The following is a 57,671-nucleotide window of genomic DNA, read 5'->3' as shown; positions in this document are numbered from 1 at the left end:
CGCGCCGCCCGCGACGAGGCCGTGCGTGGACGCGAAGACGAGCAGCGCCGAGAGCTCCATCTCGATGGCCGCGATCCCGGCGGCCGCGTACGCCTCACCGGGCAGCGGCAGGAAGCCCGGCTGGAACGCGGCCCGCGTCCACACCACGCCACGGTGGTACGGGGCGTCGGCCGCGCGGGCCGCCCGCTGCAGCGCGATGACCGCTTCCGGGGCCGCGAACGCCGGGTACTCGGCGGGGATCAGCTGCTGGGTCACGCCGTCGTCGCGTACCGCCGCGTCCGCGATGACCAGGTCGCCGTCACGGATGCCGGGGCGGATCGCACCGGCCGTGCCGAGCCGCAGGATCGTGGTGACGCCCGCGTCCGCCAGCTCCTGGAAGAGGAGCATCGCGCCGGGGGCGCCGACACCGTGCGAGGCGACGACGACCGGGGTGCCCTGCCAACTGCCGGTGAAGGTGCGGTACTCGCGGTGGTACGACACCTCCTTGGCGTCGTCCAGGAGATCGGCGACGGCGGTGGCACGCGCCGGATCGCCGACGACGACCGCACGGGTGGGCAGGCCGGTGCGGGGGACGCGGGTGATGGGCAGCGCGTCGGTGGGCGTACGGGCGTCGGTCGTCATGAAGCTGCTCCTAGGGCCGCTCGCGGCGGCGCCTGCCGTGGCGCGCCGGGCCCCGGAGACGGTAGCCGACGGCGGGACGCGAGGAGCACGCCGCCCGGCACACGCCGGAGGGCGGTTCCCCGCGGGGAACCGCCCTCCGTCAACTCTCCTGCTGATGCGGCTACTTGCCGTCGAGCACGTCCTGGACCTTGGCGCGCACGTCGTCCGTGGCGAGGCCGCGGATCGTCAGCGTCGTACGGCGGCGCAGGACGTCGTCCGCCGTCTCGGCCCACTCGTGGTCACGGGCGTAGACGACCTGGGCCCAGATCTCCGGGGCGTCCGGCGAGACGCGCTCGGCGAGCTCAGGGTTCTCGTTCGCCAGGCGGGCGATGTCGAAGGAGAGCGAGCCGTAGTGCGTCGCCAGGTGCTTGGCGGTGTCGGCCGACATGCGCGGGCCGGGCGCCGGGCCGTCGACCAGCAGGCGGTGCGCGACCGCGCGCGGGTTGGCGATGCCGGGCAGCGGAAGGCGCTTCTGGAGCTGCGAGATTGGCTCGTAGTCGTCGCCGAGCGGGTGGCCGGGCAGCGACTCCAGCTTCTTCATGACCGTACGGCCGATGTGGCGGAAGGTCGTCCACTTGCCGCCCGCGACGGAGAGCATGCCGCGCGCGCCCTCGGTGACGACGGTCTCGCGCTTGGCCTTCGACGTGTCGCCGGGGCCGCCGGGCAGGACGCGCAGACCCGCGAAGGAGTACGTGATCAGGTCGCGGGACAGCTGCTGGTCGCGGATGGAGAACGCGGCCTCGTCCAGGATCTGCGCGGTGTCGGCCTCGGTGACGCTCACGTCGGCCGGGTCGCCCTCGAACTCCTCGTCCGTCGTGCCGAGGAGCAGCATGTCCTCCCACGGCAGGGCGAAGGTGATGCGGTACTTGTCGATCGGCGTGGCCAGTGCGGCCTTCCAGGGGGCGGTGCGCTTGAGGACCAGGTGCGCGCCCTTGGAGAGGCGGATGGAGGGGGCCGCGTCGGGGTTCTCCATCTTGCGCAGGTGGTCGACCCACGGCCCGGTCGCGTTCAGCACGAGGCGGGCGTTGACGCCGAACTCGGCGCCGTCCATGCGGTCCTTGAGCTCCGCGCCTGTTACCCGGCCGCTGGTGAAGCGCAGGCCGGTGACCTCGGCGTGGTTGAGGACGGAGGCGCCGGCCTCGACGGCCGCGCGGACCGTCATCAGGGCCATGCGGGAGTCGTTCATCTGGTCGTCGCCGTAGACGGCGACGGCCTTCAGGTTGTCCGTGCGCAGCTCCGGCACGTCCTGCGCGGCCTTCGACGGCGAGAGCAGGTGGCCGACGCCGTCACCGAACGCGGACAGCGCGCTGTAGGCGAACACGCCCGCGCCCAGCTTGGCGGCGCCGTGCGGGCCGCCCTTGTAGACGGGCAGGTAGAAGGTGAGCGGGTTCGCCAGGTGGGGGGCCACCTGGCGAGACACCGCGCGACGCTCGAAGTGGTTCTCCGCGACCAGCTTCACCGCGCCGGTCTGCAGGTAGCGCAGACCGCCGTGGAGCAGCTTGGAGGAGGCGGAGGAGGTGGCGCCGGCGAAGTCACCGGCGTCCACCAGAGCAACCCGCAGTCCCGACTGCGCGGCATGCCAGGCGGTGGAGATGCCCAGGATTCCGCCGCCGATCACCAGGAGGTCGTACGTCGCCTTGGAAAGCTGCTCCCGGGTCTCGGCGCGGCTCGGGTTGAGGCCGGCAGCCGGATGCGTCCCGAGGGCAGGGACGCTCTGCAGGGTGGTCATGTGTCTTACTCCTCGCCACTCTCATCGAGCCAACCCATGGACCGCTCGACGGCCTTGAGCCAGCTCTTGTACTCACGGGCGCGGGTGTCCGCGTCCATGCGGGGGGTCCATTCCGCCGCCCGGCGCCAGTTGGCGCGCAGTTCGTCGGTGCCGGACCAGAAGCCGACGGCGAGACCGGCGGCGTAGGCGGCGCCGAGGCAGGTCGTCTCGGCCACCATCGGGCGCACCACGGGTGCGTCGAGGAAGTTCGAGAGCGTCTGCATCAGCAGGTTGTTGGAGGTCATGCCGCCGTCGACCTTGAGGGCCGTGAGCTCGACGCCGGAGTCCTTCGTCATGGCGTCGGTGATCTCACGGGTCTGCCAGGCCGTGGCCTCCAGGACGGCGCGCGCGATGTGCGCCTTGGTGACGTACCGGGTGAGACCGGCGATCACACCGCGGGCGTCGGAACGCCAGTACGGGGCGAAGAGGCCGGAGAAGGCCGGTACGAAGTAGGCGCCGCCGTTGTCCTCGACCGAGGACGCGAGCGTCTCGATCTCGGCGGCGGAGTTGATCAGGCCCATCTGGTCGCGCATCCACTGCACCAGCGAACCGGTGACGGCGATGGAACCCTCGAGGGCGTAGACCGGCTTCTGGTCGCCGATCTGGTAGCCGACGGTGGTCAGCAGCCCCGAGTAGGAGTTGATGGCCGACTCACCGGTGTTCATCAGCATGAAGGTGCCGGTGCCGTACGTGGACTTGGCCTCACCCTTGGCGAAACAGGTCTGCCCGAAGAGGGCCGCCTGCTGGTCGCCGAGCGCGGAGGCGACGGGGATGCCGGGCAGGACGTCGCCGAGCTTGCCGCCGGTGACCTCGCCGTAGACCTCGGCGGAGGAGCGGATCTCGGGGAGCATCGCCACCGGTACGCCGATGGACTCGGCGATCGACTCGTCCCACTGCATGGTGTGCAGGTTCATCAGCATGGTGCGCGAGGCGTTGGTGACGTCGGTGACGTGCTTGCCGCCGTTGACACCGCCCGTCAGGTTCCAGATGACCCAGGAGTCCATGGTGCCGAAGAGGATGTCGCCCGCCTCGGCGCGCTCGCGCAGGCCCTCGACGTTGTCGAGCAGCCAGCGGGCCTTGGGTCCTGCGAAGTAGCTGGCGAGCGGCAGGCCCGTCTGCCGGCGGAAGCGGTCCTGGCCGACGTTGCGGCCGAGCTCCTTGCACAGGGCGTCGGTGCGGGTGTCCTGCCAGACGATGGCGTTGTGCACCGGCTCGCCGGTGTTCTTGTCCCAGAGCAGCGTGGTCTCACGCTGGTTGGTGATGCCGATCGCCTTGATGTCCTCGTGGGTGATGCCCGCCTTGGAGATGGCGCTCGCGACGACTTCCTGGACGTTGGTCCAGATCTCTTTCGCGTCGTGCTCGACCCAGCCCGGCTTCGGGAAGATCTGCTCGTGCTCCTTCTGGTCGACCGAGACGATCCGGCCGTCCTTGTCGAAGACGATGCAGCGGCTGGAGGTGGTGCCCTGGTCGATGGCCGCGATGAAGGGGCCAGCGGTGTGTGCGTCGGTGGTCACGGTGTGCTCCTGAATTCTTGCTCGGCGGTCTGTCTCAGGCGGTCATCGGCTGCTGTCGCGGTCCTACTTGAACGCGATGTTGTAGATACCGCCCGCGATGGCGCCGCCGATCAGCGGGCCGACGATGGGCACCCATGCGTACGTCCAGTCCGAGCCGCCCTTGTTGGGCAGCGGGAGCAGGGAGTGCACGATGCGCGGTCCCAGGTCACGGACCGGGTTGATCGCGTAGCCGGTGGGGCCACCGAGCGAGAGGCCGATGCCGACCACGACGAGCGCGGTGATCAGCGCACCGAGGACGCCGATGCCGTTGCCGTTGTCGTTCAGGCCCTGCGTGAGGATCGCGAGGACCAGCACGACGGTGGCGATGACCTCGGTCAGCACGTTCTGCGCGTAGTTGCGGATCTCGGGTCCCGTCGAGAAGACGCCGAGCACCGGACCGGCCTTGGGCGCGGCCTTCTGGTCGACGAGGCCCTCGTCCACCGGCTGCGCGGCGAGGATCGCCGGGTCGGTGAGGTGCGCCTTGAACTGGCCCATGTAGGTGAGCCAGACCAGGATCGCGCCGATGATCGCGCCGAGCAGCTGCGAGCCGAGGTAGAGCGGAACATCGCTCCACTTGGTGCCGCCCTCGATGGCGAGACCGACGGTGACCGCCGGGTTGAGGTGGGCGCCTGACACGCCACCCGCCAGGTAGGCGCCGGTGAGCACCGCGAAGCCCCACCCGAAGGTGATCGCGAGCCAGCCGGCGTCCTTGGCCTTGGAGGCCTTGAGCGTGACGGCGGCGCACACGCCACCGCCGAGCAGGATGAGTATGGCGGTACCGATGGTCTCGCCGATGAAGATGTCGGAGCTGGACACCCGCGACTCCTTTGTCCTTCGTCCAGGGGAAGGCGAACCCCGGGTCCCTCCGGTGGTCCGCGACCTCAGGTGAGGTCGTTGCCGGCCCTTGGCCTTGTCACACTCTAACGCGTAATGCCGGTAGGTGTTCGACAATGCCGACCGATGGACGCGAGTCTCACCCCGGTGTTACTTGCCCGTCAAGAGTTCTGTTATTGAAAACACGATCGTTATTGATCGTTTCGGGTTATCGGTGGTGACAGGGGTCGCCACCGGGTGAAACGTCGTTCAACGATGTTCGCGCAGAAGAATGCCCCCTGCATGTTGAGCAGGGGGCAGACGGGCGTCTCGGCGGGCGGGGGCCGGTGGGTCTAGAAGCGGCCGGCGCCCAGATCCCGCGACACGGCGCGAGCGCAGTCCCGTACGGCCGCGATCAGATCGGGGCGCAGCTCCCCGTCCTTCTGGACCCGTTCCACCGCACCGGTGATACCGACCGCGCCGACCGGCATGCGGCGCCGGTCGTGGATGGGGGCGGCCACGGAAGCGATGCCCTCCCATGTCTCCTCGACGTCGGCGGCGTACCCCCGCGCGCGGGTCAGGTCGAGGGTGCCCTCGAAGGCCTCGGGGTCCACGACGGTGCGTGTGGTGAAGGTCTGCCGGTCGGCCTCGGCCTCGGCCGCCTCGCTGTGCGCCACCGGGTCATAGGCGGCCAGCACCTTGCCCAGGGCCGTGGAGTGCAGCGGCTGCATCGCGCCGACCTCGAGGACCTGGCGGCTGTCGTCGGGGCGGAAGACGTGGTGCACGATCAGGACGCCCTGCTGGTGCAGGACGCCGAGGTAGACGCTCTCGCCGCTGGACCGGGCCAGGTCGTCGGTCCACACCAGGGCGCGGGCCCGCAGCTCGTGGACGTCGAGATAGCTGTTGCCCAGGCGCAGGAGCTCGGCGCCGAGCTGATAGCGGCCCGATGCCGACTCCTGCTCGACGAAACCCTCCGCCTGGAGGGTGCGCAGAATGCCGTGGGCCGTGCCCTTGGCCAGGCCAAGGGCGGACGCGATCTCCGAGAGGCCGAGCCGTCGCTCTCCGCCCGCGAGCAGCCGCAGCATCGCGGCCGCCCGCTCGAGCGACTGGATGTTCCGTGCCATCGCAGCCCTTCCTCCGTCCCCTCTGACTCCAACGTTCGACAATGCTGAACACTATCGGTCGTTGTCGACCTCCCGCGACAGAGCGGCAGGCTGTGTTTGTGGCCGATTTCTGGACGGCCACCCGCAGGATTCTCGCGGTTCCCCGCCGTGCGCCGCGCCACACCCCCGAGAAGGACGGACCCGCCGGGCGTCCGCCTCGTGAACACTCGCACCCTGTGGACCTTCGTCCCGTTACCCTGACCGAGTGCGCCTTCCTCCGAAGCGCAAAGCCGACAGCCGTCGCACCTCAGGGAGCTCTTTCATGGCCTCGTTGCCGACCCCCTCGTCCGGTTCCTCGAATCTCTCGAACCGAGCCCGAGTCGATGCCTTCCGCGAAGCCCTCGCCACGCGTGTGGTGGTGGCTGATGGCGCGATGGGCACGATGCTCCAGGCGCAGGACCCCACCCTCGATGACTTCCAGCAGCTCGAGGGCTGCAACGAGATCTTGAACGTGACCCGTCCGGACATCGTCCGCTCGGTCCACGAGGAGTACTTCGCGGTCGGTGTCGACTGTGTGGAGACGAACACGTTCGGCACGAACTTCGCGGCGTTGAGCGAGTACGACATCCCCGAGCGGAATTTCGAGCTGTCCGAGGCGGGTGCGCGCATCGCCCGTGAGGTGGCGGATGAGTTCACTGCCTCGACGGGGCAGCAGCGCTGGGTGCTCGGCTCGATGGGTCCGGGTACGAAGCTGCCGACCCTGGGGCATGCCCCGTACACGGTGCTGCGTGACGCCTACCAGACCAACGCCGAGGGCATGATCGCGGGCGGCGCGGACGCGCTCCTGGTGGAGACCACGCAGGACCTGCTGCAGACCAAGTCCGCGATCCTGGGCGCCCGCCGCGCCCTGGAGGCCACCGGCGCGAACCTGCCGCTGATCTGTTCGGTGACCGTCGAGACGACCGGCACTATGCTGCTTGGCTCGGAGATCGGTGCGGCGCTGACCGCGCTTGAGCCGCTGGGCATCGACATGATCGGCCTGAACTGCGCCACCGGCCCGGCGGAGATGAGCGAGCACCTGCGCTATCTGGCCCGCCACTCGCGCGTCCCGATCTCCTGCATGCCCAACGCGGGCCTGCCGGTCCTTGGCAAGGACGGCGCCCACTACCCGCTGAGCGCGGGGGAGCTGGCCGACGCCCAGGAGAACTTCGTACGTGAGTACGGCCTCTCCCTGGTCGGTGGCTGCTGCGGCACGACCCCCGAGCACCTGCGCCAGGTCGTCGAGCGCGTGCGCGGGGTGGAAACCGTCCGCCGCGATCCGCGCCCCGAGCCGGGCGCCGCCTCGCTCTACCAGACCGTGCCCTTCCGCCAGGACACCTCGTACATGGCGATCGGTGAGCGCACGAACGCCAACGGCTCGAAGAAGTTCCGTGAGGCCATGCTGGACGCGCGCTGGGACGACTGCGTGGAGATGGCGCGCGATCAGATCCGCGAGGGCGCGCACATGCTCGACCTGTGCGTCGACTATGTCGGGCGCGATGGCGTCGCGGACATGGCCGAGCTGGCGGGCCGCTTCGCGACCGCCTCCACGCTGCCCATCGTCCTGGACTCCACCGAACTGCCCGTCATTCAGGCGGGGTTGGAGAAGCTGGGCGGCCGCGCGGTCATCAACTCGGTGAACTATGAGGACGGGGACGGGCCCGAGTCGCGGTTCGCGAAGGTCACCGCGCTGGCCAGGGAGCACGGCGCCGCGTTGATCGCGCTGACCATCGACGAGGAGGGCCAGGCCCGCACCGTCGAGCACAAGGTCGCCATCGCCGAGCGCCTGATCGACGACCTGACGGGCAACTACGGCATTCACGAGTCGGACATCCTCATCGACTGCCTGACCTTCACCATCTGCACCGGTCAGGAGGAGTCGCGCAAGGACGGCATCGCCACCATCGAGGCGATCCGTGAGCTCAAGCGCCGCCACCCGGACGTGCAGACCACCCTGGGCCTGTCGAACATCTCCTTCGGCCTCAACCCGGCCGCCCGCGTCGTGCTCAATTCCGTCTTCCTGGACGAGTGCGTCAAGGCCGGTCTGGACTCGGCGATCGTGCATGCCTCCAAGATCCTGCCCATCGCGCGCCTGGAGGAGGAGCAGGTCAAGGTCGCCCACGACCTGATCTACGACCGCCGCGAAGAGGGCTATGACCCCTTGCAGAAGCTCATGGAGCTCTTCGAGGGCGTCAACATGAAGTCGATGAAGGCGGGCAAGGCCGAGGAGCTCATGGCCCTGCCGCTGGACGAGCGTCTGAAGCGGCGCATCATCGACGGCGAGAAGAACGGCCTGGACATCGACCTCGACGAGGCCCTGCAGACCCGCCCGGCGCTGGACATCGTCAACGACACCCTCCTGGAGGGCATGAAGGTCGTCGGTGAGCTGTTCGGCTCCGGCCAGATGCAGCTGCCCTTCGTGCTGCAGTCCGCCGAGGTGATGAAGACGGCGGTCGCCCACCTCGAACCGCACATGGAGAAGTCGGACTCCGAGGGCAAGGGCACCATCGTCCTGGCCACCGTCCGCGGCGACGTCCACGACATCGGCAAGAACCTGGTGGACATCATCCTGTCCAACAACGGCTACAACGTGGTCAACCTCGGCATCAAGCAGCCGGTGGCCGCGATCCTGGACGCCGCGGCCGAGCACAAGGCCGATGTGATCGGCATGTCGGGTCTCCTGGTCAAGTCCACGGTGATCATGAAGGAGAACCTGGAGGAGCTCAACCAGCGCAAGATGGCCGCGGACTTCCCCGTCATCCTCGGCGGCGCCGCCCTCACCCGCGCCTACGTCGAGCAGGACCTCCACGAGATCTACGAGGGCGAGGTCCGCTACGCCCGTGACGCGTTCGAGGGCCTGCGCCTGATGGACGCCCTGATCGCGGTCAAGCGCGGCGTCCCCGGCGCCACGCTGCCCGAGCTGAAGCAGCGCCGGGTGCCGAAGAAGGACACCCCCGTCCTGGAGGTCTCCGAGGACGAGGGGCCCGCACGCTCGGACACCTCCACCGACAATCCCGTCCCCACCCCGCCGTTCTGGGGCACCCGCGTCGTCAAGGGCATCCAGCTCAAGGAGTACGCGTCCTGGCTCGACGAGGGCGCCCTCTTCAAGGGGCAGTGGGGCCTCAAGCAGGCCCGCAAGGGCGATGGGCCCACCTACGAGGAGCTCGTCGAGACCGAGGGACGGCCCCACCTGCGTGGCTGGCTGGACGAGCTGCACACCAAGAACATGCTGGAGGCGGCCGTCGTCTACGGCTACTTCCCCTGCGTCTCCAAGGGCGACGACCTGATCATCCTGGACGACCAGGGCAATGAGCGCACCCGCTTCTCCTTCCCGCGCCAGCGCCGCGGCCGGCGCCTGTGCCTGGCCGACTTCTTCCGTCCCGAGGAGTCCGGCGAGACCGACGTGGTCGGCCTGCAGGTCGTCACCGTCGGCTCGAAGATCGGCGAGGCCACCGCAGAGCTCTTCGCCGCCGACTCCTACCGCGACTACCTCGAACTGCACGGCCTGTCCGTGCAGTTGGCCGAGGCCCTCGCCGAGTACTGGCACGCCCGCGTGCGCGCCGAGCTCGGGTTCGGCGGCGAGGACCCCGCCGACGTCGAGGACATGTTCGACCTGAAGTACCGCGGCGCACGCTTCTCGCTGGGCTACGGGGCCTGCCCCGACCTGGAGGACCGCGCCAAGATCGCCGAACTCCTGGAGCCGGAGCGGATCGGCGTGCAGCTCTCCGAGGAGTTCCAGCTCCACCCGGAGCAGTCCACGGACGCGATCGTCATCCACCACCCCGAGGCGAAATACTTCAACGCGCGCTGAGCGGACAAGTCGTACACTTGTCGGTCCAGTGCAGGCCGGTTGCCCACCCGTCAGAAGGGGGCAGCCGGCCTCTTCGTCCCTCATGGAGGTGTGCCCGGATGACCAGTACGGTTCCCGCGCTCGGTACCCGAACGGCCGAAGGCTCCGCCCTGCAGGCGGTGCTCCTCGACATGGACGGAACACTCGTGGACACCGAGGGGTTCTGGTGGGACGCGGAGGTCGAGGTGTTCGCCGCACTCGGACACACGCTCGACGAGGCCTGGCGTGACGTCGTCGTCGGCGGCCCCATGACGCGCAGTGCCGGATTCCTCATCGCCTCCACCGGCGCCGACATCACCGTCCCCGAGCTGACCGTGCTGCTCAACGACGGGTTCGAGGACCGCATCGGCCGCGCCCTGCCGCTGATGCCGGGCGCCGCGAGACTCCTCGCCGAGCTCGCCGCGCACGAGGTGCCGATGGCACTGGTCTCCGCGTCGCACCGGCGCATCATCGACCGCGTGCTCGACTCGATCGGAGCCCACCACTTCACGCTCACCGTGGCGGGCGACGAGGTGACCCGGACCAAGCCGCATCCGGACCCGTATCTCCTCGCGGCGGCGGGGGTTGGGGCGGAACCGGCCAGATGTGCCGTCATCGAGGACACCGCGACCGGCGTGGCGGCGGCCGAGGCCGCGGGGTGCCGCGTGGTGGCCGTACCTTCGGTGGCGCCCATCGCACCGGCCTCGGGCAGGACCATCGTTCCGTCCCTCGAACACGTCGACCTGCCTTTCCTGCAGAAATTGATGGCCGGAAAGTGCTGAACAGTTGAAGATGTGACCTTTCCCACTCCGTGGGTGGTCGACAGCTGGTCAGAGCTGTGCCGGGCCTCCGATTTGGGCGAGTTGTCGAGTGGCGTTGTGTCCCGATTGAGGGGAACCTCACGAAACCTTCCCGTGTTGGGTTATCGGTGTGTCCGCGCCCGGTTTCGCTCCGTGATTGAGGGTCAACTCCGGTCCCTTCCAGCCCTCCTGGCGGTGCGGACTAATGTCATCGCGAGAACATCGCCCCGCCCCCACGGACCGGCTGACCCCACCCCTCGCTGTCGGTCCGGACGGGACCAACAGCTCTGGAGAACGTCGAGCATGAACCGTAAGACTTTGGTGCTGCCGGCCGTCATAGGTCTGCTCGCTCCCGCGCTCGCGGCCTGCGGAGGGGCAGGCGACGGTGGGGGAGGCGACGCGATCGCCGTCGGCACCACGGACCGGTTCTCCACCTCACCCGAGATTCCGGCTCCCTTCGATCCCGCGTACGCCTACGACGCGGGCTCCTGGAACGTCGTGCGCCAGACGGTCCAGACGCTGATGGCCGCCCCGCGCGGCGGCGGAGACCCCGAGCCCGACGCGGCCGAGAAGTGCGGCTTCACCGACACCGGCAACGAGCGCTACGAGTGCACGCTGCGCAAGGGACTGACGTTCGCCGACGGCAAGCCGCTGACCGCCACCGATGTGAAGTTCTCCATCGAGCGGGTGCGCGACATCAAGATCAAGGACCCCAGCGGCTCAGCCGGCATGGTGTCCAACGTCGACGCGATCGAGACCGAGGGCGACCGGGGCGTCGTCTTCCACCTCAAAAGCCCCGACGCGACGTTCCCGTACAAGCTGGCCACGCCCATCGCGGGCATCATCAGCTCGGACCACTACGCCAAGAACAAGCTGCGCGACGGCTTCGAGCTGGACGGCTCCGGCCCCTACACGGCCAAGCAAGAGGTCGAGGGCAACGAGCTCGTCAAGACGGTGTTCTCCAAGAACCCGAACTACAAGGGTGCGTACAAGCCCAAGAGCGACAAGATCGAGATGCGCACCTACGAGTCGACCGACGCCATGGGCGATGCCCTCAAGGGCGGCGACATCGACATGATGACGCGCACCATGTCGCCCGAGCAGATCAAGCAGCTCGACGAGGACCCGGGCAACGACATCGAGCTGGTCGAGACACCCGGCCTGGAGATCCGCTACCTCGGTTTCAACACGGACGCCAACACCGTCAAGTCCAAGGCGGTCCGCCAGGCCATGGCGCAGATCGTCGACCGCGGCGCCCTGGCCTCCGGCGTGTACGGCGACGCCGCCGAGCCGCTCTACTCCCTGGTGCCCGCCACGATCACCGGCCACACCAACTCGTTCTTCAACCAGTACGGCGACCCGAGCGCGTCCAAGGCCCGCACCCTGCTGCAGAAGGCCGACATCGACACGCCGGTGAAGCTCACTCTGCACTACACGACGGACCACTACGGTCCGGGCACCAAGAAGGAGTTCGAGCTCCTTCGCAAGCAGCTCAACGCGAGCGGCCTGTTCGACGTGTCGATCAAGGGCACGGAGTGGAACACCTTCCGCCCCGCCGAGCAGAAGGGCGCGTACGACGTCTACGGGATGGGCTGGTTCCCGGACTTCCCCGACGCCGACAACTTCCTGACGCCGTTCCTCGACAAGGACAACATCCTCGGCTCGCCGTACGTGAACAGCACCATCAACGACGAGCTGCTCCCGCACTCGCGCCGCGAGGCGGACCGGCTCACCGCCTCCAAGAGCATCAAGAGGATCCAGGACATCGTCGCCGAGGACGTGCCGGTGCTTCCGCTCTGGCAGGGCAAGCAGTACATCGCTGCCCGCGACGACATCACGGGCGTCGAGTGGGCCCTCAACTCGTCCTCGAACCTGCAGCTGTGGGAGCTCGGACGCGGTGTGAGCGGCTGACCTCCGCGCACACCGGCACACAAGACCGCCGGGCTTCGCTCCACCGAATGACATCAACGACAAGGCACGTTCGTGAATTTGCGTAACCAGTGGCTGGCCCTTCCCCTCTCGGGAGGGCTGGCCGGGGCTCTGCTGACCGGCTGCGGCACGGAAACGGGTGGAGCGGGGGAGGACGGCGAATCCGTGGTGATGGGGATGTCGGACGACGTCCTGGCCACCGACCCGGCATCCGGCTACGACCCCGGGTCGTGGCTCCTGTTCAACAACGTCTTCCAGTCCCTGATGAGCTTCCCGAACGGGGGGACGGAGCCGGAGCCCGAAGCCGCCAAGGAGTGCGGCTTCACCGACACGGAGACCAGAGTCTTTGAATGCACGCTGCGGGACGGCCTGAAGTTCAGCAACGGCAATGCGCTGACCTCGAAGGACGTCAAGTTCTCCTTCGACCGCATGATGAAGATCAACGACGGCGACGGCCCCGCGATCATGTTCCCGATGCTGGACCGCGTCGAGACCCCGAACGCCAAGAAGGTCGTCTTCAAGCTCAAGTACGCCGACGCGACCTTCCCCAGCAAGATCGCGTCCGGCGCCGGCTCCATCGTCGACCACGCGTCGTACGACATGAACTCCCTGCGCGGCGGTGACGAGGCCACGGGCTCGGGCCCGTACAAGCTCGACTCCTTCGACAAGGACCAGGCGGTCTTCTCGGTCAACCCCGACTACAAGGGCACCGCCAAGGTGAAGAACAAGGGCGTCACGCTCAAGTTCTTCCACGACGACCAGAAGGGCCTGAAGAAGGCACTCCTGGACGACAAGATCGACATCGCGTACCGCGGCCTCGCCGCGTCCGACATCGCGGACATCGAGGCCGACACCTCCGACGCGAGCCAGAACATCGACGTCGTCGAGGGCACCAGCGCCGAGGTGCAGCACCTGGTCTTCAACATGAAGGACCCGGTCGCGGGCAAGCTGGGCGTGCGCAAGGCCATGGCGTACCTGCTCGACCGCGACGCGCTGGTCAAGGACGTCTACCGGGACACGGCGACGCCGCTGTACTCGATCGTCCCGGCCGGGATCGGCGGCCACAACACCGCCTTCTTCGACACCTACGGCGCCCGTCCGCAGCGCTCCAAGGCCGCGGCGGCCCTGCGTGAGGAGGGCCTGAGCGGCAAGGTCAAGCTCACGCTCTGGTCCACGCCCGTGCGCTACGGCCCCTCGACCGACCAGGAGCTGAAGGCGATCGCCAAGCAGCTCAACGCGAGCGGTCTCTTCGACGCCGACGTGAAGTCGATCGAGTTCAGCCAGTACGAGCGGGACATCAAGTCCGGCAAGTACGGCGTGTACGTCAAGGGCTGGGTGCCGGACTACCCGGACCCGGACAACTTCACGCAGCCGTTCTTCGGCAAGGACAACGTCCTGGGCAACGGCTACGAGAACAGCGACATCACCCGGAAGATCATCCCCGGTACCGCGGCCGAGACCGACCGCACCAAGACCGACGAGGACTACGCCGAGCTCCAGGAGACCGTCGCCGACGAGCTGCCGATCCTGCCGGTCTGGCAGGCCAAGCAGTACGCCGTCATCCGTGACGACGTGTACGGCGTGGAGTCGTGCCTCGACGCGTCGACGGTGTTCCGCTTCTGGGAACTCAGCAAGGCCTGATCGCACGGACACACGAAAAGGCGGCCGCCCCTTTCGGGGGCGGCCGCCTTCATGCGTCCGGTGGGGTCGCCGTCACTGGGCGCCGGGGCGCACCAGACCGCTCTCGTACGCGTACACGGCGGCCTGCACCCGGTCGCGCAGGCCGAGCTTCGTGAGCACATGGCCCACATGCGTCTTGACCGTCGTCTCGCTCACGAACAGGTCCGCCGCGATCTCCGCGTTCGACAGGCCGCGCGCCACCAGCTTGAGGACCTCGACCTCCCGCTCGGTGAGCGTGTGCAAGGTGTCCGGCACCGGCTCGTCGCCCGAGGGGAGATGGCCTGCGTACTTGTCGAGGAGCCTGCGGGTGATGCTCGGCGCGAGCATCGCCTCGCCCGAGGCGACCACGCGGATCGCCTGCACCAGCTCGTTCGCCGGGGCGTCCTTGAGCAGGAAGCCGCTGGCACCCGCGCGCAGCGCCTCCACCACATACTCATCCAGGTCGAACGTGGTCAGGACAAGGACCTTCGCAGGACCGTCCCGGCCAGGACCGGTGATCTGCCGGGTCGCCTCGACACCGTCCATCCGCGGCATGCGGATGTCCATCAGGACCACATCGGGCTGCAGCGCCCGCACCTGGTCGAGAGCCTGCAGGCCGTCCCCGGCCTCGCCGACGACCGCGACGTCCTGCTCGGCCTCCAGAATCATCCGGAACCCCGTGCGCAGCAGTGGCTGGTCGTCGACCAGTAGGACACGGATCGCCACGTAACTCTCCTTCGCTAGCCCGGGGCCATTCTGCCCTGCGCGTCCTCTTCGGACTCGGGCACCCTCACCGCAAGGGGGTACGGCGGGGGAGTCCCGCCGAATTCCGGACATACGGCCTGGTGGTCGCACCAGCCGCAGAGCTTCGTGGGCCTCGGCCGCCAGTCGCCCGTCTCGGTGGCGAGCGTGATCGCCTCCCACAACGCGTGCAGCTTCCGCTCGACCTGCTCCAGGTCCTCGATCCTGGGGTCGTACGTGATGACGTCGCCGCTGCCCAGATAGACGAGCTGGAGGCGGCGCGGGACCACGCCCTTCAGCCGCCACACCACCAGGGCGTAGAACTTCATCTGGAAGAGGGCGCCCTCCGAGTACTCGGGGCGGGGGGCCTTGCCCGTCTTGTAGTCGACGATCCGCACCTCGCCGGAGGGCGCCACGTCCACGCGGTCGATGATGCCGCGCAGCTTCAGGCCCGACTCCAGCTCCGCCTGCACGAACAGCTCCCGCTCGGCCGGCTCAAGACGGGTGGGGTCCTCCAGGGTGAACCACCGCTCGACCAATTTCTCCGCGTCCGCCAGCCAGCGCGCGAGCCGCTCACCCCGCTCGTCGCCCGCGAACAGCTCCGTCAGCTCCGGCTTGGCCTCGCGCAGACGGTCCCACTGGCCCGGGATCAGCGACTTGGCGCTCGTCGCCGTCCGCTCGCCCGCGGGCGCGTCGAAGAGCCGCTCCAGGACGGCGTGCACCAGCGTGCCGCGGGTCGCCGCCTCGCTCGGCTTCTCCGGCAGCTTGTCGATGACCCGGAACCGGTAGAGCAGCGGACACTGCATGAAGTCACTGGCGCGCGAAGGCGACAGGGACGCCGGACGCACGGCCGTCACGACACCGTCGGTGCTGGTTTCCATAGGGACAGACCCTACGACCCGCCACTGACAACGGCCGCATACCATCGACGACAGACCCTCTCGCCCTGCATGATCGAGCGTGCACCGCGCCGGACAGGGGCGAGGGACGCTTATCGAACGAGGGGACATCGTGGACGAGAGCGGCGGAAGCGGCAGGCCGCTATCCGACGGCACCGACGGTCGGCGGCCGGGTGCCGAAGCAGGCTCCGAGGGCTCGCAGAGCGCTGACGACGCCGCCCGGCCCCAGGCACGCGAAGAGGAACCCCGACAGGCACCCGAGGAAGAACCGCGCCCCGCGGACGAAACCCCGCGCCCCGCCGACCGCCTCACCAAGACCCCGCACGACACGCCCGGGAAGGCCCCGCAGGCACCGCACGAGACCCACCCCGAGTTCGCGCACGCCACCCACGGCCCCGCCCCGAAGGCCACGCCGCCCCAGGACAAGAAGAGCCCCGGGGGAGGACTCCTGATGGGACGCCCCTTCGGCGTCCCCGTCTACGTGGCCCCGAGCTGGTTCCTCGTCGCCGCCCTCATCACCTGGGTCTTCGGCGGCCAGCTCGACCGCGTCCTGCCCGAACTCGGCGCCGCCCGCTACCTGGTCTCGCTCTTCTTCGCCGTCGCCTTCTACGCCTCCGTGCTCGTCCACGAACTGGCGCACACCGTCGTCGCCCTGCGCTACAAGCTGCCGGTGCGCCGCATCCAGCTGCAGTTCTTCGGCGGCGTCTCGGAGATCGAGAAGGAGTCCGAGACCCCCGGACGCGAGTTCGTCCTCGCCTTCGTGGGCCCACTGCTCTCCCTCGTCCTCTCGGGCGTCTTCTACGGGGCCATGCGCCTCGTGGAGCCCGGCACCGTCCCCGGCGTCCTGCTCGCGGGGCTGATGATCTCGAACCTCATCGTCGCCGCCTTCAACCTCCTGCCGGGCCTGCCCCTGGACGGCGGCCGGATGCTCCGCGCCGTCGTCTGGAAGATCACCGGCAAGCCCATGAGCGGCACCATCGCCGCCGCCTGGGTCGGCCGCGCGCTCGCCATCTCCGTCCTCATCGGCCTGCCCCTCCTCAATCAGTCGGGCGCCCTCGGCGGCGAGGCCCAGGACATCGGCGGCATGGACACCGTCACCGACGCCCTCCTCGCCGCGATCCTCGCCGCGATCATCTGGACCGGCGCCGGCAACAGCCTGCGCATGGCCCGCCTGCGCGAGCACCTGCCCGAACTCCGCGCCCGCGCCCTGACCCGCCGCGCCGTCCCCGTCGAGTCGTCCACCCCGCTCTCCGAGGCACTGCGCCGCGCCAACGCCTCCGGCGCCCGAGCCCTCGTCGTGGTCGACGCCGACGGTGACCCCATGTCGGTGGTCCGCGAGGCGGCCATCGTCGGCGTCCCCGAGCACCGCCGCCCGTGGGTCACCGTCAGCGGCCTCGCGCAGGACATCACCGAAGGCATGCGGATCTCCGCCGAACTGGCCGGTGAGGAGCTCCTCGACACCCTCCGGGCGACGCCCGCCACCGAGTACCTCGTGGTCGAAGCCTCCGGCGAGATCTACGGAGTGCTCTCCGCCGCCGACGTCGAGCGCGCCTTCGTCAAGGCCATGGCCCGCCCCAGCTGACCTCGCCACCCTGGTCGGCGGCCCCCGAACGGCCCGGTAGGCTGGTCACATGTCCGAACCGACCGGTGCCGCCCGCCGACGCGGGCCCTTCAAGGTCGGGGACCAGGTTCAGCTGACCGACCCCAAGGGCCGCCACTACACGTTCACGCTCGAGGCCGGGAAGAACTTCCACACCCACAAGGGTTCCTTCCCCCACGACGAGCTGATCGGTGCTCCCGAGGGCAGCGTTGTCCGCACCACGGGAAACGTCGCCTACCTCGCGCTGCGCCCCCTGCTCCCCGACTATGTCCTGTCCATGCCCCGCGGCGCCGCCGTGGTCTACCCCAAGGACGCGGGGCAGATCCTGGCCTTCGCCGACATCTTCCCCGGCGCCCGCGTCGTCGAGGCGGGCGTGGGCTCCGGCTCGCTCAGCAGCTTCCTCCTGCGCGCCATCGGCGACGAGGGAATGCTGCACTCGTACGAGCGCCGCGAGGACTTCGCCGAGATCGCCCAGCAGAACGTGGAGCGCTACTTCGGCGCCCCGCACCCCGCCTGGCAGCTCACCGTCGGCGACCTCCAGGACAACCTGAGCGACACCGACGTCGACCGCGTCATCCTCGACATGCTCGCCCCCTGGGAGTGCCTGGACGTCGTCTCCAAGGCGCTCGTCCCCGGCGGCATCCTCTGCTGCTACGTCGCGACCACCACCCAGCTCGCCCGGACCGTCGAGTCCATCCGCGAGATCGGCGGCTTCAACGAGCCCACCGCCTGGGAATCGATGATCCGCAACTGGCACGTCGAGGGCCTGGCCGTCCGCCCCGATCACCGCATGATCGGCCACACCGGCTTCCTGCTCACCGCCCGCCGCCTCGCGGACGGCGTCGAGCCGCCCATGCGTCGCCGCCGCCCCTCCAAGGGCGCCTACGGCGACGACTACACCGGCCCGAACGCCGGCGGCGGCACCCCTCGCGCGGAAGACTGAGACACCCGGCACCGCCGAGACCCGCGTACCACCGCTGAACGCACAGGCGCCGCCGCCGAGTTCCCCTGAAGACCGGGGAACTCGGCGGCGGCGCCTTTCCGTTCCGGAACTCGCCGACCCCGGTGTTCCGCCGCACTGTGAGGTATGGCACGATGCTGGCCACCTCCCCCACCGGCACAGCCCTCACAGGAGACACTCCTAGTGCAGCACCCCGCCGTCCCGGAACTGGCACACAACACCACCCGCCCCATCCACTGGCTGGCCACCGCGGCCGCGCTCGCCGCCGTCATCGCCGGCTCGTCATTCCTGCAGCCCGACCCCGCGACCGCCGCCCAGCCGAGCCCCGAGCCGACCGGCAAGACCGCCGCGGCCCCCGCGCCGCCCGCGACCGCACCGGATCCGGCCACCGTCACGTTCCCCCTCGCCTGCGGCAAGGTGGAACCCGTGGTCAAGAAGAAGGCCTCCGGAGACCTCGACGGGGACGGCAGACCCGAGACCGTCGCCGTGGTGCACTGCGCCGCCGGATCAGGCACACCGCCCGACGGCGTGTACGTCATCACCCGCCCCACGCAGGGCAAGCCCCGCGTCGTCGCCACCCTCGTCGACCCGAAGGACCGCCAGAACGTCAGCGACTTCGCCGTGCGTGACGGTGTGATCACCGCCACACTCCTCGGTTACTCCGCACCGAACGTGCCCAGCTGCTGCCCCGACATCGAGGACGCGGCCAAGTGGCAGTGGAAAGACGGCACGTTCGCCCGGTCCACACCGGCCGAGGCACACACCGTGTGACGGTGCCCGCACCGACAAGGGCCTGTGCCCGCCGTCCAACGGCGGGCACAGGCCCTTGCCCATGCGTCAGTTCGCGGCCTCAGGCCGCGTCGGGCCCGTAGACCTCGACCCTGTCCGAAACGCGGCGCACGTGAATGCAGTCACCCGGGCACTCCTTCGCCGAGTCGACCACGTCACGCAGAAGTGGCAACGGAACGGGCGTTGTGGCGCCCGGAGCCTGCAAGAGCTCGTCCTCGCCGCTCTTCACATAAGCCAGTCCATCGATGTCCAGCTCGAAGACCTCAGGCGCGTACTGCGCACAGATGCCGTCGCCGGTGCACAGGTCCTGGTCGATCCAGACCTCCAGCGGATCACGGCTCTCGGAGCCGGTACCGGCCTCGTCTCCCACGGTCATCTCTCCTGCCGATCGTCACGCCGAGTGAGCCCACTCGGCAGCAAGTCGGGCCCACCCTGACGGGTGTTGAACGCTTCGACGATACAACCGCCCGCTTTCCGATGTTGTTGGGTGGGTAATGACCTGACGTGAGGGAGAGCGCAAGGGTGAAGATCGGACACACCTCTACCGTCTTTGTGATCTAGGGGTTTCAATCGACACCCACCCAGGTAGGGTCTGGAAGCGTCCAGCTCCCCTTGGAGGAGGTGAGGACCGTGGCAGCCCACGACGACGACATCAACCGCGGCATCCGGCCGGGGCGAGGGTCTGAGGACCCCGCCGGTCAGGTTGCCTATCTCGAGCAGGAAATCGCCGTCCTGCGACGCAAGCTCGCCGACTCTCCGCGTCATACGAGGATTCTCGAAGAGCGGATCGTCGAGCTGCAGACCAATCTGGCCGGCGTGTCCGCACAGAACGAGCGGCTCGCCAACACGCTCCGTGAGGCCCGCGACCAGATCGTGGCCCTCAAGGAAGAGGTCGACCGGCTCGCGCAGCCGCCGGCCGGCTTCGGAGTCTTCCTCGTGGCGAACGAGGACGGCACGGCCGACATCTTCACCGGGGGCCGCAAGCTCCGGGTGAACGTCAGCCCCGGCGTGGAGCTCGAAGAGCTCAGGCGTGGCCAGGAAGTAATGCTCAACGAAGCGCTCAACGTGGTCGAGGCCATGGAGTACGAGAGCGTGGGAGACATCGTCACCCTCAAGGAGATCCTCGAGGACGGCGAGCGCGCCCTGGTGGTCGGGCACACCGACGAGGAGCGAGTGGTCCGGCTCGCCGAACCACTCCTCGACGTCACCATCCGCCCCGGTGACGCACTCCTGCTCGAACCCCGCTCCGGGTACGTCTACGAAGTGGTTCCCAAGAGCGAGGTCGAAGAGCTCGTCCTCGAAGAGGTACCGGACATCGGCTACGAGCAGATCGGCGGCCTGGGCAACCAGATCGAGCTGATCCGCGACGCGGTCGAACTGCCCTACCTCTACCCGGACCTCTTCAGGGAGCACGAACTGCGGCCGCCCAAGGGCGTCCTGCTGTACGGGCCCCCCGGCTGCGGCAAGACGCTGATCGCGAAGGCCGTAGCCAACTCCCTTGCCAAGAAGGTCGCCGAGGTGACCGGACAGGCATCGGGGAAGAGCTACTTCCTCAACATCAAGGGCCCCGAGCTCCTCAACAAGTACGTCGGCGAGACCGAGCGCCACATCCGCCTGGTCTTCCAGCGTGCGAGGGAGAAGGCGAGCGAGGGAACCCCCGTCATCGTCTTCTTCGACGAGATGGAATCCCTCTTCCGCACCCGCGGATCCGGTGTCAGCTCGGACGTGGAGAACACCATCGTCCCCCAGCTGCTCGCCGAGATCGACGGCGTGGAAGGCCTGGAGAACGTCATCGTCATCGGTGCCTCCAACCGTGAGGACATGATCGACCCGGCGATCCTGCGGCCAGGACGACTCGACGTGAAGATCAAGATCGAGCGCCCGGACGCCCAGGCGGCGAAGGACATCTTTGCCAAGTACCTCACCGAGCGGCTCCCGCTGCACGCGGACGACCTCGCCGAACACAGCGCCGACCGGCGCACCACCGTGGACGGCATGATCCAGTCCGTCGTGGAGCAGATGTACGCGGAGTCCGAGGAGAACCGCTTCCTCGAGGTGACGTACGCCAACGGCGACAAGGAAGTCCTGTACTTCAAGGACTTCAACTCCGGCGCCATGATCGAGAACATCGTCGGACGTGCCAAGAAGATGGCCATCAAGGCTTTCCTCGACGCCAACCAGAAGGGCATCAGGGTCTCCCACCTCCTGCAGGCTTGCATCGACGAGTTCAAGGAGAACGAGGACCTGCCCAACACCACCAACCCGGACGACTGGGCCCGCATCTCCGGCAAGAAGGGCGAACGGATCGTCTACATCCGTACGCTCGTCACCGGAAAGCAGGGCGCGGACACCGGACGCTCCATCGACACGGTGGCCAACACCGGTCAGTACCTGTAGAAGACAGGACGGCTGCGGGTGTCCTTCGTGGGTACCCGCAGCTGTCTGTTTTTCAATGAAGGCAATGATCTCCCCACCAGCGCAAAGGCGCTCTAGGCTCTTCGGTACCGCCGAGCGCGCAGTGCGGGGACGGGCACCGCACACGCACCGGAGAACCAGCGGTACTTGAGCGCCGTTCCCGAAGGGGAGCGCCGCCGGGCAAGGAGGGCCGCATGACCGTACGGCGAGTAATGGGCATCGAGACGGAGTACGGCATCTCCGTCCCCGGCCACCCGAACGCCAATGCCATGCTCACCTCGTCCCAGATCGTCAACGCCTACGCCGCGGCGATGCACCGGGCGCGACGCGCCCGCTGGGACTTCGAGGAGGAGAACCCCCTGCGGGACGCGCGGGGCTTCGACCTCGCCCGTGAGACCGCCGATTCCAGTCAGCTCACCGACGAGGACATCGGCCTCGCCAACGTGATCCTCACCAATGGGGCGCGCCTCTACGTGGACCACGCGCACCCCGAGTACAGCTCACCCGAGGTCACCAACCCCTGGGACGCCGTCCTGTGGGACAAGGCCGGCGAGCGCATCATGGCGGAGGCGGCCGAACGCGCGGCGCAGCTGCCGGGGGCCCAGCCGATCCACCTCTACAAGAACAACACCGACAACAAGGGCGCCTCCTACGGCACGCACGAGAACTACCTGATGAAGCGGGAGACCCCCTTCTCGGACATCGTGCGCCACCTGACGCCGTTCTTCGTCTCCCGGCAGGTCGTCACCGGCGCGGGACGCGTCGGCATCGGCCAGGACGGCCACGAGCACGGCTTCCAGCTCAGTCAGCGCTCGGACTACTTCGAGGTCGAGGTGGGCCTGGAGACCACCCTCAAGCGGCCCATCATCAACACCCGGGACGAGCCGCACTCGGACGCCGAGAAGTACCGCCGCCTGCATGTCATCATCGGCGACGCGAACCTCTCCGAGATCTCGACGTATCTGAAGCTGGGCACGACATCGCTGGTCCTCGCCATGATCGAGGACGGCTTCATCGCGGTGGATCTCGCCGTCGACCAGCCCGTGCGCACCCTGCACCAGGTCTCCCACGACCCGACGCTCCAGCATCTGATCACACTCCGTAGCGGACGGACACTCACCGCTGTCCAGCTCCAGATGGAGTACTTCGAGCTGGCCCGCAAATACGTGGAGGAGCGGTACGGCTCCGACGCCGACGAACAGACCAAGGACGTCCTGACCCGCTGGGAAGACGTCCTCGGCCGCCTGGAGAGCGATCCGATGAGCCTCTCCGGAGAGCTCGACTGGGTCGCCAAGCGGGAACTCATGGAGGGCTACCGCCGCCGTGACAGCCTCGACTGGGACGCGGCACGACTGCACCTGGTCGACCTCCAGTACGCGGACGTACGGCCCGACAAGGGCCTCTACAACCGTCTGGCGGCACGCGGCAAGATGAAGCGCCTCCTGGAGGAGCCACAGGTCGAGCGCGCCCAGGCCAAGCCTCCGGAGGACACCCGCGCGTACTTCCGCGGCCGCTGCCTCGAGCAGTACGCGGACGACGTGGCCGCGGCCTCGTGGGATTCGGTCATCTTCGACCTTCCCGGCCGCGACTCCCTCCAGCGTGTGCCCACACTGGAGCCGCTGCGCGGCACACGGAACCACGTCAAGGAGCTCCTTGACCGCTGCCGCACGGCGGAGGATCTGGTACGGGTGCTCTCCGGAGGCTGAAAGACCCGGCGTGTGGGAATCATCGAGGTGGTCCCCGGACGTTGCAGTAACTACGGGGCCGATGTCAGACCTGGCTTATAGGGTCTGATCAAGTACATCGCACCTAACGAGCGGGGTGAGGTAGATGGCGACCAAGGACACCGGCGGCGGACAGCAGAAGGCGACGCGTTCCACCGAGGAGGTCGAGGAGCAGACAGAGGAAGCGCAGGGCTCCGAAGACCTCAAGGAGCGCCAGGAGAAGCTGAGCGATGACGTGGATTCCGTCCTCGACGAGATCGACGACGTCCTCGAGGAGAATGCCGAGGACTTCGTACGTTCGTTCGTACAAAAGGGCGGACAGTAGGGCGCGGCGGACACGGTGCGGGGAGTGCGTGGCGCGGTACCGGGCCACGCACCTCAACGCCCTGGGCCGCACATGTGGATCACCGCCGCGAGGCGGGTAGGGTCCGTGACGAACAGCCCTTCAGACGTAATTCGCTTCAACTGCAAATCGGCCACCGGCGAGTTGGGACACGCTCCCGGCGCTCAGCGCCCGGCCGTCACTTACCTGGAAGGAAACGCGTGGAAGCCAACACTCGTAGCACCGGGCGTCTACCGGCTGCCTTCCTGACGCCTGGTTCTTCGTCCTTCATGGACTTCCTGTCCGAGCATCAGCCCGAGATCCTGCCGGGCAACCGGCAGTTGCCGCCCACGCAGGGTGTCATCGAGGCGCCGCACGGCACGACGATCGTGGCGACGACGTTCCCCGGTGGCGTGGTGCTCGCCGGTGACCGGCGGGCGACCATGGGCAATGTGATCGCGCAGCGCGACATCGAGAAGGTCTTCCCGGCTGACGAGTACTCAGCGGTCGGTATCGCCGGCACCGCGGGGCTCGCGGTCGAGATGGTCAAGCTCTTCCAGTTGGAGCTCGAGCACTTCGAGAAGGTCGAGGGCGCCACGCTTTCCCTGGAGGGCAAGGCCAACCGGCTGTCGACGATGATCCGGTCGAACCTGGGCATGGCCATGCAGGGCCTGGCCGTCGTCCCGCTCTTCGCGGGGTATGACGTGGACCGCGAGAAGGGGCGCATCTTCTCGTACGACGTCACGGGCGGCCGTTCCGAGGAGCACGGCTTCGCCGCCACCGGCTCCGGCTCTGTCTTCGCGCGTGGAGCGATGAAGAAGCTCTACCGCAAGGATCTGACGGAGCAGGAGGCGACGACGCTCGTCGTGCAGGCGTTGTACGACGCGGCGGACGACGACTCGGCGACAGGCGGCCCGGATGTCGCCCGCCGGATCTATCCGATCGTCACCGTGATCTCCGACGAGGGTTTCCGGCGGCTGGGAGATGACGAGTCCTCCGAGATCGCCCGCTCGATTTTGGAGCGGCGCCTGGAGCAGCCCGACGGCCCGCGTGCCTCGCTGCTCTGATCGATCCGTATTCGCCACTGACTTCAGTTTCAGTCACTGACAGAAAGGGACGGATAGCCGGTGTCGACGCCGTTCTATGTCTCACCCCAGCAGGCCATGGCCGACCGGGCGGAATACGCCCGCAAGGGCATCGCCCGTGGTCGCAGCCTTGTTGTGCTGCAGTTCGCCGATGGCATCGTGTTCGTCGGCGAGAACCCGTCCCGTGCGCTGCACAAGTTCAGCGAGATCTATGACCGGATCGGCTTCGCGGCCGCCGGCAAGTACAACGAGTACGAGAACCTGCGGATCGGCGGTGTGCGGTACGCCGATCTCCGTGGGTACACGTACGACCGTGACGATGTGACGGCCCGTGGGCTCGCGAACGTCTACGCCCAGACGCTGGGCACGATCTTCTCGAGCCAGGCGGAGAAGCCCTACGAGGTGGAGTTGGTCGTCGCCGAGGTGGGCGCCACGGCCGATGCCGATCAGATCTATCGTCTGCCGCACGACGGTTCGATCGTGGACGAGCACGGCTCGGTCGCGGTCGGCGGCAACGCCGAGCAGATCAGCACCTATCTCGATCAGCGGCATCGTGACGGGATGACGCTCGCCGAGGCCCTGAAGCTGGCCGTGCAGTCGCTGTCCCGCGACACGAACGGCAGCGAGCGGGAGATCCCCGCGGAGCGCCTGGAGGTGGCGGTGCTCGACCGTACGCGGCCGCAGCAGCGCAAGTTCAAGCGGATCGTCGGGCGTCAGCTCGCGCGGCTGCTCGAAGGGGGCGCCTCGGCGCCCACGGATGCCGAGTCCGACAACGAGGAGGAGACGGACTCCGAGTCCGGGTCCTCCGAGGAGTAGTTCGGTTCGTCGTACGCCCCGTGTTCCGGCTCTGTGGCCGGGACACGGGGCGTACGCGTGTGCGGGAGTCAACGGGCGACAGGGGCCGTCGAGCCGCGGATCACCAGTTCGACGGGGAGCGTGTCGGTCCGGGGCGTGCGGCCGTCCAGGACGGCAAGCAGGGACGTCATGCCGCGTTCGCCGAACTGCTCGGCCGGGAGCCGGACGGTGGTGAGTTCGGGTTCCACGGCGGTCGCCAGGGTGAGGTCGTCGAAGCCGGTCACCGAGAGGTCCTCGGGTACGCGCAGACCGAGGCGGCGGGCCGCCTTGCAGGCGCCGGCGGCGAGGATGTCGTCGTCGCAGACGAGTGCGGTGGGGCGGGGTCCGGGCGCTGACAGGGCGGCTTCAGCGGCCGCGCGGGCGTCTTCGACGGTGAGGAGTGCCCGGGTGGTGCGTACGGCCGTGTCGGTGCCTCTCAGCGCCGCCGTGAGGGCGTCGGAGCGTACGTCGAAGGTCCAGGAGTCGACGCCCGCGGCGAGGTGCAGGAAGTCGCGGTGGCCCAGGGCGAGGAGATGTTCGGTCACCCGGCGCATGCCGTCGCCGATGTCGAGGTTGACGGTGGCGGCGCCGAGGCTGTCGGCGGGGTCACTGTCGAGCATGACCAGGGGGAGTGCGTCGCCCTGGATGGTGGCGAGCGCGTCGGCGGCCATGGAGGACGCGAGGATGCCGTCGAGGGCGGCGCGGCTGGAGCCGAAGGGGTCGCGGGCGGGGCCGACGCCTTCGGGGGAGGGGTAGAGGACGACTCCGAAGCCGTGTTCGGCGGCGACGCGGGCGGCTCCAGTGTAGACGCGGGCGAAGAACTCATTGGTGAGGGCGGGGACGACGAGGAGCGCGGTCCTGGTGCGGCCGAGGCGGAGGTTGCGGGCGGCGAGGTTGGGGCGGTAGCCGAGTTCGCGGGCGGTGGTCCGGACGCGTTCGGCGGTCCGTTCGGCGACGCGGCCGCGCCATTTCTCGCCGAACACGAGGGAGACGGTGGCCTGGGAGACCCCGGCGGCGCGTGCGACGTCGCGGCTCGTGGGGCGTGGCCCCGCGGCCTCCTGCTCTGGCCCGGCCACTTCTGGTACCTCCCAGGTCGGTGCCGCGGGGAGATCGGGATGGACCCGCGGTGAGCGCTCATGGTACGTATGACGCTCGACGTTATACGTAAAACCTCGGCGCGTCGGCGCAGGGGGAGGGGTGGGAAGCATGGCTGCCGGATACGCGGAGATCCTTCGGACGAGACACGCCGGGCGTCTCCTTGCGGGCACCCTGGTGGGCCGGCTGCCGAACGCGACGGCCGCGATCGCCATCGTGCTGTTCATCCGCGCCGAGGGCGGGACCTACAGCCTGGCCGGCGCCCTCGCCGCGGTGTACGGCGTGGCCAACGCGGTGGGGCAGCCGCTGCTCGGCCGCCTCGTGGACCTGTACGGGCAGCCGCGGATCCAGCTTCCCTCGGCGGTGCTCTCCGCGCTCGGCATGGGGGCCTTCGCCTTCACCGGGCCCGATTCGCTCGGCCTCGCGTATGTCGCGGTGGGCGTGGCGGGCCTCTTCACGCCGCCCCTCGAAGGCGGCCTGCGCGCGCTGTGGCCGAGCGTCCTCGGCAAGGAGGAGCAGGTGCACCGGGCGTACGCCATGGACGCCATCGCGCAGGAAATCATGTTCACCGTCGGGCCGTTGCTCGTCACGGCCTGCGTCGCGCTCTGGTCGGAGCAGGCCGCGCTGCTCGTGGTGAACGTCATCGGCGTGCTCGGTGCCCTCTCCGTGGTGATGTCGCAGCCCTCGCGCGCGTGGCGCTCGGCGCCCCGCGAGGCGCACTGGCTGGGCGCGCTGCGCTCACCCGGGCTCATCGCGCTGCTCGGCGCCTTCCTCTTCATCGGCATGGCGCTCGGTTCCATCACCGTCGCCGGCGTGTCGTACGCGGACGAGCACGGCGGCGACGCGGTGTACGGCTGGATGATGGCGGCGATCGGCCTCGGCGCCCTGGTCGGCGGCTCGGTGTACGGGGCGCGGCAGTGGGCCGGGGTGCCGGAGAAGCGGCTGACCGTCCTGGTGGCCCTGCTCGCCCTCTGCTACTGGCCGTTGACGCTGGCGCCCGGAGCTGTCGCGATGACGGCGCTCATGGTGGTCGCCGGAGTCTTCCTTGCGCCTGCTCTCGCGTGCGCGTTCATCATCGTGGACCGGCACGCGCCGCGGGGCACGGTCACCGAGGCGTTCTCCTGGCTCGTGACCACGTTCACGGTCGGCGCGTCGCTCGGCACGGCGGCCGCGGGGCCGGTCGTGGAGTGGGGCGGGACGGTGTGGGGCTTCGCTGTTCCGGGGGGCGCGGGCGTCGCCGCGCTGCTCGTCCTGCTGGCCACGGCGCGGGTGCTCGTACTCCCCGCTGATCAGGCGGTGGTTGCGGGTTCATCGGAAAATGATCGAAACGGTGCCGTCGAACCCGGTTTCAGGGCAGGGCATCAGGCGTAATGTTCAGTCATGGACCGCCGCATTTTCGGGCTGGAGAATGAGTACGGCGTCACGTGCACGTTTAGGGGACAGCGCCGTCTGTCGCCTGACGAGGTGGCGCGCTACCTCTTCCGCCGTGTTGTCTCATGGGGCCGCAGCAGCAACGTCTTTCTGCGGAACGGCGCCCGCCTCTATCTTGACGTCGGGTCACATCCGGAATACGCAACACCGGAATGTGACAACGTGACCGAGCTGGTCACGCACGACAAGGCGGGCGAGCGCATTCTGGAAGGCCTGCTCGTCGACGCCGAACGCCGCCTGCACGAGGAGGGAATCGCGGGCGACGTCTATCTCTTCAAGAACAACACCGACTCGGCGGGAAACTCCTACGGCTGCCACGAGAACTATCTGGTGGCCCGGCACGGGGAGTTCTCGCGGCTCGCGGACATCCTCATTCCCTTCCTCGTCACGCGACAGCTGCTCTGCGGCGCGGGCAAGGTGCTGCAGACTCCACGCGGCGCCGTGTACTGCGTCAGTCAGCGTGCCGAGCACATCTGGGAAGGGGTCTCCTCCGCGACCACCCGCTCCCGGCCGATCATCAACACCCGCGACGAACCGCACGCGGACGCCGAGCGCTACCGCAGGCTGCACGTCATCGTCGGTGACTCGAACATGTCCGAGACGACCATGCTCCTGAAGGTCGGTGCCACCGACCTCGTGCTGCGCATGATCGAAGCGGGCACGGTGATGCGCGACCTGACCCTGGAGAACCCGATCCGGGCCATCCGCGAGGTCAGCCACGACATCACGGGCCGCCGCAAGGTGCGTCTGGCCAGCGGCCGCGAGGCCTCCGCCCTCGAGGTCCAGCGCGAGTACTACGAGAAGGCCGTGGACTTCGTGGACCGCCGCGGCATCCGCACGGGCACGGTCGAGCAGGTCCTGGAGCTGTGGGGCCGCACGCTCGACGCGATCGAGGCCGAGGACCTCGACCGCATCGGCACCGAGATCGACTGGGTCATGAAGTACAAGCTCATCGAGCGGTACCGAGCGAAGAACAACATGACCATGTCGCATCCGCGGGTCGCGCAGATAGACCTCGCGTATCACGACATCCACCGCCGTCGCGGGCTGTACTACCTCCTGGAGAGGAAGGGCCAAGCCGCCCGCATCTGCAACGACTTGAAGATCTTCGAGGGCAAGTCGGTGCCGCCGCAGACCACCCGCGCGCGGCTGCGGGGCGACTTCATCCGCAGGGCCCAGGAGCAGCGCCGCGACTTCACGGTCGACTGGGTGCACCTGAAGCTCAACGACCAGGCGCAGCGCACGGTGTTGTGCAAGGACCCCTTCCGGTCGGTGGACGACCGGGTGGAGAAACTGATCGCCGGTATGTAACCCCGGATACAGCAGGTGCGTTGCGGGAACGCAACGCGGGGCGCCGTACGTTCCTCGTACGGCGCCCTTCTCCATGCGTAGAGTTGCGCGCACGCCCACCGACAAGATCGACCGATACGAGGCCCCCACCGTGCGCCGACGCTCACTCCTCCTTGCTGTTCCGGCCGGCCTGCTCACGCTGGCCGGGTGTGGTGACGACAAGAAGGCCGACAAGGCCAAGCCCAGCGACAGCCCAGCCCCTTCCAACTCGACCTCGGCCGCACCGACGGCGAAGATCGTGGACGGGCCCCTGCCCGAGATCACGAAGGGGACGAAGTTCGGCCAGAAGCCGACCGTCGCGAAGGGGTCCGGCAAGCCGTCCTCCGACCTCGCGGTCAAGACCCTGGTCGAGGGCAAGGGCGCCGAGGTGAAGAAGGGCGACTACCTCCAGGCGAACTACCTCGGCCAGATCTGGGCCACGGCGAAGGTCTTCGACAACTCGTACGACCGCGGTAACCCCACGGTCTTCCCGATCGGCACCGGTCAGGTCATCCCCGGCTGGGACCAGGCGCTCGTGGGCAAGAAGCTCGACAGCCGTGTGCAGCTCGCGATCCCGCCGAAGATGGGTTACGGCACGGAGGGCAACAAGCAGGCGGGCATCAAGGGTGACGACACGCTGGTCTTCGTCGTCGACCTGGTGGGCACCTTCAGCGCCAAGAGCTCCGCCAAGGGCAAGGAGGTCGCGCAGTCCAACATCGACCTGCCCAAGGTCGGCACGAACACGGACGGCAAGGCCCCCTCGATCGACGTCCCGAAGAAGGACGCCCCGAAGAAGCTCGTCGCGAACTACATCCTTGAGGGCGACGGCGAGGAGATCAAGGAGACCGACAGCCTCCTGTGCCAGTACAAGGGCGTGCTGTGGGCCGACGGCAAGGAGTTCGACTCCTCGTACAAGAGGAACGAGCTGGCCTCGTTCCAGCTGGCGCAGGTCGTCAAGGGCTGGGCGCAGGGCCTGACCGGCAAGAAGGTCGGCAGCCGCGTCCTGGTCGTCGTCCCCCCGAAGCTCGGGTACGGTGACCAGCCGCCGCAGGGCAGCACCATCAAGAAGGACTCCACGCTGGTCTTCACCGTGGACATCCTCGCGAAGATGTAACACTGTCCCGGCTGGCCATTCGTATCAAAGCAGGAGCAATAGACGTGAGCATCGAGAAGCCCGAGATCGACTTCCCCGAGGGCCCGGTCCCCAGCGACCTCCAGATCGTGGACATCTGGGAGGGCGACGGCCCGGAGGCGAAGGCGGGCGCCACCGTCTCCGTCCACTACGTGGGCGTGGCTTTCTCCACCGGTGAAGAGTTCGACGCCTCCTGGAACCGCGGCACGCCGCTCCAGTTCCAGCTGGGCGCCGGTCAGGTCATCGCCGGCTGGGACCAGGGCGTCCAGGGCATGAAGGTCGGCGGTCGCCGCCGCCTCACCATTCCCTCGCACCTCGCGTACGGCGAGCGCGGCGCCGGTGGCGGCCGTATCGCGCCCGGCGAGGCCCTGATCTTCGTCTGCGACCTCGTCGGCGTCTGAGAGACGACCGAGCGACGACTGAGGGCAGGGTCTGATCAGACCTGTCCGTCGAGGCCCATGCCGGTTCCGGCATGGGCCTCGGCTTTTCCCACGACACCCCGGGGCGGTACGGTCGGCGGTCGGAAGCATTGTTGAGAAAGGGCGTCGATGGCCATTGCCAAGGCCGAGCGGCTGATGAACCTGGCGCTGTGTCTGCTCGGGACGCGGCGGCCGCTCAGCAAGCGCGAGCTGCGCGAGTCCATCGAGGCCTATCTGGAGGCGGGGTCCGACGACTCCTTCAACCGGATGTTCGAGCGTGACAAGGACGATCTGCGCGAACTCGGCCTGGTCATCGAGACGGTGGAGAATCTCGACGGTGAGGTCGGCTATCTCGCGCGCCGCGACAGCAACCGTCTCCCGCCCATCACCATCGACGCCGAGGAAGCCGCCGCGCTGGGCCTCGCGGCCAAGGTCTGGCAGCAGGCCCGCCTGGCGGGGGCAGCCAGCGGCGCCCTGCAGAAGCTGCGCGCCGCCGGACTTCCCGAGGACGTCGACCCGTACGGGGCGCACAGCGCGCTCGAACCGCGCATCCCCGTGCACGAGGCGTCCTTCGAGCCGCTGATGCTCGCCTGTCGCGACCGCCGCCCCGTCGTCTTCGACTACCGCAAGGCCACCGCGGCCCGCCCCGAACCGCGCCACGTCGAGCCGTGGGCGCTCGAATGCTGGCGCGGCCACTGGTACCTCGCGGGCTGGGACCGTGACCGTGGCGCCGAGCGCGTGTTCCGGCTCTCCCGCATCACCGGGAAGGTCCGCGCCCGCGCGGGCAAGTTCACCGCGGGCGTCCCCGATGTCGTCACGGTGCGCGAGACCGTCGCGGGCTGGGCGGGGGAGAGCGCCGACCGCTCCGCCCTGATCCGGCTGCGTACGGGCGCGGGCTACCCGCTGCGCGCCAAGGCCGCCCATATACGTGAACTGGGCGAGGGGTGGGACGAGTTGGAGATTCCGTACGGGCACGGTCTTGACGCCTGGCTGGTGGAGTTCGGGCCCGATGTGGTGGTCCTCGAGCCCGCCGAGCTGCGGGCCGACGTGGTGGACCGGCTGCGCGCCGTGGCCAAGGGCTGAGGGGGACACACCGAATCATGGCCACGAACGCCATCGACCAGACCCGGCGGATGCTCTCCCTGGTGACGTATCTGCGCGAGCGTCCCGGCGCCCACGTCAGCGACGTCGCCCGCGCCTTCGGGATCACCGAGGACGAGCTGATCTCCGACCTGGACGTGCTGCCGCTGTGCGGGACCAGCTTCCGCGGCGGTGACCTCCTGGACATCGACACCGACGGCGACCGCATCTGGTGGCACAACCCGGACGACGTGGCGGCGCCGCTGCGGCTCGCCGCCGACGAGGCCACCGCGCTCCTGGTGGCCGCCCGCGCGGTCTCCACGCTCCCCGGGCTGCGCGAGAGCGACCGGCAGGCACTGGTGCGCGCCACCGCGAAGCTGGAGACGGCGGCCGGTGACAACGCGGGCGCCAGCGCGCGGCTCTCGGTGACCTTCGAGTCCGAGGGCGGTGTCTTCGCCGAGGTGGACCGCGCCATCTCCGAGCGGCGCAGGCTCTGGCTGCGCTACTACTCACCGGCGCGCGACGAGCTCACCGAGCGCGAGGTCGACCCGATCCGCCTCTTCGCCGTCGGGCACACGTACATGGAGGCGTGGTGCTACCTCTCCGAGGCGCGCCGCACCTTCCGCCTCGACCGGGTGGCCGAGATCAGGATCCTGGACGAGCCGTCCGCGCCGCCCGAGGTCGAACTGCGTGACCTCTCCGAGGGGCTCGTGCAGCCGGCCGCGGAGGACCCCGAGGTGGTCGTCGAGGTCGGCCCCGGCGGTCGCTGGGTCGCCGAGTACTACCCCCACGACAGCGCCGAGGAACTCCCCGACGGCGGTCTGCGGATCACGCTGCGCACCCCGGAGCCCACCTCGCTGCGCAGGCTCGCGCTGCGGCTCGGCGGGGACGGGCACATCGTCTCCCCGGCGGACCTCGCGGACAGCGCGCGGCAGGCGGCGCGCGAGGCTCTGGCGGCCTATGACGAGCAGCACAAGCACCCCGACGGGTCGTACGACAGGCAGGAGCAAGGACGTTGACCACCAGCCTCATGTCCGAGATTCCCGGAATGACGAGAATCGCCCCCGTGCTCTTCAAGGCCGCCTGCCCCGACTGCCGCGCCCGCTTCGAACTCTCCGCAGGCGCCCTGCGGTTGGCCATCGGCGCCTCGGCCCGCACCACCTTCTACTCGTTCACCTGCCCGGAGTGCGGCAACGCGGTGCGCAAGCCCGCGGGCGAACGCATCGTCGAGCTGCTCACCGGCGGCGGGGTGCGGACGCTGCGTCTGCACTCGACCGTCTAGGCTCGGCGCATGTTCTGGGCGATGCTGGCGATTGCCGCGGGGTTCTGTGGCCTCGCGGTGCTCGGCGTACTGGCGATTCGGGTCTTCATCGAGGCGCAGCGCCTCAGCGCGCAAGTGACGCAGACCACACATCGGATCAACCGTGCGGCGGAGGATCTCGAGGCGGCGGCGACCGGTGTGGCCCGGGCGAGCCGAGATGTCCTGTAGGTGCAGAAGATCCTGCAGGTGTGGCGGAGACGCACGTCGACACCGCGGCCTGTCAACTTCCCTTGTCCGGAAGGTACGCTGCTGACGTAGCCCGGAGTGTGAGGCGCGGGCCGCAACTGGGGGTACGCACAGGGATTGCCCTGCGTTCACCCCCGAGCGTTACGATCGCTGTCAGCACGGTGGCCGGACAGCAGGTCCGACCTGTCCGGCAGCCCCGCCCCTGCCGCCTCGGTGAGAAGGTAAAGACGTATGTTTTCCGGAAAGATCGGCGCCCCCGAGATCATTCTCATTCTCGTCGTTGTCATTCTGCTGTTCGGCGCGAAGAAGCTTCCCGACATGGCCCGGTCGCTCGGCAAGTCCGCGCGCATCCTCAAGAGCGAGGCCAAGGCGATGAAGTCGGACGGGAAGAAGGACGAGGCCGCTCCGGCCGACCCGCCCACCGACCCCGCAGCCTCCGTCCAGCCGCGCACCATCAAGGCCGCGCCCGGCGACGTGTCCAGCTCCCGGCCGGTCACCGAGCCCACCGACAGCACCACTCAGCGCTGATCCAAGGCCGGCGACGGCCGGCCTGCCGCACGAGATGAGGACGTGGGTTGCTCAAGTCTGCCCGCAAGAAGGAACAGGATCCCGAGGGGCGGATGCCGCTTGCGGAGCACCTGCGCGAGCTGCGTAACCGGCTCGCGAAGGCCGTGCTGGCCATCATCGTCGTCGCGATCGTCGCTGCCTTCTTCTACAAGGACATCATCGAGTTCTTCACGAACCCGATCCTGAGCTCCGTAGGGTGCGAGTCGAGCTTCGCCGAGCTGGCGGACAAGGGCGGCGAGGAGACCTGCGCGCGCATCGTGCTGAACGGTCTGATCACGCCGTTCACGCTCGCCCTGAAGATTTCGCTGATGGCCGGTGTGGTGCTCGCGTCGCCGATCTGGCTGTACCAGCTGTGGGCCTTCATCGCGCCCGGTCTGCACAGGAGCGAGAAGAAGTACGCGTACGCGTTCGTGGGCGCGGGCTTCCCGCTGTTCATGGGCGGCGCGTTCTTCGCGTACAAGACGCTGCCGACGATGGCACGCGTGCTGCTGGAGTTCTCACCCGGGGGCGTCGACAACCAGCTGCCGCTCGACGAGCTGATCGACCTGGTCACGCGCATGGTGGTCGTCTTCGGTCTCTCCTTCGAGCTGCCGCTGCTCCTGGTGATGCTCAACCTCACCGGAGTCATCACGGGCAAGCGCATGCTCGGCTGGTGGCGCGGCATGATCATGGGCATCACGGTCTTCGCGGCCGTGGCGACGCCCAGCACGGACCCGCTGACCATGATGGCCCTCGCCGGACCGATCTGGGTGCTCTACTTCGCGGCCACCGCCTTCTCGCTCCTGAACGACCGGCGCAAGGCCAGGATCGAAGCGGCGAAGCCCGCGGACGACGAAGCATCCGAGCTCGACCTCACGCCCGAGGACGTCGGCGAGATCGAGCCCGTGTCCGCGAACAGGGCGCTGCCCGAGCAGGCGAGCGGCGACGGAGCGAAGCGGGACCGGGTCAACGGTTTCGACGACGTGACGTGACCTTGTAAGGTCCGGCCGTGACCAGCGACATCACGCTCTTCGTCAATCCCACCGCGGGCCGCGGCCGGGGCGCCCACGCGGCGCAGCCGGCCGCTTCCGCGTTGCGGGCCGCGGGCCACTCCGTCCGCACGGTGATCGGGGAGGACTCCGCCGACGCGCTGCGCCGGGCACGCGATGCCGTGGCTGCCGGGACGCGCGCGCTGATCGCCGTCGGCGGTGACGGCATGGCGAGCCTCGCGCTGCAGGCCGTCGCGCGGACCTCGACGCCTTTGGGCGTGGTCGCCGTGGGCACCGGCAACGACTTCGCGCGTGCCCTCGGGCTCCCGGTGCGCGATCCGGCCGCCGCGGGGGCCGTCATCGCCGAGGCGCTCGACGCGGGGCGCACCCGCGACGTCGACCTGGGACGGGTGGGCAAGACGTGGTTCGGCACCGTGCTCGCCTCCGGCTTCGACTCCCGGGTCAACGACCGGGGCAACCGGATGCGCTGGCCCACCGGACGCTTCAAGTACGACCTGGCGATGGCCGTGGAGCTGGCGGCCTTCCGGCCCACCCCGTTCCGGATCACCCTGGACGACGAGCAGGTCCATGAGATCGACGCGACGCTCGTCGCCGTGGGGAACGGCACCTCGTACGGCGGGGGCATGAAGATCTGCGCGCGGGCCGACATGGGCGACGGACTCTTCGACGTCACGGTCGTCGGCGACTGCAGCCGTACGACCCTCCTGAAGGTCTTCCCGCGGGTCTACAAGGGCACGCACCTGGACCACCCCAAGGTCACCGTGTTGCGGGCCGCGAAGGTGGAGATCGCCGCGCCGGGAGTCACCGGTTACGCGGACGGAGAGCAGCTCGGCGGTCTGCCGCTGACGGCACGGTGCGTGCCGGGGGCCGTACGTGTGCTCGGGCCCGGGGGGCCGGGGGAGCCGTAAGGCAGATAATGATCGTCCGTTGTCAGTGGTGGCCGGTAGTCTCGAAAGCACGATGACAGAGGACCTCTCACCGGCCGAGCGGTATGCGGCGGCGCGCGAGCGCGCTGTCGAGCAGGCCACAGCACTCGCCGGCTTCCGCGAGATGTACGAATTCGGCCTCGACCCCTTCCAGATCGACGCCTGCCGGGCGCTCGAGGCGGGCAAGGGCGTGCTCGTGGCCGCCCCCACGGGTTCGGGCAAGACGATCGTCGGCGAGTTCGCCGTGCACCTGGCCCTGCTGCAGGGCAAGAAATGCTTCTACACCACGCCCATCAAGGCGCTCTCCAACCAGAAGTACGCCGACCTCTCCAAGAGATACGGCGCGGACAAGGTCGGTCTGCTGACCGGCGACAACAGCGTCAACTCCGACGCCCCGGTGGTCGTGATGACCACCGAAGTGCTGCGGAACATGCTGTATTCGGGCTCGCAGTCGCTGCTCAACCTCGGCTATGTGGTGATGGACGAGGTGCACTACCTCTCCGACCGCTTCCGTGGCGCCGTCTGGGAAGAGGTGATCATCCACCTCCAGGAGTCGGTGACGCTGGTCTCCCTGTCGGCGACCGTCTCGAACGCCGAGGAGTTCGGCGACTGGCTGGACACCGTGCGCGGCGACACCCAGGTGATCGTCTCGGAGCACCGGCCCGTGCCGCTGTTCCAGCACGTCCTCGCCGGACGCCGGATGTACGACCTCTTCGAGGAGGGCGAGGGCCAGCGCAAGGCCGTCAACCCCGACCTCACGCGCATGGCGCGGATGGAGGCCAGCCGTTCGTACAACCCGCGTGACCGCCGCAAGGGCAAGATGGTCCGCGAGGCCGACCGTGAGCGCGAGCGCAGACAGCGGTCGAGGATCTGGACGCCGGGGCGCCCCGAGGTCATCGACCGGCTCGACTCCGAAGGTCTCCTTCCCGCGATCACCTTCATCTTCAGCCGCGCGGCCTGCGAGGCCGCCGTGCAGCAGTGCCTGCACGCGGGACTGCGGCTGAACGGCGAGGACGCGCGGGCCCAGGTCCGCGAGATCGTCGAGGAGCGCACGGCCGCCATCCCGGACGAGGACCTGCACGTCCTTGGCTACTACGAATGGCTGGAAGGCCTGGAGCGCGGCATCGCCGCGCATCACGCGGGCATGCTGCCGACCTTCAAGGAAGTCGTCGAGGAGCTCTTCGTCCGCGGGCTCGTCCGTGCCGTCTTCGCCACCGAGACCCTCGCCCTGGGCATCAACATGCCCGCGCGCAGCGTGGTGTTGGAGAAGCTCGTCAAGTGGAACGGCGAGCAGCACGCGGACATCACGCCCGGTGAGTACACCCAGCTGACCGGTCGTGCCGGGCGGCGTGGCATCGATGTCGAGGGCCATGCCGTGGTCCTGTGGCAGCGCGCCATGAGCCCGGAGCACCTCGCGGGGCTCGCCGGTACGCGTACGTATCCGCTGCGCTCCAGCTTCAAGCCGTCGTACAACATGGCGGTGAATTTGGTCGAGCAGTTCGGCCGGCACCGCTCGCGTGAGCTTCTGGAGACGTCCTTCGCGCAGTTCCAGGCCGACAAGTCGGTCGTCGGGATCTCCCGGCAGGTCCAGAAGAACGAAGAGGGACTCGAGGGCTACCAAGCCTCGATGACCTGTCACCTGGGCGACTTCGAGGAGTACGCCCGCCTGCGCCGCGAGCTGAAGGACCGGGAGACCGAGCTCGCCAAGCAGGGCGCCAACCAGCGCAGGGCGGCGGCGGCCACCGCCCTGGAGAAGCTCAAGCCCGGTGACGTCATCCACGTGCCGACCGGGAAGTACGCGGGCCTGGCGCTCGTCCTGGACCCGGGGATCCCCGCGGGCCGGGTCAACGGCCACCGCGGCTTCGAGCACCAGGACGGGCCGAGGCCCCTGGTGCTCACCGCCGAGCGGCAGGTCAAGCGCCTTGCCGCGATGGACTTCCCGGTGCCGGTCGAGGCCCTTGAGCGGATGCGCATCCCGAAGTCGTTCAATGCGCGCTCGCCGCAGTCGCGCCGGGACCTGGCGTCCGCGCTGCGCACGAAGGCCGGGCACATCGTGCCGGAGCGGCACCGCAAGGGCCGCGCGGCCGCAGCCGACGACCGTGAGATCGCCCGGCTCCGCACGGAACTGCGGGCGCACCCCTGCCACGGGTGCGACGAGCGGGAGGACCACGCGCGGTGGGCCGAGCGCTACCACCGCCTGCGGCGGGACACCGTGCAGCTCGAGCGGCGCATCGAGGGGCGCACGAACACCATCGCGCGGACCTTCGACCGGATCGTCGCGCTGCTCACGGAGCTGGACTACCTCCGGGGGGACGAGGTCACCCAGAACGGCAAGCGGCTCGCCCGGCTCTATGGAGAGCTGGACCTGCTCGCGAGCGAGTGTCTGCGCGAAGGCGTGTGGGAGGGGCTCAGCCCGGCCGAACTGGCCGCGTGCGTATCGGCGTTGGTGTTCGAGGCCCGTGCCGCGGACGACGCACTCGCCCCCAAGCTGCCCTCCGGGAAGGTGAAGGCGTCCCTCGGCGAGATGGTGCGGATCTGGGGCCGGCTCGACGCCCTGGAGGAAGAGTTCAAGATCAACCAGGCGGAGGGGGTCGGGCAGCGGGAGCCGGACCTCGGGTTCGCCTGGTCGGCGTACATGTGGGCGTCGGACAAGGGCCTCGACGAGGTGCTGCGCGAGGCGGAGATGCCCGCCGGTGACTTCGTGCGGTGGTGCAAGCAGGTGATCGACGTGCTGGGGCAGATCTCGGCCGCCGCTCCCCGTGAGAACTCGACCGTCGCCAAGAACGCCCGTAAGGCCGTGGATCAGCTGCTGCGAGGTGTGGTGGCGTACAGCTCCGTCGGCTGACGGATCGCGCAAGGAAGGGCGGGCCCGGGGTTTTCCTCCCCGGGCCTGCCCTTTTTCGCATCCAGGTCCGGCTGTTCGACGCCATCACTCCACGTGTTCGATTGATCGCCACGCGTGTAAATGGAGCCGAGTGTATGCCCGTCGATGAGCGCGCTGCAGGGCCTTGCTGAATATGACTCGGCGATGATTCCGGCGGACTAAGCTCGCCCGGAGCGCGGCGAGTTGAAACGAGTTGCGATAGATTCGCGCGCTTGTTCCTAGATCTTTCGATTGTTCGCATACGTCTATCGCTTCCAACTCCCCGCAGATTCCCCCCATTTCCCAGCATCAACCCCCATTCCTCCCCCAAGACAAGTCTTCAGAGGGCATACATGGTGAGTGTTCAATCGCCTCCCGGTGGCCGAGAAGTCCCTTACGCGCGCGTGCTGTTGCTGCCCGCCCTGCTGATGGCCGCGGCCACCGGAGCCGCGGTCGCCGCGGTGCCGGAACCCGCCCGCATCGCGGTGGGCTGGTGCGGCGCGATCGCGACCCTCGTGGTCGTCGCGGTCGGCGCCGAAGCCGTGCGACGCGGCCGGTCCATCCGGGAGTTGCACACCCAGTACGCGCAGCGCCTCGCCGCCCTGGAGCGGCGCATCGCGTCCCATGACGACGAGACCATCCGCCTGGGCAGGGAGATCATCCCCGAGGCCGTCTACCGGCTCCGGGGAGGCGAAGCGCCGTCGGAAGTCATCCGCAATCTCGTCGACGCCGACGAGTCCTTCTCCGAACTGCCGCACTCGCAGCGCAAACTGCTCCGGAACGTCCTGGACACCCTGGACTCCGGAGAGGCGATGCGCGAGTCCTCGCAGCGCGCCTTCGTCAACATCGCCCGGCGCGTCCAGGCCATCGTCCACCAGCAGTCCGCGGAGCTGCGCGAGATGGAGGAGTTCCACGGCCGCAACCCCGAGGTCTTCGACGACCTCCTGCGCATCGACCACGGCACGGCACTGATCGGCCGCCTCGCCGACTCGATCACCGTCCTCGGCGGCGCCCGTCCGGGACGCCAATGGCCCAAGCCCGTACCGCTGTTCAGCGTGTTGCGCGGCGCCATGTCCCGGATCCTGGAGTACCAGCGCGTCGACCTGCACTCGATCGCCAAGGTCGCCATCCGCGGCACGTCCGTGGAACCGCTCATCCACGCCTGCGCCGAACTGCTCGACAACGCCACCCGCTACTCGCCGCCGCAGACCCGCGTGCACGTCACCGCCGTCGAGGTGCAGACCGGCATCGCCGTCGAGATCGAGGACGGCGGCGTCAGCCTCAGCGAGGAGGCACGGGCACGGGCCGAGCGCATGCTCGCGCAGGCCCAGGCCGGCTACGACCTGAACGACCTCGGCGAGAGCCCGCGCCTCGGCATGGCCGTCGTGGGACGTCTCTCGCAGATGTACAACCTGCAGGTCTCGCTGCGGCAGTCCGCGTACGGCGGCGTCCGCGCGGTGCTCATCGTCCCGCGCGAGATGCTCACCACCGGCCCCGCCCCCGGCCTCGCCCACGGCATCGGCGCCTCCGCGGTGCCCCGGGTGAACTCCGAAGGCGTGCCCATCGAGGAGGCCCACGGCATCCGGCGCAAGAAGCCCCGCGTGATGACGGCGGGACCGCCGCTCCCCAAGTCGTCCAGCGCGGCCATGGAGGACGACATCCCCGAGGTCACCGAGTGGACGTCGAACGGCCTGCCGCAGCGCCGCAGCCGGGTCCGCACCTCGCTGGCCGAGCGAATCGCCCAGGAAGCAGCGGACGCGAAGTACGCGGCACAGCGCGCCCAGTACTCCCCGCAGGCGGCCGCACCGGTCGTACCCGAACCGGCGAAGAAGGAGGAGAAGGAACCCGGCCTCTGGATCGAGGCCTTCATGAAGGGCTTGAACGGCGACGACTCCGCGGCCGATGACCCGTTGTCCCCCAAGGGCCACAGCGAGAACGACCACGGCACCGCCGACAGTGCCGACAACGCCGACGAGGGGGGCTGGAAGTGATTCAGCAACGGGCCAATTTCGACTGGATGCTCAAGGAGCTCGCCGACGGCGTGCCGCAGACCCGGCAGATCGTGGTGCTCTCCGCGGACGGCCTGCGCATCGCGCGCTACGGCGGCGACCCTGACGCCGCCGACCGGATCGCCGCCGCCTGCGCGGGACTTCAGTCCCTGGCGGCCGCGGTCGCCACGGAGATCCCGCACGCCGACGGCGGCATGCGCATGGTGATCATCGAGGTCGGCGGCGGCTACTTCTATCTGATGGCGGCGGGTGCCGGGGCGTACCTCGCCGTGCTCGCCGACGAGACCGTCGACGCGGGCCTCATCGGCAACCGCATGCGGGACCTGGTCGTCCGGATCGGCGCCCACCTGACGAGCCCGCCCCGGCGAGACGGGCAGGCCGTATGAATCCTCCGCACGGCGAGAACCCCTCCCACCGAGACGACCCTCCCCAACGGGAACGGCGCAGCCCGGAGAACCCCGAGCGGCTCTACATCCTGACCGGTGAGGACACGGAGCGGGCAGCGCTCGACCTCGTCACGCTGATCGTCGCGCACGGCGAGGCGCCGCCCACGGCCGAACCCGAGCACGCCGACGTCCTGCGGCTGTGCGCGACACCGCTGTCCGTCGCCGAGATCTCCGCGTACCTCGCGCTGCCGTTCAGCGTGGTGACCGTGCTCCTCACCAGGATGCTCGAGGCCGACCTGGTACAGGCGCGGGCATCGATCGTCCGCTCCACGCTCCCCGATCGTTCCCTTCTCGAAGCGGTGATGCATGGACTTCAAAAGCTCTGACACGATCACCGGGCCAAGCAGCGACGAGGTCCTGCCGCATACGGCCACGGCCGCCGTGAAGATCGTGATCGTGGGCGGGTTCGGCGTCGGCAAGACGACGATGGTCGGCTCCGTCAGCGAGATCCGTCCGCTGACCACCGAAGAGACCATGACCCAGGCGGGCATCGGCGTCGACGACAACTACGGCTCCGACACCAAGACGGCCACCACCGTCGCGATGGACTTCGGCCGGATCAGCATCTCCGAGGAACTGGTGCTCTATCTGTTCGGCACCCCCGGCCAGGAGCGCTTCTGGTTCCTGTGGAACGGCCTCTTCGAAGGGGCGCTGGGCGCGGTGGTCCTCCTGGACACCCGCCGCCTGGAGGTCAGCTTCGACGTGATCGGTCGCCTCGAGGAACGAGGCGTGCCCTTCGTCGTCGCCGTCAACGACTTCCCCGACGCGCCCCATCACCCGATGGAGACGCTGCGCCGCGCCCTCGACCTGGACGACGCGGTGCCGATGGTGAAGTGCGACGCCCGCCAGCGCGCGTCCAGCCGGGACACCTTGCTGACCCTCATGCGGTACCTGCACGCCCTGACCGTGGCCCCCGTCTGACATTCCCCTATTCGCAACCCCGGAGCGACGAACGTGACGACTCCTTCCCAACCCCACGCCGGCATGGACGACCCCGCCATGCCACCGCCCGGCTGTCCCGCGCACGGTCTGGGCGCCGGCGGCCCGCGCCGTCTCTACGGACCCGAGGCGGAGACCGACCTCGCGGGCGTGTACGAGAAGCTGCGTGCCGAGCACGGCGCGGTGGCCCCGGCCCTGCTGCACAACGACGTACCCATCTGGGCGGTCCTCGGCCACAGCGAGAACCTGCACATGGTCCGCACCCCCTCGCAGTACACCCGCGACCCACGCCAGTGGCGGGCCATCATCGACGGCACCATGGGCCCCGACAACCCGCTCGCCCCCGTCGTCACCTACACGCCCATGGCCAGCATGGCCGAGGGCGCCGAGCACCAGCGGCTGCGCGGCGCGGTCACCGGGGCCATGGCGCTCCTCGACCACCGCGGCATCCGCCGCTACATCAACCGCTACAGCAACCTCCTGCTCAACGACATCTGCCAGGCCGGGCGTGCGGACGTCGTGAGCCAGTTCGCCGAGCATCTGCCGATGATGGTGATGTGCCATGTCCTCGGCATGCCCGAGGAGTACAACGAGCGGATGGTGCAGGCCGCCCGCGACATGCTCAGGGGCACCGAGACCGCCATCGCCAGCAACGCGTACGTCATGGACGCGCTGATGCGCCTGGTGGCGCGACGCAGGGCGCAGGCCGAGGAGGACTTCACCAGCAACCTCATCGCGCAGCCCGCGCAGCTCACGGACGACGAGGTCGCCGCGCACCTGCGCCTCGTGCTCATCGCCTCGTACGAGGCCACGGCCAACCTCATCGCCAACGCCCTGCGCATGGTCCTGACCGACCCGCGCTTCCGCGCCCAGCTCAGCGGCGGCCAGATGACGGTCCCCGAGGCGGTCGAGCAGTCCCTGTGGGACGAGCCGCCGTTCAGCGCGATGATCGGCTACTTCGCCAAGCAGGACACCCAGCTCGGCGGCAAGCAGATCAAGGCGGGCGACGGTCTGCTCCTCGGCATCGCGCCGGGCAACGTCGACCCCGTCGTACGCCCGGACCTCAACGCCAACATGCAGGGCAACCGCTCCCACCTGGCGTTCAGCGGCGGTCCGCACGAATGCCCGGGGCAGGACCTCGGCCGTGCCATCGCGGACACGGGGGTGGACGCGCTGCTCATGCGCTTCCCGGACGTGGAACTCGACATCGAGGAACACGAGTTGAGGTGGACCTCGTCGATCCTCTCCCGGCACCTGGTGTCCCTCCCGGTGCATTTCGCGCCGCGGCCTCCGCAGGACGTGATGGCGCGGCCCATGGCGCGCGTTCCCGAGGCGCGCAACGACTGGCATGTGTCGTCGCCGGCTCCGCGGCCCGCGTATCCCACGACGCCCGCGCCCCGGCCGGCGCCTGCTGCGGCCGTGCAGCCCGCCGCGCCCCCGCCCGTGCCGGAGTCCGCGCCGGTGGCCGCTTCGGTGCCGCGGCAGGGGGCGTGGCGGCGGCTCGTCACCTGGTGGCGAGGCTACTGACCGCCCGCTGACGGGTTCGCGCTCTCCCAGGATTCGTACGATGCCCAGGCGCCCAACTCGCGTGCGCTGACGAAGCGGTGGTCGGCGCCCGTCACGGGGTCCCTGAACTCCAGTACGCGGGAGAGGAGTTGGAGGGGCCGCCGGAAGTCGTCCGGCGGCACCGGCCCGGCCACCAGCGGGTAGACCGGATCGCCGAGGATCGGCAGGCCCAGCGCGTTCATGTGCACGCGCAGCTGGTGGGTGCGGCCGGTGTGCGGGGTGAGGCGGTAGCGCCCCAACGTACCGTTGTTCTCGATGAGTTCGACGCGGCTCTCGCTGTTGGGCTCGGCGCCGGGGACCTCGTACGCGGCGATGATGCCGCGCTCCTTGACGATGTGGCTGCGCACGGTGCGGGGGAGCGCGACTCCGGGGTCGTGGGCGGCCACGACCTCGTACTCCTTCGACACCCGCCGCTCGCCGAACAGCGTCTGATAGGCGCCGCGTTCGCTCGGCCGCACGGTGAAGAGGATCAGTCCCGCGGTGAGCCGGTCCAGGCGGTGCGCCGCGCCGAGCGTGGGGAGGTCGAGCTCCCTGCGGAGCCGGGCGAGCGCGGTCTCGGTGACGTGGCTGCCGCGGGGTGTGGTCGCCAGGAAGTGGGGCTTGTCGGCGACGACGATGTGCTCGTCGCGGTACACCACGTCGATGGCGTACGGCACCGGGACCTCGTCCGGCAGATCACGGTGGAACCACACGAAGGTGCCGGGCACATAGGGGGCGTCCGGCGTCACGGCAAGCCCGTCCACGCCGACGACAAGACCGTCCCGCAGCATCCCGTCGATCACCCCGGGCCCGGCCTTCAGCCGCTCGACGAGATGATCCCGTACGGTCGCCCACGCTCCGTCGGCGGGCAGCTTGACCCGCATGGGGTCGACGCCGCGCCGCTGCGGCAGGGGAGAGGGCGGGATGCGGGGCTTACGAGTCACAACCGGCAACAGTACGGGGCTCGGCGGGGACGCCCCGCCGTGTCACTCGGGTCAGGAGCCGGCGGGCTCGTCCCCCTGGACACGGGCGTGCAGATGCATGTCGTGCCAGCCGTCCGCGTGCAGGCCCGCGCTGCGCTTGGTGCCCTCCGGCACGAAGCCGGTCTTGAGCGCGACACGGCAGGAAGCCTCGTTGGCCGTGGCGTGGGTGAGTTCGAGGCGGTGCAGGCCGAGATCGCCGAAGGCCCAGTCGCTCAGTGCCGTGAGGGCGCGCGGGGCGATGCCCCGGCCGCGGGCCGACGGCATGGTCCAGTAGGCGACCTCGGCCTGTCCGTCGGCGAGCACGATCAGGCGCAGCGAGATCCGCCCCACCACCTCGTCCGTCGTGGCATCGGCGACGGCCCAGTGCGCGTCGCGCTCCTCGGGCCAGGCCTCGCGCCAGCCGTCGATCCAGCCGCGGGCCTCGTCGACGGAGTCGGCCTCGCGCGCGTGCCAGCGCTGCAACACCGGGTCCTGGAACGCCTCGTACACAGCGGGCGCGTCGTCCGACGACCAGGGGCGCAGGACCAGCCCTCCCGGAACTGTGATGGTGGGCTGCTTCTGACGGGCGAGGGCGCCCGCCGCGACTACGTCCGAGATCTTGAAGGGCATGGGCGCATCGTGCCAGCGGGCACCCTCCGGGGAAACCGGTTTTGGTCTCCTCTCAAGTGCGAGCCGGTGGGGGCTGATCGCGCAGTTCCCCGCGCCCCTGACGGGGCGGTCACGCCGAGGGCAGCGGTGCCTCCTGCTCTGCCTCGACCTGTGCGTTCCAGTCGCGCTTGGACGCCTGCCAGCCGTCCTCGTTGTCGCCCAGGCGCCAGTAGCCGGAGATCGAGAGGCGCTCGCGGGGCACCTGGCGCTCCACGCGGAGGTAGCGGCGCAGCTCCTTCACGAACCCGGCCTCGCCGTGCACGAACGCCTGCACGTCGCCCGCCGGGAAGTCGAGGGAGCGTACGGCCTCGACGAGGGCCTCGCCCACGGGGCGCTGCCCGCGGTGCAGCCACACGATCTCCGCGACCGAGCTGATCTTCTGTTCCTCGTCCGCGTCGGCGACCTCCACGAAGGCGTACGCCTTGGCGCCCTCGGGCAGAGCTTCCAGGGAGGCGGCGATCGCGGGCAGCGCGCTCTCGTCACCGGCCAGCAGATGCCAGTCGGCGTCGGCGTCCGGGGCGTACCCACCACCGGGACCGAGGAAGTGGACCGTGGCGCCCGGCTCGACCTGCTGGGCCCACGGGCCCGCGAGGCCCTCGTCGCCGTGGACGACGAAGTCGACGGCGAGCTCAAGGGTCTGCGGGTCCCAGGAGCGCACGGTGTACGTACGCGTCACGGGCCACTGGTCGCGGGGGAACTCCTCGCGGATGCGCTGGATGTCGAACGGCTCCGGGTAGGTCACGCCCTCGGCGCCGAAGAGCAGTTTCACGTAATGGTCGGTGGAGTCGCCCATCGTGAACTCGGCGAGGCCCTCACCGCCCAGGATCACGCGCTGCATGTGCGGGGTGAGGCGCTCGGTGCGCACCACCTGGGCGACGTGGGCCTTCGGTGCCTTGCGTGCCGGACGTTCTGCCATGGCGGCGTCCTCCCCTGATGATCAATGTTGCTTAGGCTTACCTAAGCTAACACCTCATCCTTGAAGAGTCGTGAGCAGTCGCTTCAGCGCACCGCCCAGGTTCCACCGCTCGGCGAGGTCGTCCAGGGCCGCGGGATCGCGGGGTTCGCCCGGAAGTGCCAGGTCCACGTCCGGCAGCGGTACGTCTCCCGCGACGCGGACCACCGTCGGCGCGACGGCCACATACGCGCGGGATTCGTCGAGCCGCCTTCGCTGGGAGGGCGTCAGCTTGCTCTTCCGGTCGTCCACCGCGGCCATGATCCCGGCCAGGTCTCCGTACGCGTCCAGGAGCTTGGCCGCCGTTTTCTCGCCGATGCCGGGCACGCCGGGCAGGCCGTCGCTCGGGTCGCCGCGCAGCAGGGCCAGGTCCACGTACCCGGAGCCGTCGACGCCGTACTTCTCGCGGAGCCAGGCCTCGTCGGTGAGCTGGAGGGAGCCGACGCCCTTGAGGGGGTAGAGGACGCGGATGCCCCGCTCGTCGTCGACCAGCTGATAGAGGTCGCGGTCACCGGTGACGATGTCGACCGGGCCCGTGGCACGGCCGGCGTACGTGCCGATCACGTCGTCCGCCTCGTACTCCGGCACGCCCACGCGGGCGATGCCGAGCGCGTCCAGGACGTCCTCGATGATCGGGACCTGCGGCGCGAGGGTGTCCGGGGTCTCCTCGGCGTCCGGGCCCTGCTCGACCTCCTCGGCGACGCGATGCGCCTTGTAGGAAGGGATCAGCTCGACCCGCCAGTGCGGCCGCCAGTCCGCGTCCATGCAGGCGACCAGGTCGTCCGGGCGGTGGTCCTGGACGAGCCGGGCGATGAAGTCGAGCAGACCGCGCACCGCGTTCACCGGTGTGCCGTCCGGGGCCTTCACGGAATCGGGGACCCCGAAATAGGCCCGGTAGTACAGGGACGCCGTGTCGAGCAGCATGAGCCGTCGCGTTCGCTGAGTCACCTTCGCATCATGCCGCACGGCACTGACAGCGCATTCCAGCTGACAGAAGTGAATGGAATGTGAACTGGAACACTCTTGTGTTTGATCTGTGTAAGTCAGGGCAGGCGCCGAGCCGGAGCGCCTCCGGTCGAGGATTCAACTATTTCGGCGGGCAAGTAAGCGGGCAGAACCCGCGTCGCTCCACGGCCCGCCGGCGGGGGAGGCGGGCCGTCTTGGTTCAACCCGAGAGGTGTATGTGTCCAGGCTGCAAGCCGAACACCTGTACAAGGTATTCGGCAGACGACCCGCTGACGCGGTGGAGAAACTCCGCCACGGAACCGACCGAGAGGAGCTGCGCGCCGAAGGCACCACTGCCGCGGTGATCGACGCCTCCTTCACGGTCGAGCCGGGCCAGATCTTCGTCGTCATGGGTCTCTCCGGATCCGGTAAGTCCACGTTGTTGCGCATGCTCAACGGACTGTCGGAGCCAACGGCCGGACAGGTGCTGTTCGACGGTCAGGACCTGACCGGGCTCAGCGCCCGTGAGCTGCGCGAGGTGCGCTCCAAGAAGATCAGCATGGTCTTCCAGCACTTCGCGCTCTTCCCGCACCGCAGCGTCCTCGAGAACGCCGGCTACGGCCTCGAGGTGCAGGGTGTGCCGCGCGCCGAGCGCGAGGAGCGCGCCACGGTCGCGCTCGAACTCGCCGGGCTCAAGGGCTGGGAGAAGTCCTGGCCCGACGAGCTCTCCGGCGGCATGCAGCAGCGCGTGGGCCTGGCCCGCGCGCTCGCGACCGACGCGGACCTGCTCCTCATGGACGAGTCGTTCAGCGCGCTCGACCCGCTGATCCGCCGCGACATGCAGGACCAGCTCCTGGAGCTGCAGAAGCGGCTGAAGAAGACCATCGTCTTCATCACCCACGACCTGAACGAGGCCATGCGCCTCGGCGACCAGATCGCCGTCATGCGCGACGGCGAGATCGTCCAGATCGGCACCGCCGAGGACATCCTGGTCACCCCGGCCAACGACTACGTCGCCGCGTTCACGCAGGACGTCGACCGCTCCCGTGTCCTCACGGCGGGCGCGATCATGGCTGAGCCCGAGACCGTGTTCGGCACGAAGACCGCCGAGGGCAAGGAGCTGACGACCGCACAGGACGTGCTGTCCGCGGCCCCCGCCACGGTCAGGGCCGAGACGCCGATCATCGAGCTGTTCACGCCGTGCTCCACCAGTGACGTCGCCGTGGCCGTGACCGACGACGAGGGCGCGCTCATCGGCGTCGTGCCGCGGGCGCGACTCCTCGCGGTCCTCGGCGAGCCGATGACCCCCGAGGACGAGCCGCGGGACGCTGCCGTCCCGCTCCAGAAGACGCAGGACGACGGCGAGCAGGCCGTGGGCAAGGTGGTCAGCGGTGCCTAGGATTCCCTTCGGCGAGTGGGTCAACGACGGCGTCGACTGGCTGCTCAGCCACATGGCCTGGCTGTTCGACTTCTTCCAGACCGTCTTCCAGGGCGCGTACGACGGCATATCCGACCTGCTCCAGGCGCCCGAGCCGCTGCTCCTCGCGGGCATCTTCGCGGTCATCGCGTTCTGGCTGCGCGGTGTGGTCGCCGGTGTCCTGACCTTCGCGGGCTTCGCCTTCATCATCTCGATGGAGCTGTGGGACCACGCGATGATGACGCTGTCCCTGGTGCTCGTCTCGACGATCATCGCGCTGATCATCTCCGTGCCCGTGGGCATCTGGGCCGCGCGCTCCAGCACGGTCAGCGGCATCGTCCGCCCGGTGCTCGACTTCATGCAGACGCTGCCGGCGATGATCTACCTCATCCCCGCCATCCTCTTCTTCGGGATGGGTGCCCCCGCGGGCATCGTCGCCACCCTGATCTTCGCCCTGGCCCCCGGTGTCCGTATGACGGAGCTGGGCATCCGCCAGGTCGACAAGGAACTGGTCGAGGCCGCGGACGCGTTCGGCACCACGCCGCGCAACATCCTGCTGCGCGTCCAGCTGCCCCTCGCGCTCCCCACGATCATGGCCGGTGTCAACCAGGTCATCATGCTGGGCCTGTCCATGGCCGCCATCGCGGGCATGGTCGGCACCGAGGGCCTGGGCGCCGACGTCAACGAGGCCATCGGCCAGCTGAACGTCGGCCTCGGCTCCGAGGCGGGCGTCGCGATCGTCATCCTGGCGATCTACCTGGACCGGATGACCAGCTCGCTGGGCACCCAGGTCTCCCCGCTCGGCCGCCGCGCCGTCGCGAAGCTGCGTGCCGCGCACGGTCTGAACATCTGGACCTACCGTCCGCAGGCCGCCGTCGCGGTCATCGGCGTCGTCGTCCTCGCGCTCGTCGCGGGCGGCATGGGCGTCTTCGGCGGATCGAAGTCCGAGGATGTCGCCGCGGACGCGAAGAACGTCGGCCAGGGCAAGGAAATCAACATCGGCTACATCCCCTGGGACGAGGGCGTGGCCTCCACCTTCCTCTGGAAGGAGATCCTGGAGCAGCGCGGCTTCAAGCCGCAGACGAAGCAGCTCGAGGCGGGCCCGCTCTACACCTCGCTCTCGCAGGGCAGCATCGACTTCCAGACCGACTCCTGGCTGCCGACGACGCACGCCTCGTACTGGAAGAAGTACGGCAAGGACCTCGAGGACATGGGCTCGTGGTTCGGCCCGACCTCGCTCGAGCTCTCCGTGCCCTCGTACGTCAAGGGCGTCGACTCGCTCGAGGACCTCAAGGGCAAGAGCGGCAAGTTCAAGGGCAAGATCGTCGGCATCGAGCCGAGCGCCGGAATGATGGGCCTCCTCAAGGACAAGGTCCTCAAGGAGTACGGCCTCGACAAGGAGTACAAGGTCGTCGACGGCTCCACCCCGGCGATGCTGGCCGAGCTGAAGCGCGCGTACGCCAAGAAGGAACCGATCGTCACCACGCTCTGGTCGCCGCACTGGGCCTACAGCGACTTCAAGCTGAAGAAGCTCAAGGACCCGAAGGGCGCCTGGGGCAAGGGCGACGGCGTGCACTCGCTGGCGCGCAAGGGCTTCTCCAAGGAGAACCCGCAGGTCGCCAAGTGGCTCAAGGACTTCAAGATGAGCGAGAAGCAGCTCACGAGCCTTGAGGCGGAGATCAACAAGGCGGGCAAGGGCAAGCAGCAGGAAGCCGTCAAGGCCTGGCTGAAGAAGAACCCGGGCGTCGTCGACAAGCTGGCCCCGCTGCCGAAGAACTCCACCCCCGCCGAGGCGAAGCGTCCGCTGAACGCCGCTTACTTCGCGTGGGACGAGAACATCGCCGTCACCAATCTCTGGAAGCGTGTCCTGGAGAAGCGCGGCTACAAGATGAAGCTGACGCCGTCCGACGTCGGCCCGGTCTACACCGCTCTGGCGCAGGGTGACCTCGACCTGGACCTGGACGCCTGGCTGCCCACCGCCCAGAAGCAGTACTGGGAGAAGAACAAGGCGAACCTCAAGGACCTGGGCTCCTGGTACAGCCCGACGTCCCTGGAGATCGCCGTCCCGTCCTACGTCAAGGACGTGAAGTCGCTCGAGGACCTCAAGGGCAAGGGCGACAAGTTCAAGGGAAAGATCATCGGCATCGAGCCCGGCACGGGTGTGATGACGGCGCTCAAGGACAAGGTCCTGCCGGGCTACGGCCTGGACAAGGAGTACAAGATCGTCTCCGGTTCGACGCCCGCGATGCTCTCCGAGCTGAAGTCGGCGTACGCCAAGAAGGAGCCGGTCGCCGTCCTGCTCTGGTCGCCGCACTGGGCGTACAACGAGTACAAGCTCACCAAGCTGAAGGACCCCAAGGTCGGCTTCGGCAAGGGCGACACGATCCGGACGATCTCCAGCAAGGAGTTCCCGAAGCAGTACCCGCAGCTCACGAAGTGGCTCAAGGCCTTCAAGATGAGCGAGAAGGAACTGGCCAGCCTGGAGAACGAGATCAACAAGGCGGGCAAGGGCAATGAGCCCGAGGCCGTCGACTCGTGGCTGAAGAAGAACCCGGGATTCGAGCAGAAGATGACTCCGCAGTCCTAGCTCTTCACCGCTGAATCACCTTGAGGGGTGGGCCTCGTGCTTGTGGCGAAGCCCACCCCTTTCGGCGTTCCCGGGGGCACCCGCGCTCCCTAGGCTGGGCAGCTCCCCGCCGCTCGAACGTAAGTGCCCCTCCGTGCCCTCTGCGCCCCCCGTGACCGTCCGTGTCTCCCGCGCCGTCCTCGGCCTCGCCGTGGCCCTGGCCCTCGCCGCCGCCCTGCTCCTCGCGCATGTGGCGGGGGCGAGCTCCGCACCCGCCTCCGAGGGCACCGCGCGGCTGGCCGCCCTTGCCGAGGACGTCACCGCCGCCGACGGCCACCACTACGACGCGCGGGACCACACCGGCCGGACCATGGACGCCGCGCAGATCACGCAGGACCCCGATGGCACCTACCTGGCCGTCTACCACACCCTCCTGGGCGACGGCCGCTTCCACGCCGCCGTGGCCACCTCCACCGACCTGCGGCACTGGCACCGCCGCCACGACTTCGGTCCCGGCACCCACCAGGCGTCCCTCGCCGCCGACGGACGCGGCGGATACGTCCTCGCCTACGAGAAGGACCCGAAGAACCACATCGCCGTACGCGGGTACGGAGACCGGGCGGCGCTGCTCACCGGGCGGGCCGCCCGGTCCTTCGACACCCCGCGCACCCTCTCGCGGTGCGCCGAGGGCACGCCCAGCATCACCGCCGTGCGCGGCGACACCATCGAGCTCACCGGCCACTACCGCGCCGACTGCGACACCGACCGTCAGCTTCGCGCCACCCTCACCGGCTTCCGCGACTGGCACGCGACGCCCGACCGGCGGCTCGACCGGGCGCTCCAGACGTGGGGCAACGGCGGAAACCTCGGGGACCGGGCGCCCGTCGAGCTCGACGGGCGGCGCGTCCTCCTCGTGGAGGGGCAGCGGTGGCGGGGTGACTTCGGGAGCTGGCGGACCTACGCCTACGACCCCGTGAGCGGCCGGGCCGACCGCCTCGCCCTCTCCACCCATGGCGGAAGCCGCGCCTTCGCCAATCCCTCGGCGACCCTCCTCAGGGACCCGCAGGGCAGGCCTGCGTTGCTGGTCAGCGTGTTCATACCGGCGCAAGGGGCGGCTCCCGGCGAGGCGGGACAGCTTGTCTACTGGCACAAGCTGTAGATGGCGGTCCTCGCAACGGGGCAGAACCGTTTGGCGAACATGCGTAGGGTGCAGAAAACCCAACAGGGTTGAGAGTGGACCGATGCGCAGAAGGGAGCCGAGGCGATGGACGAGCAGAAGGAAACCCTCCGGGTGGGCTCGGCCGTGCGGCGCCGCCGCCGGCAGCTGGAGCTCACCCTCGCCGTGGTGGCCGAGCGCAGCGGTCTCTCGGTGCCCTTCCTGAGCCAGGTCGAGAACGAGCGGGCGCGGCCCAGCAGGCGCTCCCTGCAGCGTGTCGCCGACGCGCTCCTGACGACCGACGTCGAACTGCTTGCCGCCGCGGATCCCGCGTGCACGGTCGACCTGATGCGCGCCGAGGAGGGCGACGGGGAGGGTTCGTCCCCCGACGTCCGTGTCCGCAACCTGGTGCGCGGCCACCATCAGCTGCACGCCGTCGAGTTCACCGGCGACCACGACGAGGGCCGCGAGTTCCAGCACCGCAACGACGAGTTGATGTACGTGGTGGGTGGCGCCGTCGAGGTCGAGGCGGAGGGCAGGGCCTACCGCCTCGGGCGCGGCGACAGCCTCTACCTGACCGGTGGGGTGCGCCACCGGTGGCGGGCGACCGTGCCGGACAGTCAGGTGCTCGTCGTGGCCGTCGCCGACCACATCGAGGCCGTGGACGGCTCGCGGCGCTGAGGGAATTCCATGGAGGGGGTGGCACGGTGGCTGGAGCACGGGTCGTCTCGCTGGTGCCCTCGCTGACCGAGGCGGTCGCGGTGAGCGTGCCGGGTGCGCTGGTGGGGGCCACGGAGTGGTGCAGCCATCCGGAGGATCTGGACGACCTCGGTGTCGTCCGCGTCGGCGGCACCAAGAATCCCGACGTGCGCCGGATCATCGCCCTCGCTCCGGACCTGGTGATCGCCAACGAGGAGGAGAACCGCGCGCCCGACCTCGCGGCGCTGCGGGCGGCGGGGCTCCGGGTGCTCGTGACGGAGATACGCGATCTGCCGGGCGCCTTCCGTGAGCTGACCCGGGTGCTGGCCGCGTGCGGGGCCGGGCGTCCGGGGTGGCTGGCCGACGCCGAGCGGGCATGGGCCCAACTCCCCTCTCCCGAAGCCCGGTTGAAGGCGGTGATCCCGATCTGGAGGCGGCCGTGGATGGTCCTGGGTCGTGACACATTCGCCGGGGACCTGCTGCGCCGCCTCGGCGTCGACAACGCGTACGCGACGCACGCCGAGCGCTATCCACGCGTGCCGGTCGAGGAGCTGCGTGCGGCGGATCCGGACGTGGTGGTCCTGCCCGACGAGCCCTACCGCTTCACCCCCGAGGACGGCCCCGAGGAGTTCACCGCCCCATCAGCCCTGGTCAGCGGCCGTCACCTCACGTGGTACGGGCCGTCCCTCGCGGAGGCCCCGGCCGTGCTCAGCGCGGCGCTGCGAGCAGCTTGCCGTTGATCAGGCCGCGGAGGGTCTGGGTGAGGGCCACTGCCCAGGCGGTGAGCAGCACGGCGTACAGGGCGAGGGCCAGCCAGTCGTAGAACGCGAGGCCGGTGTGCTTGCCCAGGCCCTCGGCGCCCGTGACGCAGGTGCCGACGGGGAAGGTGAACGCCCACCAGGTCATCGCGAAGCCCATGCCCTTGCGCCGCGCCCGCACCACCATCGCCCCCGCGAGCGCCAGCCACAGCAGGGCGAAACCCATCACCGGGACGCCGTAGAGCACCGCGAAGACGGCGAAGCCCTGGTCGTACGGGGCCGGGACGACGCCTGTCGCGGCGGTGTCGGCGAACTTGTTCACGGCGGTCGTCGACTGACCAAGGGGGCCGAGCACCAGGAAGAGAGTGGGCGTGAGCGCGAGCGGAAACGGGCCGCCGGTCAGCAGGCGGGCGAAGATCATCGGGAGCATCACCAGGGTGGCGAGCAGGCTCAGGCCGAACATCGCGAAACAGGCGTAGAGGAGTGTCTGTTGGGCCTGCCCCGCCGGGACGTGCGGTATGAGGAGCGGGCCGAGGGCGGCCGACACCATGGGGGCCACCAGGGGCAGCAGCCAGACGGGGGACGCCTGGCCCGGCTCGATACGGTGCTTCACCACCATCAGGTACGGGATCGCGACGGCCGCCGCGAGGCCGATGACCGTGCCCGCGGTGAAGAGGACGGCGTCCAGTGCGATCGCCGCGCTCGTCCCGATCCAGTCCTCGCCCACGAGGAGGGCGCCGCCGCCGACCGCGAGCAGGGCCATGGAGAGGCAGCCGTAGAAGGGGGCCACGGCCGGGTCGAGGAGGTGGGCGCGGGCCTGGTCGCGGTGGTGGATCCAGTGCAGGGTCCGGGCGGCGAGCAGTGCGGCCAGCATCAGCAGGGAGAGCGCCCAGGCCGCGGTGCAGGCGGTCCGCAGGCCGGGGACGTGGACGGGCAGGGTCGCGCCGGCGCCGGCGATGATCGCCGTGCCCATGACGGCGGAGTACCAGTTCGGGCCCAGGTGGCGGGTGGCGCCGGTGATGCCGGTGGTAGCAGCGGTGGGGGCGGCGGAGCTCGTGGGTGCCTGCGGGTGGGCGACGGTGACCATGCGTCCACGGTCGCCGTTCGGCGGGCCCCCCACCAGGAGGCATCTTCGTATGAGGGCATAACCTGGGCTTATGAGTAAGTCTTCTGGTTCCTCCGGTGTGCCCGATACGTCACCGGGGCCGGCGCCGCTCGCGCATCGCGTGCCGGACCTCGGGGCGCTCGAACTGCTGCTCGCCGTGGCGCGGCTCGGCAGCCTGGGGCGGGCCGCGAAGGAACTCGGCATCACACAGCCCGCCGCGAGCAGCCGCGTGCGGTCGATGGAGCGGCAGCTCGGGGTGGCGCTGGTCGACCGGTCGCCGCGGGGGTCGCGGCTCACGGACGCGGGGGCGCTGGTCACCGACTGGGCGCGGCGGATCGTGGAGGCGGCGGAGGCGTTCGACGCGGGGGCACAGGCCCTGCGGGACCGGCGGGACTCGCGGCTGCGGGTCGCGGCGAGCATGACGATCGCCGAGTATCTGCTGCCGGGCTGGCTGATCGCGCTGCGGACGCAGCGGCCGGACACGGCGGTGTCCCTGACGGCGGGCAACTCGACCGCGGTCGCGGAGCGCCTCCTCGCGGGGGAGGCGGACCTCGGCTTCGTCGAGGGGCTCGCGGTGCCGACCGGCCTGGACTCGGCGGTCATCGCCCACGACAGCCTGGTCGTCGTCACGGCGCCCGGCCACGCCTGGGCGCGGCGCCGAAAGCCTCTGGGCGCCGGGGAGCTGGCGGCCACGCCGCTGATCCTCCGGGAGGAGGGTTCGGGGACGCGGCAGGTCCTCGACGCGGCGCTGGGCGGTCTCGCGCGTCCGCTGATCGAGCTGTCGTCCACCACGGCGGTGAAGGCGTCCGCGGTGAGTGGGGCGGGGCCCGCGGTGCTGAGTGAGCTCGCGGTGGGGGAGGAGTTGTCGGCTCGGCGCCTGGTGGCCGTCCCCCTGGAGGGAGTTCAGCTACGCCGTGCCCTCCGGGCGGTGTGGCCTACGGGGCATCGTCCTACCGGCCCGGCACGGGATCTGCTGTCGCTTACTCGGGCGGGGAGTCCCGCTTCCCCCGGGGGCTGAGTCCCGCTTCGCGCCTTCGGCGCGTGCCTCCCCTTGGCTGAAGTCTGCTTTTCACCGCGGGCGGGATGTTTCCTCCCGCCTTCGGCGGGGCTTCCCACCCGCCCACCCGATTACGTCCCTCGCGTAGGTGGGCGTGGGGGCCTGGTTGGCCTTCACCTGCGGGTGCGCCGTTTTCCCGCCTCCGGCGGGGGCCTCCACCCGATTACCCCGGGGCAACGGGTGGGTGGGCGGGAAAGTCCTGCCGGAGGCGCACCGGGCGTTGCCGGTTCGGTGGAGCTGAGGCGTGCTGCCGGTGGCGCCCGCCATGCGAACTGGGTGGTCGGGCGGGTGGGTGGGAGAGGTCCCGCCGAGGGATACGCGGCGGTGCAGGGATCGCTGGGTGCAGGCATGCCCCCGGCCGGAGGGCCCACTTCCGGGTGCGAGGCGGCCCGGGGTCAGGCCGTGCCCCCCGGTCCGCTGAACGCCCTTGCCGCGCGAACCAGCGCTGACATCACCCGCGGGTCGTCCCCCATCTCCGGGTGCCACTGGACCCCCAGGACCCACCCCGCGGGCGGGGGGAGTTCCAGCGCCTCCGGGGTGCCGTCCGCCGCGTACGCCGACACCACAAGCCCCCGGCCGATGCGGTCCACCGCCTGGTGGTGATAGGCGGGGACCTCCTCGGCGGCGGGGACGATGGACTCGTAGAGCGAACCCGGCACCGGTTTCACCTCGTGCGTGCCGAAGACGCCCACTGTCTCCGCATGCCCCTCCATGTGCTGCACCAGCGTCCCGCCGAGCGCCACGTTCAGGAGCTGCATCCCCCGGCAGATGCCGAGCAGCGGCGTCCCGGACGCCAACGCCGCGCCGATCAGGGCGAGTTCCCACGCGTCCCGCTCCGGTGCCGGAGGGCCCGTACGTTCCTCACGCTCCGAGCCGTAACAGGACGGGTCGACATCGGGGCCACCCGCGATGACCACGCCGTCCAGTCTGGCGACGACAGCATCGGCGTACGAAGGATCGTCCGGCGGAAGCATCGCGGTGAGTCCGCCCGCCGCCCGCACCAGACCCGGGTAGCCGGCGGGGAGCAGCGCCGCGGGCAACTCCCACACGCCCCACCTCGCCTTCGCCTCCAGGTACGTGCTCACACCGATCAGCGGCCTGTCGGCGGTCTCGCTCACCCTCATCTCCTTCATGTCCCTCACGTTCCGCACGCTCAGTCCCGTTCCAGTTCCGCCTCCGCCGCCGCAAGCGCCGCGAACTCCTCCTCGGGCGCCCGCGCCACAAGCCGCTTGCGGCTGTAGAGGCCGAAGTACGCGATCGCCACCACGTATACCGCGAGGGCGATCAGCGCCGCCGTCACGTCCACCAGGAACGTCGCGACCAGCGCCGAGCAGGCGAGGACCAGCGCCACCGACGACGTCAGCATGCCGCCCGGCGTACGGTACGGCCGCTCCAGGCCAGGCTCCCTGCGGCGCAGCACGATGTGCGAGAGCGACATCAGGGCGTACGAGATGGTCGCGCCGAACACCGCCACGTTCAGCATCCGCGCACCGTCCCCGGTCGCCGCCGCCAGGCTGAAGCCGATCGCCCCGGGGACCAGAAGTCCCAGGTAGGGAGCCTTGCGGCTGCTCGTGAGCGACAGGAA

51 protein-coding genes (2 of these 51 only partly in view) are annotated in these 57,671 nt (G+C 69.4%); 35 read left to right on the top strand and 16 right to left on the bottom strand.

Translation table 11 applies throughout. The features are described 5' to 3' along the window. From ACZ5U5_RS25250 to ACZ5U5_RS25230, 5 genes are all read right to left on the bottom strand, one after another. Window positions 1-621 carry the 5' portion of a phosphorylase family protein gene (locus ACZ5U5_RS25250; protein ID WP_469025627.1) on the bottom strand. The gene continues 162 nt to the left of window position 1, outside the view, so only the first 621 of its 783 coding nucleotides appear in the window; it begins with the start codon at window positions 619-621; its stop codon lies off the left edge, out of view. Between the two features lie 160 nt (window positions 622-781). Further along, window positions 782-2,389 (bottom strand): glycerol-3-phosphate dehydrogenase/oxidase, encoded by a 1,608-nt coding sequence (locus ACZ5U5_RS25245; protein WP_469025624.1) that lies wholly within the window; start codon window positions 2,387-2,389, stop codon window positions 782-784. Between the two features lie 5 nt (window positions 2,390-2,394). Continuing rightward, complete coding sequence (gene glpK / locus ACZ5U5_RS25240) at window positions 2,395-3,942, bottom strand: glycerol kinase GlpK (protein ID WP_469025622.1); 1,548 nt, start codon at window positions 3,940-3,942, stop codon at window positions 2,395-2,397. 63 nt (window positions 3,943-4,005) lie between these two features. Then, window positions 4,006-4,797, bottom strand: coding sequence for an MIP/aquaporin family protein (locus ACZ5U5_RS25235; protein ID WP_363210871.1), 792 nt, complete (start codon window positions 4,795-4,797; stop codon window positions 4,006-4,008). A gap of 350 nt (window positions 4,798-5,147) precedes the next feature. Further along, window positions 5,148-5,918 carry an IclR family transcriptional regulator gene (locus ACZ5U5_RS25230; protein WP_469025619.1) on the bottom strand — a complete coding sequence of 257 codons (771 nt, stop codon included), beginning with the start codon at window positions 5,916-5,918 and terminating at the stop codon, window positions 5,148-5,150. A 301-nt stretch (window positions 5,919-6,219) separates the two neighbouring features. On the opposite strand from ACZ5U5_RS25230, the gene metH reads away from it, so the two are divergent. The 4 genes from metH (at window position 6,220) to ACZ5U5_RS25210 (ending at window position 14,135) form a co-directional block, all read left to right on the top strand. Continuing rightward, a complete protein-coding gene (gene metH / locus ACZ5U5_RS25225) occupies window positions 6,220-9,747 on the top strand; it encodes a methionine synthase (RefSeq protein ID WP_469025616.1) in 3,528 nt (1,175 codons plus the stop codon). Window positions 9,748-9,845: 98 nt separating this feature from the next. After that, a complete protein-coding gene (locus ACZ5U5_RS25220) occupies window positions 9,846-10,547 on the top strand; it encodes an HAD family hydrolase (protein ID WP_469025614.1) in 702 nt (233 codons plus the stop codon). A gap of 321 nt (window positions 10,548-10,868) precedes the next feature. After that, complete coding sequence (locus ACZ5U5_RS25215) at window positions 10,869-12,476, top strand: ABC transporter substrate-binding protein (RefSeq protein WP_469025612.1); 1,608 nt, start codon at window positions 10,869-10,871, stop codon at window positions 12,474-12,476. A 72-nt stretch (window positions 12,477-12,548) separates the two neighbouring features. Further along, complete coding sequence (locus ACZ5U5_RS25210) at window positions 12,549-14,135, top strand: ABC transporter substrate-binding protein (protein ID WP_469025609.1); 1,587 nt, start codon at window positions 12,549-12,551, stop codon at window positions 14,133-14,135. Window positions 14,136-14,207: 72 nt separating this feature from the next. Here ACZ5U5_RS25210 and ACZ5U5_RS25205 read toward each other — a convergent pair whose 3' ends face one another. Together ACZ5U5_RS25205 and ACZ5U5_RS25200 are read right to left on the bottom strand one after the other, a co-directional pair. Then, entirely contained in the window at window positions 14,208-14,879 is a 672-nt protein-coding gene (locus tag ACZ5U5_RS25205) for a response regulator (protein ID WP_135332738.1), read from the bottom strand. A gap of 14 nt (window positions 14,880-14,893) precedes the next feature. After that, window positions 14,894-15,775, bottom strand: a complete 882-nt coding sequence (locus ACZ5U5_RS25200) for a RecB family exonuclease (RefSeq protein WP_469025607.1) — start codon at window positions 15,773-15,775, stop codon at window positions 14,894-14,896. A gap of 130 nt (window positions 15,776-15,905) precedes the next feature. Between ACZ5U5_RS25200 and ACZ5U5_RS25195 the strand changes: the two genes are divergently transcribed. The 3 genes from ACZ5U5_RS25195 (at window position 15,906) to ACZ5U5_RS25185 (ending at window position 19,125) form a co-directional block, all read left to right on the top strand. Then, entirely contained in the window at window positions 15,906-17,375 is a 1,470-nt protein-coding gene (locus ACZ5U5_RS25195) for a site-2 protease family protein (protein WP_469025605.1), read from the top strand. A 49-nt stretch (window positions 17,376-17,424) separates the two neighbouring features. After that, window positions 17,425-18,336 carry a tRNA (adenine-N1)-methyltransferase gene (locus tag ACZ5U5_RS25190; protein ID WP_453451987.1) on the top strand — a complete coding sequence of 304 codons (912 nt, stop codon included), beginning with the start codon at window positions 17,425-17,427 and terminating at the stop codon, window positions 18,334-18,336. A 201-nt stretch (window positions 18,337-18,537) separates the two neighbouring features. Further along, window positions 18,538-19,125, top strand: a complete 588-nt coding sequence (locus ACZ5U5_RS25185) for a hypothetical protein (RefSeq protein WP_469025603.1) — start codon at window positions 18,538-18,540, stop codon at window positions 19,123-19,125. A gap of 79 nt (window positions 19,126-19,204) precedes the next feature. On the opposite strand, the gene ACZ5U5_RS25180 is transcribed toward ACZ5U5_RS25185, so the two are convergent. Continuing rightward, window positions 19,205-19,519, bottom strand: coding sequence for a ferredoxin (locus tag ACZ5U5_RS25180; protein ID WP_467686713.1), 315 nt, complete (start codon window positions 19,517-19,519; stop codon window positions 19,205-19,207). 254 nt (window positions 19,520-19,773) lie between these two features. Between ACZ5U5_RS25180 and arc the strand changes: the two genes are divergently transcribed. The 5 genes from arc to prcA all read left to right on the top strand — a co-directional run bounded on the left by arc (window position 19,774) and on the right by prcA (window position 25,505). Beyond that, window positions 19,774-21,540 carry a proteasome ATPase gene (gene arc / locus ACZ5U5_RS25175; protein ID WP_363210881.1) on the top strand — a complete coding sequence of 589 codons (1,767 nt, stop codon included), beginning with the start codon at window positions 19,774-19,776 and terminating at the stop codon, window positions 21,538-21,540. Between the two features lie 212 nt (window positions 21,541-21,752). Continuing rightward, on the top strand, window positions 21,753-23,264 hold the full coding sequence (gene dop, locus ACZ5U5_RS25170; RefSeq protein ID WP_469025599.1) for a depupylase/deamidase Dop: 1,512 nt from the start codon (window positions 21,753-21,755) through the stop codon (window positions 23,262-23,264). Between the two features lie 124 nt (window positions 23,265-23,388). Continuing rightward, the gene (locus ACZ5U5_RS25165) at window positions 23,389-23,607 is read left to right on the top strand and encodes a ubiquitin-like protein Pup (protein WP_249590985.1); all 219 of its coding nucleotides are present in this window, start codon (window positions 23,389-23,391) and stop codon (window positions 23,605-23,607) included. Between the two features lie 218 nt (window positions 23,608-23,825). Further along, window positions 23,826-24,671, top strand: coding sequence for a proteasome subunit beta (gene prcB, locus ACZ5U5_RS25160; RefSeq protein ID WP_469025597.1), 846 nt, complete (start codon window positions 23,826-23,828; stop codon window positions 24,669-24,671). A gap of 60 nt (window positions 24,672-24,731) precedes the next feature. Further along, window positions 24,732-25,505 carry a proteasome subunit alpha gene (gene prcA / locus ACZ5U5_RS25155; RefSeq protein WP_469025594.1) on the top strand — a complete coding sequence of 258 codons (774 nt, stop codon included), beginning with the start codon at window positions 24,732-24,734 and terminating at the stop codon, window positions 25,503-25,505. A 68-nt stretch (window positions 25,506-25,573) separates the two neighbouring features. On the opposite strand, the gene ACZ5U5_RS25150 is transcribed toward prcA, so the two are convergent. After that, the gene (locus ACZ5U5_RS25150) at window positions 25,574-26,599 is read right to left on the bottom strand and encodes a LacI family DNA-binding transcriptional regulator (RefSeq protein WP_469025592.1); all 1,026 of its coding nucleotides are present in this window, start codon (window positions 26,597-26,599) and stop codon (window positions 25,574-25,576) included. Window positions 26,600-26,729: 130 nt separating this feature from the next. Between ACZ5U5_RS25150 and ACZ5U5_RS25145 the strand changes: the two genes are divergently transcribed. From ACZ5U5_RS25145 to ACZ5U5_RS25065, 17 genes are all read left to right on the top strand, one after another. Beyond that, entirely contained in the window at window positions 26,730-27,989 is a 1,260-nt protein-coding gene (locus tag ACZ5U5_RS25145; RefSeq protein WP_469025589.1) for an MFS transporter, read from the top strand. Window positions 27,990-27,998: 9 nt separating this feature from the next. Continuing rightward, window positions 27,999-29,360: a Pup--protein ligase gene (pafA, locus tag ACZ5U5_RS25140; protein WP_055550703.1), complete on the top strand. Its 1,362-nt coding sequence runs from the start codon at window positions 27,999-28,001 to the stop codon at window positions 29,358-29,360. A gap of 130 nt (window positions 29,361-29,490) precedes the next feature. Further along, complete coding sequence (locus ACZ5U5_RS25135) at window positions 29,491-30,492, top strand: FKBP-type peptidyl-prolyl cis-trans isomerase (RefSeq protein ID WP_469026119.1); 1,002 nt, start codon at window positions 29,491-29,493, stop codon at window positions 30,490-30,492. A gap of 44 nt (window positions 30,493-30,536) precedes the next feature. After that, a complete protein-coding gene (locus tag ACZ5U5_RS25130; RefSeq protein ID WP_469025586.1) occupies window positions 30,537-30,911 on the top strand; it encodes an FKBP-type peptidyl-prolyl cis-trans isomerase in 375 nt (124 codons plus the stop codon). Between the two features lie 147 nt (window positions 30,912-31,058). After that, window positions 31,059-32,012 carry a helix-turn-helix transcriptional regulator gene (locus ACZ5U5_RS25125; RefSeq protein WP_469025584.1) on the top strand — a complete coding sequence of 318 codons (954 nt, stop codon included), beginning with the start codon at window positions 31,059-31,061 and terminating at the stop codon, window positions 32,010-32,012. 17 nt (window positions 32,013-32,029) lie between these two features. After that, window positions 32,030-33,028 (top strand): helix-turn-helix transcriptional regulator, encoded by a 999-nt coding sequence (locus ACZ5U5_RS25120; RefSeq protein ID WP_469025581.1) that lies wholly within the window; start codon window positions 32,030-32,032, stop codon window positions 33,026-33,028. Window positions 33,029-33,039: 11 nt separating this feature from the next. Then, a complete protein-coding gene (locus tag ACZ5U5_RS25115) occupies window positions 33,040-33,291 on the top strand; it encodes a hypothetical protein (RefSeq protein ID WP_469026117.1) in 252 nt (83 codons plus the stop codon). A gap of 9 nt (window positions 33,292-33,300) precedes the next feature. Next, window positions 33,301-33,498, top strand: coding sequence for a hypothetical protein (locus ACZ5U5_RS25110; protein WP_469025578.1), 198 nt, complete (start codon window positions 33,301-33,303; stop codon window positions 33,496-33,498). A 249-nt stretch (window positions 33,499-33,747) separates the two neighbouring features. Next, window positions 33,748-34,044, top strand: coding sequence for a Sec-independent protein translocase subunit TatA (tatA, locus tag ACZ5U5_RS25105; protein ID WP_453450055.1), 297 nt, complete (start codon window positions 33,748-33,750; stop codon window positions 34,042-34,044). A gap of 47 nt (window positions 34,045-34,091) precedes the next feature. Continuing rightward, complete coding sequence (tatC, locus tag ACZ5U5_RS25100) at window positions 34,092-35,054, top strand: twin-arginine translocase subunit TatC (protein WP_469025575.1); 963 nt, start codon at window positions 34,092-34,094, stop codon at window positions 35,052-35,054. A gap of 17 nt (window positions 35,055-35,071) precedes the next feature. Beyond that, window positions 35,072-35,980 (top strand): diacylglycerol kinase, encoded by a 909-nt coding sequence (locus ACZ5U5_RS25095; RefSeq protein WP_469025573.1) that lies wholly within the window; start codon window positions 35,072-35,074, stop codon window positions 35,978-35,980. Window positions 35,981-36,032: 52 nt separating this feature from the next. Next, the gene (locus tag ACZ5U5_RS25090) at window positions 36,033-38,843 is read left to right on the top strand and encodes a DEAD/DEAH box helicase (protein WP_469025570.1); all 2,811 of its coding nucleotides are present in this window, start codon (window positions 36,033-36,035) and stop codon (window positions 38,841-38,843) included. Between the two features lie 371 nt (window positions 38,844-39,214). Next, window positions 39,215-40,852 (top strand): ATP-binding protein, encoded by a 1,638-nt coding sequence (locus ACZ5U5_RS25085; RefSeq protein ID WP_469025567.1) that lies wholly within the window; start codon window positions 39,215-39,217, stop codon window positions 40,850-40,852. Further along, entirely contained in the window at window positions 40,849-41,256 is a 408-nt protein-coding gene (locus tag ACZ5U5_RS25080; RefSeq protein ID WP_363210896.1) for a roadblock/LC7 domain-containing protein, read from the top strand. Before ACZ5U5_RS25085 ends, ACZ5U5_RS25080 begins: the two co-directional genes overlap by 4 nt. Continuing rightward, window positions 41,253-41,642: a DUF742 domain-containing protein gene (locus ACZ5U5_RS25075; protein WP_469025565.1), complete on the top strand. Its 390-nt coding sequence runs from the start codon at window positions 41,253-41,255 to the stop codon at window positions 41,640-41,642. The genes ACZ5U5_RS25080 and ACZ5U5_RS25075 overlap by 4 nt, the downstream gene beginning before the upstream one ends. Then, complete coding sequence (locus ACZ5U5_RS25070; RefSeq protein ID WP_469025562.1) at window positions 41,623-42,237, top strand: GTP-binding protein; 615 nt, start codon at window positions 41,623-41,625, stop codon at window positions 42,235-42,237. Before ACZ5U5_RS25075 ends, ACZ5U5_RS25070 begins: the two co-directional genes overlap by 20 nt. A 33-nt stretch (window positions 42,238-42,270) precedes the next feature. Further along, window positions 42,271-43,782 carry a cytochrome P450 gene (locus ACZ5U5_RS25065; protein ID WP_469025559.1) on the top strand — a complete coding sequence of 504 codons (1,512 nt, stop codon included), beginning with the start codon at window positions 42,271-42,273 and terminating at the stop codon, window positions 43,780-43,782. On the opposite strand, the gene ACZ5U5_RS25060 is transcribed toward ACZ5U5_RS25065, so the two are convergent. The 4 genes from ACZ5U5_RS25060 to ACZ5U5_RS25045 all read right to left on the bottom strand — a co-directional run bounded on the left by ACZ5U5_RS25060 (window position 43,776) and on the right by ACZ5U5_RS25045 (window position 47,307). Continuing rightward, a complete protein-coding gene (locus tag ACZ5U5_RS25060) occupies window positions 43,776-44,684 on the bottom strand; it encodes an RluA family pseudouridine synthase (protein ID WP_469026114.1) in 909 nt (302 codons plus the stop codon). The two genes, ACZ5U5_RS25065 and ACZ5U5_RS25060, sit on opposite strands and share 7 nt — an antisense overlap. A gap of 111 nt (window positions 44,685-44,795) precedes the next feature. Continuing rightward, window positions 44,796-45,392, bottom strand: a complete 597-nt coding sequence (locus ACZ5U5_RS25055; RefSeq protein ID WP_469025556.1) for a GNAT family N-acetyltransferase — start codon at window positions 45,390-45,392, stop codon at window positions 44,796-44,798. Between the two features lie 109 nt (window positions 45,393-45,501). After that, on the bottom strand, window positions 45,502-46,347 hold the full coding sequence (locus ACZ5U5_RS25050) for a siderophore-interacting protein (protein WP_469025553.1): 846 nt from the start codon (window positions 46,345-46,347) through the stop codon (window positions 45,502-45,504). 54 nt (window positions 46,348-46,401) lie between these two features. Then, window positions 46,402-47,307, bottom strand: a complete 906-nt coding sequence (locus ACZ5U5_RS25045) for a 5'-3' exonuclease (RefSeq protein ID WP_469026112.1) — start codon at window positions 47,305-47,307, stop codon at window positions 46,402-46,404. Window positions 47,308-47,566: 259 nt separating this feature from the next. On the opposite strand from ACZ5U5_RS25045, the gene ACZ5U5_RS25040 reads away from it, so the two are divergent. From ACZ5U5_RS25040 to ACZ5U5_RS25020, 5 genes are all read left to right on the top strand, one after another. Next, a complete protein-coding gene (locus ACZ5U5_RS25040) occupies window positions 47,567-48,727 on the top strand; it encodes a quaternary amine ABC transporter ATP-binding protein (RefSeq protein WP_469025551.1) in 1,161 nt (386 codons plus the stop codon). Continuing rightward, window positions 48,720-51,332, top strand: coding sequence for an ABC transporter permease/substrate binding protein (locus tag ACZ5U5_RS25035; RefSeq protein WP_469025548.1), 2,613 nt, complete (start codon window positions 48,720-48,722; stop codon window positions 51,330-51,332). The genes ACZ5U5_RS25040 and ACZ5U5_RS25035 overlap by 8 nt, the downstream gene beginning before the upstream one ends. Window positions 51,333-51,465: 133 nt before the next feature. Continuing rightward, the gene (locus ACZ5U5_RS25030; protein ID WP_469025546.1) at window positions 51,466-52,470 is read left to right on the top strand and encodes a hypothetical protein; all 1,005 of its coding nucleotides are present in this window, start codon (window positions 51,466-51,468) and stop codon (window positions 52,468-52,470) included. Window positions 52,471-52,575: 105 nt separating this feature from the next. After that, complete coding sequence (locus ACZ5U5_RS25025) at window positions 52,576-53,148, top strand: helix-turn-helix domain-containing protein (protein WP_469025543.1); 573 nt, start codon at window positions 52,576-52,578, stop codon at window positions 53,146-53,148. A 26-nt stretch (window positions 53,149-53,174) separates the two neighbouring features. Then, entirely contained in the window at window positions 53,175-53,906 is a 732-nt protein-coding gene (locus ACZ5U5_RS25020) for a helical backbone metal receptor (RefSeq protein ID WP_469025540.1), read from the top strand. On the opposite strand, the gene ACZ5U5_RS25015 is transcribed toward ACZ5U5_RS25020, so the two are convergent. Next, on the bottom strand, window positions 53,875-55,011 hold the full coding sequence (locus ACZ5U5_RS25015; RefSeq protein ID WP_469025537.1) for a TDT family transporter: 1,137 nt from the start codon (window positions 55,009-55,011) through the stop codon (window positions 53,875-53,877). The two genes, ACZ5U5_RS25020 and ACZ5U5_RS25015, sit on opposite strands and share 32 nt — an antisense overlap. A gap of 70 nt (window positions 55,012-55,081) precedes the next feature. On the opposite strand from ACZ5U5_RS25015, the gene ACZ5U5_RS25010 reads away from it, so the two are divergent. Further along, window positions 55,082-56,047 carry a LysR family transcriptional regulator gene (locus ACZ5U5_RS25010; RefSeq protein WP_469025535.1) on the top strand — a complete coding sequence of 322 codons (966 nt, stop codon included), beginning with the start codon at window positions 55,082-55,084 and terminating at the stop codon, window positions 56,045-56,047. Window positions 56,048-56,481: 434 nt separating this feature from the next. Here ACZ5U5_RS25010 and ACZ5U5_RS25005 read toward each other — a convergent pair whose 3' ends face one another. Further along, window positions 56,482-57,204, bottom strand: coding sequence for a gamma-glutamyl-gamma-aminobutyrate hydrolase family protein (locus ACZ5U5_RS25005; protein ID WP_469025532.1), 723 nt, complete (start codon window positions 57,202-57,204; stop codon window positions 56,482-56,484). A 35-nt stretch (window positions 57,205-57,239) separates the two neighbouring features. Further along, window positions 57,240-57,671, bottom strand: partial view of an ethanolamine permease gene (eat, locus tag ACZ5U5_RS25000; RefSeq protein ID WP_469025530.1) — the 3' end only. It continues 1,014 nt past the right edge of the window; 432 of the gene's 1,446 nt are visible here — the last part of the coding sequence; its start codon lies beyond the right edge, outside the window — the gene reads right to left on this strand; it ends in the stop codon at window positions 57,240-57,242.

This window comes from Streptomyces sp. NPDC033177, assembly GCF_055577715.1.
Note: the sequence above shows the minus strand (reverse complement) of the source record. Positions and strands in the feature narration are given on the sequence as shown.

Excerpts from the sequence above, each read along its gene's own strand:
- ACZ5U5_RS25010 (WP_469025535.1), top strand. The coding sequence starts at position 55,082 with ATGAGTAAGTCTTCTGGTTCCTCCGGTGTGCCCGATACGTCACCGGGG.
- tatA (WP_453450055.1), top strand. The coding sequence starts at position 33,748 with ATGTTTTCCGGAAAGATCGGCGCCCCCGAGATCATTCTCATTCTCGTC.
- ACZ5U5_RS25165 (WP_249590985.1), top strand. The coding sequence starts at position 23,389 with ATGGCGACCAAGGACACCGGCGGCGGACAGCAGAAGGCGACGCGTTCC.
- ACZ5U5_RS25085 (WP_469025567.1), top strand. The coding sequence starts at position 39,215 with ATGGTGAGTGTTCAATCGCCTCCCGGTGGCCGAGAAGTCCCTTACGCG.
- ACZ5U5_RS25110 (WP_469025578.1), top strand. The coding sequence starts at position 33,301 with ATGTTCTGGGCGATGCTGGCGATTGCCGCGGGGTTCTGTGGCCTCGCG.
- ACZ5U5_RS25115 (WP_469026117.1), top strand. The coding sequence starts at position 33,040 with ATGTCCGAGATTCCCGGAATGACGAGAATCGCCCCCGTGCTCTTCAAG.
- ACZ5U5_RS25215 (WP_469025612.1), top strand. The coding sequence starts at position 10,869 with ATGAACCGTAAGACTTTGGTGCTGCCGGCCGTCATAGGTCTGCTCGCT.
- ACZ5U5_RS25200 (WP_469025607.1), bottom strand. The coding sequence starts at position 15,775 with ATGGAAACCAGCACCGACGGTGTCGTGACGGCCGTGCGTCCGGCGTCC.
- ACZ5U5_RS25145 (WP_469025589.1), top strand. The coding sequence starts at position 26,730 with ATGGCTGCCGGATACGCGGAGATCCTTCGGACGAGACACGCCGGGCGT.
- ACZ5U5_RS25015 (WP_469025537.1), bottom strand. The coding sequence starts at position 55,011 with ATGGTCACCGTCGCCCACCCGCAGGCACCCACGAGCTCCGCCGCCCCC.
- ACZ5U5_RS25055 (WP_469025556.1), bottom strand. The coding sequence starts at position 45,392 with ATGCCCTTCAAGATCTCGGACGTAGTCGCGGCGGGCGCCCTCGCCCGT.
- dop (WP_469025599.1), top strand. The coding sequence starts at position 21,753 with ATGACCGTACGGCGAGTAATGGGCATCGAGACGGAGTACGGCATCTCC.
- ACZ5U5_RS25025 (WP_469025543.1), top strand. The coding sequence starts at position 52,576 with ATGGACGAGCAGAAGGAAACCCTCCGGGTGGGCTCGGCCGTGCGGCGC.
- ACZ5U5_RS25180 (WP_467686713.1), bottom strand. The coding sequence starts at position 19,519 with ATGACCGTGGGAGACGAGGCCGGTACCGGCTCCGAGAGCCGTGATCCG.
- ACZ5U5_RS25230 (WP_469025619.1), bottom strand. The coding sequence starts at position 5,918 with ATGGCACGGAACATCCAGTCGCTCGAGCGGGCGGCCGCGATGCTGCGG.
- ACZ5U5_RS25050 (WP_469025553.1), bottom strand. The coding sequence starts at position 46,347 with ATGGCAGAACGTCCGGCACGCAAGGCACCGAAGGCCCACGTCGCCCAG.
- ACZ5U5_RS25190 (WP_453451987.1), top strand. The coding sequence starts at position 17,425 with ATGTCCGAACCGACCGGTGCCGCCCGCCGACGCGGGCCCTTCAAGGTC.
- pafA (WP_055550703.1), top strand. The coding sequence starts at position 27,999 with ATGGACCGCCGCATTTTCGGGCTGGAGAATGAGTACGGCGTCACGTGC.
- ACZ5U5_RS25125 (WP_469025584.1), top strand. The coding sequence starts at position 31,059 with ATGGCCATTGCCAAGGCCGAGCGGCTGATGAACCTGGCGCTGTGTCTG.
- ACZ5U5_RS25245 (WP_469025624.1), bottom strand. The coding sequence starts at position 2,389 with ATGACCACCCTGCAGAGCGTCCCTGCCCTCGGGACGCATCCGGCTGCC.
- ACZ5U5_RS25060 (WP_469026114.1), bottom strand. The coding sequence starts at position 44,684 with ATGCGGGTCAAGCTGCCCGCCGACGGAGCGTGGGCGACCGTACGGGAT.
- ACZ5U5_RS25045 (WP_469026112.1), bottom strand. The coding sequence starts at position 47,307 with ATGCTGCTCGACACGGCGTCCCTGTACTACCGGGCCTATTTCGGGGTC.
- ACZ5U5_RS25090 (WP_469025570.1), top strand. The coding sequence starts at position 36,033 with ATGACAGAGGACCTCTCACCGGCCGAGCGGTATGCGGCGGCGCGCGAG.
- metH (WP_469025616.1), top strand. The coding sequence starts at position 6,220 with ATGGCCTCGTTGCCGACCCCCTCGTCCGGTTCCTCGAATCTCTCGAAC.
- ACZ5U5_RS25220 (WP_469025614.1), top strand. The coding sequence starts at position 9,846 with ATGACCAGTACGGTTCCCGCGCTCGGTACCCGAACGGCCGAAGGCTCC.
- ACZ5U5_RS25120 (WP_469025581.1), top strand. The coding sequence starts at position 32,030 with ATGGCCACGAACGCCATCGACCAGACCCGGCGGATGCTCTCCCTGGTG.
- ACZ5U5_RS25075 (WP_469025565.1), top strand. The coding sequence starts at position 41,253 with ATGAATCCTCCGCACGGCGAGAACCCCTCCCACCGAGACGACCCTCCC.
- ACZ5U5_RS25070 (WP_469025562.1), top strand. The coding sequence starts at position 41,623 with ATGGACTTCAAAAGCTCTGACACGATCACCGGGCCAAGCAGCGACGAG.